50 protein-coding genes and 1 pseudogene (2 of these 51 cut by a window edge) are annotated in these 57,671 nt (G+C 67.1%); 42 read left to right on the forward strand and 9 right to left on the reverse strand.

The window, feature by feature from the left end:
* Both scpB and OVA13_RS02895 read right to left on the reverse strand, forming a co-directional pair.
* Positions 1–370, reverse strand: partial view of an SMC-Scp complex subunit ScpB gene (gene scpB / locus OVA13_RS02890; RefSeq protein WP_267792320.1) — the 5' portion only. It extends 479 nt beyond the left edge of the window; only the first 370 of its 849 coding nucleotides appear in the window; the start codon lies at positions 368–370; the stop codon falls past the left edge of the window.
* 57 nt (positions 371–427) lie between these two features.
* On the reverse strand, positions 428–1,333 hold the full coding sequence (locus OVA13_RS02895; protein ID WP_267792321.1) for a segregation and condensation protein A: 906 nt from the start codon (positions 1,331–1,333) through the stop codon (positions 428–430).
* A 387-nt stretch (positions 1,334–1,720) separates the two neighbouring features.
* Here OVA13_RS02895 and OVA13_RS02900 point away from each other — a divergent pair, with 387 nt between their 5' ends.
* From OVA13_RS02900 to OVA13_RS02950, 11 genes are all read left to right on the forward strand, one after another.
* Positions 1,721–2,020 carry a YciI family protein gene (locus OVA13_RS02900; protein ID WP_267792322.1) on the forward strand — a complete coding sequence of 100 codons (300 nt, stop codon included), beginning with the start codon at positions 1,721–1,723 and terminating at the stop codon, positions 2,018–2,020.
* A complete protein-coding gene (locus OVA13_RS02905; protein ID WP_267792323.1) occupies positions 2,017–2,286 on the forward strand; it encodes a BolA family protein in 270 nt (89 codons plus the stop codon). Before OVA13_RS02900 ends, OVA13_RS02905 begins: the two co-directional genes overlap by 4 nt.
* A gap of 108 nt (positions 2,287–2,394) precedes the next feature.
* On the forward strand, positions 2,395–4,677 hold the full coding sequence (gene bglX, locus OVA13_RS02910; RefSeq protein WP_267792324.1) for a beta-glucosidase BglX: 2,283 nt from the start codon (positions 2,395–2,397) through the stop codon (positions 4,675–4,677).
* A gap of 157 nt (positions 4,678–4,834) precedes the next feature.
* A complete protein-coding gene (locus OVA13_RS02915; RefSeq protein WP_267792325.1) occupies positions 4,835–5,866 on the forward strand; it encodes a LacI family DNA-binding transcriptional regulator in 1,032 nt (343 codons plus the stop codon).
* A 97-nt stretch (positions 5,867–5,963) separates the two neighbouring features.
* Complete coding sequence (locus tag OVA13_RS02920) at positions 5,964–8,981, forward strand: TonB-dependent receptor (RefSeq protein ID WP_267792326.1); 3,018 nt, start codon at positions 5,964–5,966, stop codon at positions 8,979–8,981.
* Between the two features lie 81 nt (positions 8,982–9,062).
* Positions 9,063–10,721 carry a glucoamylase family protein gene (locus OVA13_RS02925; protein ID WP_267792327.1) on the forward strand — a complete coding sequence of 553 codons (1,659 nt, stop codon included), beginning with the start codon at positions 9,063–9,065 and terminating at the stop codon, positions 10,719–10,721.
* An 81-nt stretch (positions 10,722–10,802) separates the two neighbouring features.
* Positions 10,803–12,086, forward strand: a complete 1,284-nt coding sequence (locus OVA13_RS02930; protein WP_324288255.1) for a sugar ABC transporter substrate-binding protein — start codon at positions 10,803–10,805, stop codon at positions 12,084–12,086.
* Positions 12,083–12,961: a carbohydrate ABC transporter permease gene (locus tag OVA13_RS02935; protein WP_267792328.1), complete on the forward strand. Its 879-nt coding sequence runs from the start codon at positions 12,083–12,085 to the stop codon at positions 12,959–12,961. Before OVA13_RS02930 ends, OVA13_RS02935 begins: the two co-directional genes overlap by 4 nt.
* A complete protein-coding gene (locus tag OVA13_RS02940; RefSeq protein WP_267792329.1) occupies positions 12,958–13,779 on the forward strand; it encodes a carbohydrate ABC transporter permease in 822 nt (273 codons plus the stop codon). Before OVA13_RS02935 ends, OVA13_RS02940 begins: the two co-directional genes overlap by 4 nt.
* A 72-nt stretch (positions 13,780–13,851) precedes the next feature.
* Entirely contained in the window at positions 13,852–16,974 is a 3,123-nt protein-coding gene (locus OVA13_RS02945) for a discoidin domain-containing protein (protein ID WP_267793611.1), read from the forward strand.
* 173 nt (positions 16,975–17,147) lie between these two features.
* Positions 17,148–17,828: a hypothetical protein gene (locus OVA13_RS02950; protein ID WP_267792330.1), complete on the forward strand. Its 681-nt coding sequence runs from the start codon at positions 17,148–17,150 to the stop codon at positions 17,826–17,828.
* A gap of 148 nt (positions 17,829–17,976) precedes the next feature.
* Here the strand turns inward: OVA13_RS02950 and OVA13_RS02955 are convergent, their stop codons facing one another.
* The 3 genes from OVA13_RS02955 to glk form a co-directional block, all read right to left on the reverse strand.
* Positions 17,977–18,633: a bifunctional 4-hydroxy-2-oxoglutarate aldolase/2-dehydro-3-deoxy-phosphogluconate aldolase gene (locus OVA13_RS02955; RefSeq protein ID WP_267792331.1), complete on the reverse strand. Its 657-nt coding sequence runs from the start codon at positions 18,631–18,633 to the stop codon at positions 17,977–17,979.
* Positions 18,634–18,756: 123 nt separating this feature from the next.
* A complete protein-coding gene (gene edd, locus OVA13_RS02960; protein WP_267792333.1) occupies positions 18,757–20,667 on the reverse strand; it encodes a phosphogluconate dehydratase in 1,911 nt (636 codons plus the stop codon).
* Between the two features lie 242 nt (positions 20,668–20,909).
* On the reverse strand, positions 20,910–21,905 hold the full coding sequence (glk, locus tag OVA13_RS02965) for a glucokinase (protein WP_267792334.1): 996 nt from the start codon (positions 21,903–21,905) through the stop codon (positions 20,910–20,912).
* Between the two features lie 427 nt (positions 21,906–22,332).
* Here glk and ugpC point away from each other — a divergent pair, with 427 nt between their 5' ends.
* The gene (gene ugpC, locus OVA13_RS02970) at positions 22,333–23,418 is read left to right on the forward strand and encodes an ABC transporter ATP-binding protein (protein WP_267792335.1); all 1,086 of its coding nucleotides are present in this window, start codon (positions 22,333–22,335) and stop codon (positions 23,416–23,418) included.
* 69 nt (positions 23,419–23,487) lie between these two features.
* On the opposite strand, the gene OVA13_RS02975 is transcribed toward ugpC, so the two are convergent.
* A complete protein-coding gene (locus OVA13_RS02975; RefSeq protein WP_267792336.1) occupies positions 23,488–24,690 on the reverse strand; it encodes an amino acid aminotransferase in 1,203 nt (400 codons plus the stop codon).
* 286 nt (positions 24,691–24,976) lie between these two features.
* Between OVA13_RS02975 and smc the strand changes: the two genes are divergently transcribed.
* The 20 genes and pseudogenes from smc to OVA13_RS03075 all read left to right on the forward strand — a co-directional run bounded on the left by smc (position 24,977) and on the right by OVA13_RS03075 (position 45,240).
* Positions 24,977–28,480: a chromosome segregation protein SMC gene (smc, locus tag OVA13_RS02980; protein WP_267792337.1), complete on the forward strand. Its 3,504-nt coding sequence runs from the start codon at positions 24,977–24,979 to the stop codon at positions 28,478–28,480.
* A gap of 64 nt (positions 28,481–28,544) precedes the next feature.
* Entirely contained in the window at positions 28,545–29,279 is a 735-nt protein-coding gene (gene zipA, locus OVA13_RS02985) for a cell division protein ZipA (protein WP_267792338.1), read from the forward strand.
* A gap of 38 nt (positions 29,280–29,317) precedes the next feature.
* Positions 29,318–29,761, forward strand: coding sequence for an SHOCT domain-containing protein (locus OVA13_RS02990; RefSeq protein WP_267792339.1), 444 nt, complete (start codon positions 29,318–29,320; stop codon positions 29,759–29,761).
* A gap of 176 nt (positions 29,762–29,937) precedes the next feature.
* Positions 29,938–30,285 carry a DUF2200 domain-containing protein gene (locus OVA13_RS02995; protein ID WP_267792340.1) on the forward strand — a complete coding sequence of 116 codons (348 nt, stop codon included), beginning with the start codon at positions 29,938–29,940 and terminating at the stop codon, positions 30,283–30,285.
* A gap of 36 nt (positions 30,286–30,321) precedes the next feature.
* Positions 30,322–30,708: a type II toxin-antitoxin system PemK/MazF family toxin gene (locus OVA13_RS03000; RefSeq protein WP_267792341.1), complete on the forward strand. Its 387-nt coding sequence runs from the start codon at positions 30,322–30,324 to the stop codon at positions 30,706–30,708.
* 141 nt (positions 30,709–30,849) lie between these two features.
* Positions 30,850–31,164, forward strand: a complete 315-nt coding sequence (locus OVA13_RS03005) for an ArsR/SmtB family transcription factor (RefSeq protein ID WP_267792342.1) — start codon at positions 30,850–30,852, stop codon at positions 31,162–31,164.
* 2 nt (positions 31,165–31,166) lie between these two features.
* Positions 31,167–31,631: an SRPBCC family protein gene (locus OVA13_RS03010; RefSeq protein WP_267792343.1), complete on the forward strand. Its 465-nt coding sequence runs from the start codon at positions 31,167–31,169 to the stop codon at positions 31,629–31,631.
* A gap of 13 nt (positions 31,632–31,644) precedes the next feature.
* Positions 31,645–32,391: pseudogene (locus OVA13_RS03015) on the forward strand (NAD(P)-binding domain-containing protein); the annotation flags it as partial.
* 28 nt (positions 32,392–32,419) lie between these two features.
* A complete protein-coding gene (locus OVA13_RS03020; RefSeq protein WP_267792344.1) occupies positions 32,420–32,836 on the forward strand; it encodes a GFA family protein in 417 nt (138 codons plus the stop codon).
* A gap of 8 nt (positions 32,837–32,844) precedes the next feature.
* Positions 32,845–33,198: a low molecular weight protein tyrosine phosphatase family protein gene (locus OVA13_RS03025; RefSeq protein ID WP_267792345.1), complete on the forward strand. Its 354-nt coding sequence runs from the start codon at positions 32,845–32,847 to the stop codon at positions 33,196–33,198.
* Positions 33,195–33,554, forward strand: coding sequence for a GFA family protein (locus tag OVA13_RS03030; protein ID WP_267792346.1), 360 nt, complete (start codon positions 33,195–33,197; stop codon positions 33,552–33,554). The genes OVA13_RS03025 and OVA13_RS03030 overlap by 4 nt, the downstream gene beginning before the upstream one ends.
* A gap of 23 nt (positions 33,555–33,577) precedes the next feature.
* Complete coding sequence (locus tag OVA13_RS03035; RefSeq protein ID WP_267792347.1) at positions 33,578–34,120, forward strand: hypothetical protein; 543 nt, start codon at positions 33,578–33,580, stop codon at positions 34,118–34,120.
* Between the two features lie 476 nt (positions 34,121–34,596).
* The gene (gene ligA / locus OVA13_RS03040) at positions 34,597–36,939 is read left to right on the forward strand and encodes an NAD-dependent DNA ligase LigA (protein WP_267792348.1); all 2,343 of its coding nucleotides are present in this window, start codon (positions 34,597–34,599) and stop codon (positions 36,937–36,939) included.
* Positions 36,940–37,087: 148 nt separating this feature from the next.
* Positions 37,088–38,059, forward strand: coding sequence for an EF-P lysine aminoacylase EpmA (gene epmA, locus OVA13_RS03045; RefSeq protein ID WP_267792349.1), 972 nt, complete (start codon positions 37,088–37,090; stop codon positions 38,057–38,059).
* A 110-nt stretch (positions 38,060–38,169) separates the two neighbouring features.
* Positions 38,170–38,913 carry a DUF3011 domain-containing protein gene (locus OVA13_RS03050; RefSeq protein WP_267792350.1) on the forward strand — a complete coding sequence of 248 codons (744 nt, stop codon included), beginning with the start codon at positions 38,170–38,172 and terminating at the stop codon, positions 38,911–38,913.
* A 49-nt stretch (positions 38,914–38,962) separates the two neighbouring features.
* Positions 38,963–40,021 carry an S-methyl-5-thioribose-1-phosphate isomerase gene (gene mtnA, locus OVA13_RS03055; RefSeq protein ID WP_267792351.1) on the forward strand — a complete coding sequence of 353 codons (1,059 nt, stop codon included), beginning with the start codon at positions 38,963–38,965 and terminating at the stop codon, positions 40,019–40,021.
* A gap of 207 nt (positions 40,022–40,228) precedes the next feature.
* Entirely contained in the window at positions 40,229–41,377 is a 1,149-nt protein-coding gene (locus tag OVA13_RS03060) for a GGDEF domain-containing protein (protein WP_267792352.1), read from the forward strand.
* 110 nt (positions 41,378–41,487) lie between these two features.
* Positions 41,488–43,290: an ATP-binding protein gene (locus tag OVA13_RS03065; protein WP_267792353.1), complete on the forward strand. Its 1,803-nt coding sequence runs from the start codon at positions 41,488–41,490 to the stop codon at positions 43,288–43,290.
* On the forward strand, positions 43,287–43,727 hold the full coding sequence (locus tag OVA13_RS03070) for a response regulator (protein ID WP_267792354.1): 441 nt from the start codon (positions 43,287–43,289) through the stop codon (positions 43,725–43,727). Before OVA13_RS03065 ends, OVA13_RS03070 begins: the two co-directional genes overlap by 4 nt.
* 4 nt (positions 43,728–43,731) lie before the next feature.
* The gene (locus OVA13_RS03075; protein WP_267792355.1) at positions 43,732–45,240 is read left to right on the forward strand and encodes a response regulator; all 1,509 of its coding nucleotides are present in this window, start codon (positions 43,732–43,734) and stop codon (positions 45,238–45,240) included.
* A 27-nt stretch (positions 45,241–45,267) separates the two neighbouring features.
* On the opposite strand, the gene OVA13_RS03080 is transcribed toward OVA13_RS03075, so the two are convergent.
* From OVA13_RS03080 to OVA13_RS03090, 3 genes are all read right to left on the reverse strand, one after another.
* Positions 45,268–45,594, reverse strand: a complete 327-nt coding sequence (locus tag OVA13_RS03080) for a hypothetical protein (RefSeq protein WP_267792356.1) — start codon at positions 45,592–45,594, stop codon at positions 45,268–45,270.
* 116 nt (positions 45,595–45,710) lie between these two features.
* On the reverse strand, positions 45,711–46,169 hold the full coding sequence (locus OVA13_RS03085) for a hypothetical protein (RefSeq protein ID WP_267792357.1): 459 nt from the start codon (positions 46,167–46,169) through the stop codon (positions 45,711–45,713).
* Between the two features lie 293 nt (positions 46,170–46,462).
* Positions 46,463–46,861, reverse strand: coding sequence for a hypothetical protein (locus tag OVA13_RS03090; RefSeq protein ID WP_267792358.1), 399 nt, complete (start codon positions 46,859–46,861; stop codon positions 46,463–46,465).
* Positions 46,862–47,051: 190 nt separating this feature from the next.
* On the opposite strand from OVA13_RS03090, the gene OVA13_RS03095 reads away from it, so the two are divergent.
* The 10 genes from OVA13_RS03095 to OVA13_RS03140 all read left to right on the forward strand — a co-directional run.
* Complete coding sequence (locus OVA13_RS03095; protein ID WP_267792359.1) at positions 47,052–49,472, forward strand: DEAD/DEAH box helicase; 2,421 nt, start codon at positions 47,052–47,054, stop codon at positions 49,470–49,472.
* Positions 49,469–50,392 (forward strand): ribonuclease H-like domain-containing protein, encoded by a 924-nt coding sequence (locus tag OVA13_RS03100; protein ID WP_267792360.1) that lies wholly within the window; start codon positions 49,469–49,471, stop codon positions 50,390–50,392. The genes OVA13_RS03095 and OVA13_RS03100 overlap by 4 nt, the downstream gene beginning before the upstream one ends.
* 134 nt (positions 50,393–50,526) lie before the next feature.
* The gene (locus OVA13_RS03105; protein WP_267792361.1) at positions 50,527–51,141 is read left to right on the forward strand and encodes a trimeric intracellular cation channel family protein; all 615 of its coding nucleotides are present in this window, start codon (positions 50,527–50,529) and stop codon (positions 51,139–51,141) included.
* Positions 51,142–51,169: 28 nt separating this feature from the next.
* Complete coding sequence (locus OVA13_RS03110) at positions 51,170–53,266, forward strand: patatin-like phospholipase family protein (protein WP_267792362.1); 2,097 nt, start codon at positions 51,170–51,172, stop codon at positions 53,264–53,266.
* Between the two features lie 10 nt (positions 53,267–53,276).
* Positions 53,277–53,426: a hypothetical protein gene (locus OVA13_RS03115; protein WP_267792363.1), complete on the forward strand. Its 150-nt coding sequence runs from the start codon at positions 53,277–53,279 to the stop codon at positions 53,424–53,426.
* Between the two features lie 13 nt (positions 53,427–53,439).
* Positions 53,440–54,498 carry a L,D-transpeptidase gene (locus tag OVA13_RS03120; RefSeq protein WP_267792364.1) on the forward strand — a complete coding sequence of 353 codons (1,059 nt, stop codon included), beginning with the start codon at positions 53,440–53,442 and terminating at the stop codon, positions 54,496–54,498.
* Positions 54,499–54,666: 168 nt separating this feature from the next.
* Positions 54,667–55,848, forward strand: coding sequence for an HDOD domain-containing protein (locus tag OVA13_RS03125; protein ID WP_267792365.1), 1,182 nt, complete (start codon positions 54,667–54,669; stop codon positions 55,846–55,848).
* A 93-nt stretch (positions 55,849–55,941) separates the two neighbouring features.
* Complete coding sequence (lexA, locus tag OVA13_RS03130) at positions 55,942–56,547, forward strand: transcriptional repressor LexA (protein ID WP_267792366.1); 606 nt, start codon at positions 55,942–55,944, stop codon at positions 56,545–56,547.
* 1 nt (position 56,548) lies between these two features.
* Complete coding sequence (imuA, locus tag OVA13_RS03135) at positions 56,549–57,175, forward strand: translesion DNA synthesis-associated protein ImuA (RefSeq protein WP_267792367.1); 627 nt, start codon at positions 56,549–56,551, stop codon at positions 57,173–57,175.
* Between the two features lie 9 nt (positions 57,176–57,184).
* On the forward strand, positions 57,185–57,671 hold the 5' portion of the coding sequence (locus tag OVA13_RS03140) for a Y-family DNA polymerase (protein WP_267792368.1). 932 nt of this gene lie beyond the right edge of the window; only the first 487 of its 1,419 coding nucleotides appear in the window; the start codon lies at positions 57,185–57,187; the stop codon falls past the right edge of the window.

Raw genomic sequence — 57,671 nt, forward strand, 5'->3', positions numbered from 1 at the left:
TGATGTTGCTGCTGACGGCCACGCCACGGACCTGTTCGATCTCGCCGCGGGTGATCGGCTGGCGGTAGGCGATCAGCGCCAGGGTTTCCAAGGTGGCACGGGTGTAGCGGGTCTTGCGCTCGGTCCACAGGCGCGCGACCCAGGCATGCACGTCTGCCTTCACCTGGTAGCGGAAGCCGGAGGCGACTTCCACCAGTTCCACGCCGCGGTCGGCGCAGTCCTCTGCCAGCTGGTGCAGGGCCTGCTCCACGCTGTCCGGCGGCGCGGGCTCGTCCTCGGGGAACAGGCCGTGCAGCTGCGCCAGCGTCAGCGGCTGGGTGGCCGCCATCAGGGCGGCTTCCACGATGCGGTTGATGAGCGATTGATCCATTCGGTTCTGTCGTTCTGGTTATGGGGTGCCGCGGCATGGCGCCCGGCGACCGGAAAGTCACTCAGCGTCGTTGGCGGCGTCGCTGTCGTCGAACTCGCTGTTGAACTGCAGCGGCTCGTTGGTGTTGTTCAGGGCCAGCGACTTGACGTAGATGGGCGCCAGCGGCGCTTCCTGCACGATGTCCAGCAGCTGTTCCTTGGCCAGTTCCAGCATGGCCAGGAAGGTGACCAGCACCCCCAGCTTGCCTTCCTCGGCGGTGAACATGCTTTCGAAGCGGTGGAACCTGCCGTCCTCCAGCCGCGTCAGCACGTCACCCATGCGCTGGCGCACGCTGAGCGCCTCGCGCTTGATCGCGTGGCCGGTGAACAGCTCAGCGCGCTTCAGCACGTCGTACAGCGCCAGCAGCATTTCCTTCAGTTCCACCGGCGGCGGCAGTTTCACCGAGGCCCGGTCCGGCACATGCGCCTGCACCGGCGTGGTGTCGCGATCCTGCCGGGGCAGGCTGTCCAGGTCCTCGGCGGCCTGCTTGAAGCGTTCGTATTCCTGCAGGCGGCGCACCAGCTCGGCGCGCGGATCGCCTTCTTCGCCTTCCTCCGACACCGGGCGCGGCAGCAGCATCCGTGACTTGATCTCGGCCAGGATCGCGGCCATCACCAGGTACTCGGCCGCCAGTTCGAACCGCAGCTCCTGCATCACATTGATGTAGTCCACGTACTGCCGGGTGATCTCGGCGACGGGGATGTCCAGGATGTCCAGGTTCTGCCGGCGGATCAGGTACAGCAGCAGGTCCAGCGGGCCCTCGAACGCGTCGAGGATGACTTCCAGCGCGTCCGGCGGGATATACAGGTCCTGCGGGATCTGCAGCACGGGCTGACCATGCACCACCGCCAGCGGCATTTCCTGCTGCTGCGGATGCGTGGACTGGGTTTGCGGATTCGCGTCGGACGCGAGTTCGGAGCTCATCAAGAAGAAGCCGTAATGCTATTCATATCGCCATGGGGCAAGCGGTGCGCGGCAAGGGCGGCGCGATCCGGTCATGCGCAAAACAACACTCGAGTGCGTCGCAGGGCGAACGCGTCCCTTACATCAACCAGCAAAGCACACCGCACAGGGCGGACAGCGAGGAGGTCGTCGGGCGCGGGCGGTGGGGGGCAGCGAATCGGTCGTCCCGGGCCCATTCCGTGTTTCGGGGGCTTGTGGGGTGCGCCGGTGTCAGTCGGTGTATCCCCTGGACGGGCCGCTGCTTCCGGCCGTGCAATGGATCAAGAGTAAGCGCTGGCAGGGGCGCTGTCCAGCACCGACAGGGTGGGCCGCACGTACAATTCAGGCTTGAGCCTTGGGAGTAGACACATGTGGTATGCCATTGAAGGGTATGACGCGGCCGACGCCCTGCCGAAGCGGCTGGCGGCCCGCCCGGCGCATCTGGCCCGCCTGACCGCCCTGCGGGACGAGGGTCGCCTGCTGCTGGCCGGCCCCTGTCCGGCCATCGATGCGGAGGATCCGGGCCCGGCCGGCTTCAGCGGCAGCATCGTGATCGCCGAGTTCGACTCGCTGGACGATGCACGCGCCTGGGCCGACGCCGACCCTTACGTGGAAGCCGGTGCGTATGCGCGGGTGGACGTGCGGCCGTTCCGCAAAGTCCTGCCATGAGCCGCGTCGACCGCATCCGTGCCGCCCTGGAGGACGCCCTGCAGCCGCAGGCCCTGGACGTCATCGACGACAGCCACCGGCATGCCGGCCACGAAGGGGCCCGTGACGGGCGGGGGCACTTCACCGTGCGGATCGTCAGTGACGCGTTCGCCGGCAAGCTGCCCTTGGCCCGCCACCGGGCGGTGTACGCCGCCCTGGGCAACATGATGGAGACGGATATCCACGCGCTGTCGATCGAGGCCCGGACGCCGTCGGAAGCCCGCTGAGCCTGCCGCCCGGCCTGTGCGGCCGGATCGCGCATGCGCCCATCGTTGGGTAGCCAGCACGGACTGGAAACGTTTACATTCGCGGCCTGACTGCCTGGGAGGGCGCTCATGCCCCGGATTGCCAACCCCCACCCCGCACGCCGCCGCGGCGTCATTGCGCCCTTGATGCTTGCCGCGCTGCTGTCCGCCAACGTCGCCGCTGCCTCTCCATCCACCCCTGACCGGTCGGCCGAAAAGGCCTTCGTGGATGCGCTGATGGCCAGGATGACCGTCGAAGAGAAGCTGGGCCAGCTGAACCAGCCATCCGGCGTGGGCAACAACACTGGCCCGGCCGCGATGGCCGGCAGCGAGGACCAGATCCGCAAGGGCGCGATCGGTTCCTACCTGGGTACGCAGGGGGCGGTGCTGACGTGCCGGCTGCAGCGGATCGCGGTGAAGGAGTCGCGGCTGGGCATCCCGCTGCTGTTCGGCTACGACGTGATCCACGGCCACCGCACCGTCTTCCCGGTTCCACTGGGGGAGTCGTCCAGCTTTGACCCGGTCGAAGTCCGGAACGCCGCGCGCGTGGCCGCGGTGGAGGCGTCGGCGCACGGCATCCACTGGACCTATGCCCCGATGGTGGACATCGCGCGCGATCCGCGCTGGGGCCGCGTGGTCGAAGGCGCCGGCGAGGACCCTTATCTCGGGTCGGTGCTGGCGGCGGCGCGCGTGCGCGGGTTCCAGGGCGATGACCTGGCCGCGCCCGATACCGTCATGGCGACCGCCAAGCATTTCGTGGCCTATGGCGCGGCCGAAGCGGGTCGCGACTACAACGTGGCCGACATCTCCGAGCGCACGCTGCGCGAACTGTACCTGCCCCCGTTCAAGGCCGCGGTCGATGCCGGCGCGCAGTCGATGATGGCGTCGTTCAACGATGTCGCCGGCGTGCCGATGCATGCCCATCGCGCGTTGATCGAAGACCTGTTGCGCAAGGAGTGGGGCTGGGATGGCCTGATGGTCAGCGACTACACCGGCGTGATGGAGCTGATGCCGCACGGCGTGGCGGCCACGCCCGAGGACGCGGGCAGGCTGGCGCTGCGCGCGGGCGTCGATGTGGACATGGTCAGCCAGATCTATGTCAACGATCTTCCCGCTGCGGTGAAAGCCGGCCGCGTGCCGATGGAGCAGGTGGACGCGTCGGTGCGTCGCGTGCTCAACGCCAAGTACCGGCTTGGACTGTTCGATGATCCGTTCCGCTACTGCTCGGACGATGGCGCCCGCGAGCGCGCGCTGACGCTGACGCCCGCGCATCGCGAGGCCGCGCGACGCATGGCGCAGAAGTCGCTGGTGTTGCTGGAGAACGAAGGCAACGTGCTGCCGTTGTCCAGGTCATTGCGCACGCTGGCGGTGATCGGGCCGCTGGCCGACCATCAGCGCGCGATGCTGGGCAACTGGGCCGTGGCGGGGCGCGAGGAAGACGCGGTGACGCCGCTGGACGGCCTGAAGGCCGCGCTGGGCGACGGCACCCGCTTGATCGTGGCCAAGGGCGCCGACATCGACAGCACGGATACGTCCGGTTTCGACGCAGCCCTCCGGGCAGCGAAGCAGGCCGATGCCGTGGTCATGTTCCTGGGTGAACACCCCGACATGAGCGCGGAAGCGAACAACCGCACGTCGCTCGACCTGCCCGGCGTGCAGCAGGAACTGGCGCTTGCGGTGGCGGCCACCGGCAAGCCCGTGGTCGTCGTCCTGTTGAACGGGCGGCCCTTGTCGATCGGGGCGCTGCAGGGCAGGGTGCCCGCGATCCTGGAAGCATGGTTCCCCGGCGTGGAGGGTGGCCATGCCATCACCGATGTATTGTTTGGCGACGTCAATCCGTCGGCGAAGCTCCCGGTCACCTTCCCGCGCAACGTGGGTCAGGTGCCCATCTACTACGCGCACAAGAACACCGGTCGACCGCCGCGCGAAAGCGAGAAGTACACCAGCAAGTACCTCGACGTGCCGTGGACACCGCTGTATCCCTTCGGTCACGGCCTCAGCTACACCACGTTCCGTTACGACGCGCCCGTCGTGCAGCACGCGAAACTGGACCTGCCGTTGCAGCCGCAGCAGGTCAGCGTGCGCGTCACCAATACCGGGGCGCGGGCCGGCGTGGAAGTCGTACAGCTTTACGTGCGGGATGACGTGGCCAGCGTGACCCGGCCGGTGAAGCAGCTGCGCGGGTTCCAGCGCGTCGCCCTGGCGCCCGGCGAATCCCGGACGGTCACCTTTACCCTGGGCTTCGAGGATCTGGCGCTGTACGACCTCGACATGAAGCGCGTTGTCGAGCCAGGCACCTTCACGGTGTTCGCAGGGGGCAGCTCGGATACGGTGCTGCAGGCGCAGTTCGAAGTGGAAGCACCGCGCCGCTGATGGTGCGTTGCGGCAAGGTCGCTGCCGTTCGACGCGACGTGCAAGTGATTGAAAACAAAGCCTGTGTGACGTGAAATAACGCAGGCTTTACACGTTTCCGTGAAAACGGTTACAGTCCGCGCCACTTGCAGCAGTCATCACCGCGGAGGGGCGGGGAATGGCGCGAACAGCGGTCACCATCAAGGATGTTGCGCGCGAAGCCCGGGTATCCGTGGCGACGGTGTCGCGTGCCTTGAACGGCCACGAGAACGTCGCCGAATCCGTCCGCCAACAGGTGCTCGCCACCGCGGACCGCCTACGCTACCAGCCGCACGCGGCTGCCCGCAGCCTCAGCAGCCGCCGCACCCAGACCATCGGCGTCGTGCTGCCGGACCTGTACGGCGAATTCTTCTCCGAACTGATCCGTGGCATCGACCAGGTCGCCCGCGCGCGTCGCCAGCATCTGCTGGTGTCCAGCTACCACGGCCATCCGGAAGAGCAGGGCGAAGCCCTGCGTGCCATGCGCGGTCGCGTGGACGGTCTGCTGGTGCTGTCGCCGTATACGGATCGCCCTGGTTTCCTGGTGGACAACCTGCCCTCGGCATTGCCTGCCGTGCTGATCAACACGCACCTGCCGGATTCGCCGTACCCGGCGCTCAGCGTGGACAACTATGGTGGCGCGACCACGATCGTGGCGCACTTGGCGCAGGTCGGTCACGGCACCATCGCGTTCATCGGCGGACCGCGGGACAACTTCGATGCGCGCGAGCGCCTGCGCGGTTACCGCGATGCGCTGTCGCAGCACCTGGGAGACGCGAAGCCGATGGAATACGACGGCGATTTCAGCGAGGCCTCCGGCTACGAAGCGGGCAAGCGCATCCTGGCGGAGCGCGTACGTCCGCACGCGGTGTTCGCGGCCAACGACATGATGGCGCTGGGTTGCCTGTATGCCTTCAACGAAGCGGGCGTGCGCGTGCCGGACGACATCGCGCTGGCCGGTTTCGATGACATTCCGCTGGCGCGCTTCGTTCACCCCACCTTGACCACGATGCGGGTCAGTATTGCGGAGTTGGGTGGCCAGGCCATGAGCCGGTTGCTGGACACCATCGATTCCGACGGCGAACGCGTCGCGGCGTCATCCACGTTGACTCCGGAACTGATCGTGCGGGCATCGAGCGCAGTAAAGGGTGCGGGAAAAGCATCCGCGTAGCGGGCCAGGAGTTTGGTTTTTTTTGACTGTAGATGTAACCGATTACACATTGCTCCAGAAAGCAACCAGAACGAAAGATCCTTTGGAGGGAGAGGCTATGAATCGTCACACACACACGAAGTACCGCCCCAACCGCAGCCTGCTGGCCTGCGCGCTGGCCAGCTGCATGGTCATCGCCGCGCCGCAGGTGTTGGCTCAGTCGACGGCTGCGACCATCCGTGGCCAGGTGTCAGCGGATTCCGCGCCCGCCACGGGAGCGAGCGTTACAGCGACCAATGTGGCTACCGGCCTGACACGTAGCGTGCAGACCAATGCCAACGGCAGCTATTCGTTGGGCGGCTTGCCGCCGGGTACGTACCGCATTGATGTGACGGCCGGAGGCCAGACCAATTCGCAAAACGTGACCGTGGCCGTCGGTCAGACGGCGACCTTGAACCTGGGTGTTGGCGGTGTTGCAGAATCCGCGACGCAAGGCGCGGCTACAACCCTGGATACTGTGTCGGTGACGGCTGTCCAGTTGTCGGAGACGAAGACGTCGGAAGTCGCGACGTACGTCAGTCAGAAACAGATTGAGGCGCTGCCGCAGAATTCGCGCAACTTCTTGGCCTTTGCCGACATTGTTCCCGGTGTCGTGTTCACTACTGGTTCCGAGGGTTCCAGTTCGATTCGAAGCGGTGCGCAGTCTTCCGCTTCGATCAATGTCTTCATCGATGGTGTTGGACAGAAGGACTACGTACTGAAAAGCGGCATCACTGGACAAGACTCAAGTCGGGGCAACCCGTTTCCGCAACTCGGCATCTCCGAATACAAGGTCGTTACCTCCAATTACAAGGCGGAGTACGACCAGCTGAGCAGCGCGGCGATCACCGCCGTGACCAAGTCCGGTACCAATGAGTTTCACGGCGAGTTCTTCTGGGACAACGTCACCAGCGACTGGGTGGCGGACACGATCCGCGAAGCCGATGGCCGCGACAACAAGGCCGATACCCGGGACGAGCAGTACGGCTTTTCGCTGGGTGGACCCATCGTGAAGGATAGCCTCCACTTCTTCTTCGCGTATGAGGCAAAGGATCGTAGCGACGCACGTCAGGTGGATCCCGGTCGCCAGTTCGAGATAGAGGACCTGCCCGCCCAGTTCCAGGAAGAAGCGCGTTCCACCACCAACGCGCCGTTCAAGGAAGATCTCTACTTCGGCAAGATCAGCTGGACGCCGGGCGATGCGCACTTGGTCGAGCTGACGGCGAAGCGTCGCGAGGAGGATGAAACCACCAACATCGGTGGCGTGAATCTTGGCTCGTATGCCACCCTGAAGACAGGTGAAGAAACGCGCGTCGATCTGCGCTACCAGTACAGCGCCGATACATGGCTTAACGATGCGCACATCACTTATGAGGATGCAAACTTCGCACCGCGTCCGTTGAACACCGACATCGGCTACCGATTGTTGATTCCTCGCATCGGTGAGGAGAACAACAATAATCCTGCCATGGAGGAAATCATCAACCGCGGGGGCGGTGGCGACTTCCAGAATAAGGGGCAGAAGGGTTACTCGATCCAGAACGATTTCACTTTCACGGGTTGGCAAGGCCATACGTTGAAAGCAGGCATCAAGTACAAGGATATTGATCTGTCCGCGTTCGAGCAGAGCCCTTACTCGCCGCAGTTCCGCTACGATTTCCTGCGCAGCTTGGATGTGCCTTACTTCGTTCAGTTCACGGCGTCGGGGAATGGCTACCCGACATCGGTTGAGTCCAGCGCCAAGCAGTTCGGCATCTATCTTCAGGACGACTGGGAGGTCAATGAGCACCTGACCCTGAACATGGGCCTCCGCTGGGATTACGAGAAGAACCCCAGCTATGAAGACCACGTAACTCCGGCTGCGCTGGTTTCGGCCCTGCAGGCGTGGCCCAACATCAACAATGCCAACGTCGACTACGACTACAACGATTACATCAGTACGGGCAATAACCGCGATGCGTTCAAGGATGGCTGGCAGCCGCGCGTCGGCTTCTCCTATGATCTCAATGGCGATCAGCGGCACGTGATATTCGGCGGAGCAGGGCGGTCCTACAATCGAAACCAGTTCGACTATCTCTCCTATGAGAAGTATCGTCTGGCCTTCCAGCGCTACGAGTATCAGTTCAATACGCCTGGCCACACCTGCGCGCCTAACCCGGCGACGAACTGTTACAACTTCGATCCCAGTATGCTGGATCCGGCGGTGCTCGCTGCCATGGCGGCGGCCAACCCAAACAACGGCGCTGAAGTATTCCTGCTGAACAACGATATCAAGACGCCTTATTCCGACCAGTTCAGCTTGGGCATGCGGAATGCCTTCGAGCTGTTCGGCATCGATTGGAGCTCTTCGGTCACCCTGCTGCGGATCGAAAGCAAGGACGGCATCCTGTGGACGATGGGAAACCGCTACCCGAACGGCGAGTTCCGCAGCAATCCGGCGCTTGATTGGGGTGGCCAGCCATGGGGTGAACAGTTGCCTGGCTGGGGCCGTTTCTTCATAGGGAACAACGCGGTCGAAACCACGCTCAATTCTCTCCTTGTTTCGCTGGAAAAGCCGTACACCCGCCAGTCCGGTTGGGGAATGAGCCTGGCTTACACCTATAGTGATGCGGAAGAAAACCGCAGCAACTCCGACCAGTTCTCCTTCGACTACCCAAACCTCGACAATGTGTCGTTCACGAGCGCGCTCGGCGTGCCCGAGCACCGTTTGGTCATGACGGGCATCCTGGATTTCTGGGGTTTCACGGCGTCCGGCAAGTTGACACTGGCCACGCCGAAGTATGTAGAGGCCATCAACTGCTATGACACGACGGCACCGGGCAATTGCTATTTCGACCCATTCAAGCCGGACACCACGCTGGGCTTTAAACAGTTCGACATGGCATTGCAGCGTGAGTGGGATACGGGGACCGACCTGAAGTTCCGTGTCAGGGCGGACGTACTGAACGTATTCAACTGGCGCAACGTGCTTCCGTCGGAATACGCCAACTGGCGGGGTTTCGATGGCAACCCGGATCCGAACTACGGTAATCGTACGGGTGACTCGATCGAACGGCCCACCCGAACCTTCAAGCTGTCCTTCGGTCTGAGCTGGTAACAACGACCCGGAAGCCGGCAGATGCTGCAAGGCATCTGCCGGTAACCGGGTTTCTTTTCACGTAAACTTGTAAACGGTTACATGCAGGAAATCGCCTTGAAAAAGCATGTCAAACGCCAGCGCGTCCTGTGGCTTTCCGGGCTCGTGCTGACGCTCCTCCTGGCAGCTTGCCAGAGGGCGCCCGAGCCGGCGGCGGCGCCTGCCGCTCCACCCGCAGCGACCACGCCCGTGGCGGCCAAACCCGAGCCGCCGGCGAAGCCCGAGTTGCCGCCGCTGTTCCGCGACATCGAGCGCCGCACGTTCCAGTTCTTCTGGGACACCACCAACGAAATGAACGGGCTGACCCCCGACCGGTATCCGTCGCGACCGTTCGCCAGCATCGCTTCGGTAGGCTACGCATTGACGGCGTATCCGATCGGCATCGAGAACGGATGGGTGAGCCGCGGCCAGGCCGTGGACCGCACGCTGACCACGCTGAAGTTCTTCCGCGACCTCCCATCCGGGCCGCAGGCGACGGGCAAGGGCGCCTACAAGGGTTTCTATTACCACTTCCTCAACATGGACACTGGGCACCGCTACGACAGCTGGGTGGAACTGTCCAGCGTGGACACCTCGCTGCTGATGATGGGCGTGCTGTTCGCCCAGTCCTACTACGACCGCGACGACCCGCGCGAGAAGGAGATCCGCGAACTCGCCGACACCCTCTACAAGCGCATCGACTGGACCTTCCTGCAGAAGAACAAGCCGCTGGTCGCGATGGGCTGGTTCCCGGAAAGCGGCATCATCCCGCATGACTGGAAGGGCTACAGCGAAGCCATGATGGTCTACGTGCTGGCGATGGCCTCGCCGACGCATCCGGTGGAGCCGGAAGCGTGGGAAGTGTGGACGCGCAGCTACGGCGAGCTCTGGGGCGTGTTCCAGGGCCAGGAGTACCTGACGTTCGCGCCGCACTTCGGGCACCAGTACAGCCATGTCTGGATCGACTACCGCGGCATCCAGGACGCGTACATGCGCGAGAAGGGCATCGACTATTTCGAGAACAGTCGCCGCGCCACGTACGCCCAGCGCGCCTACGCCATGGAGAACCCGATGAAGTGGCGCGAGTACGGCGAGAACGTGTGGGGCCTGACTGCCAGCGACGGTCCGCAGCAGACGCTGCAGGAATACCGCGGCGAACAGCGCCAGTTCCGCCACTACTCGGCGCGCGGCGCGGGTTTCCGCGAGAACTTCGATGACGGCACCATCGCGCCGACCGCCGCCATCGCGTCGCTGCCGTTCGCGCCGGAGATCGTCATCCCGGCCACCGAGGAAATGCACAAGCGCTACGGCGACTACCTGTATTCCAGCTACGGCTTCCTGGACTCGTTCAATCCCAGCTTCGACTACGACATCCCGCTGAAGACCGGACGCATCGTGCCGGGCAAGGGCTGGGTGGCCAGCGACTACATCGGCATCGACCAGGGCCCGATCCTGGCGATGATCGCGAACTACCGCAACGGCTTCGTCTGGGAAGTGATGAAGAAGAACCCCTACATCCGCGACGGCCTGGAGAAGGCCGGCTTCCAGGGCGGCTGGCTGCAGGCGAAGAAGGGCGAAAAGACCGGCGCGGCCGACAATGCCGAGCAGGCCCGGCAGGCCGATCCCGAAGCGGCCGCGGCACGTGCGCTGGGCAGTGCCGAGTCGCGCGCCCACCAGGCGGCGCAGCCCGAGGCACCGCCGCGTACACAGCAGCCGCAGTAAGCTTGTTCCATGCTCCACGACGCGCCCGCACCGTTCTCTCCAGCACGCATCAGGTACTTCTCCGGTGGAAGGAGGTACTTGGTGCGCTGCTGTCTGGTGCTGGCCGTGGTGGCGATGAGCGTCGTCGTGGCGGGCTGTTCGCGCAAGGCCGACGACCGACAGGTGGTGACGTTCTGGGTGATGGGCTACGAAGGTGAGGTGGTGGCCAGGCTGCTGCCGGAGTTCGAGCGCCAGAACCCGGGCATCCGTGTGGACCTGCAGAGCATTCCCTGGCTGTCCGCACACGAGAAGCTGCTGACGGCGTTCGCTGGCGAGGCGCTGCCGGACGTCAGTCCGATCGGCAATACTTGGATTCCAGAATTCGCCGCGCTCGGCGCACTGGAGCCACTGGATGACGAGATCAACGCCACGGCCGGCTTCGACGCGGGCGATTACTTTCCGGGCGTGTGGGATACCGGCGTGGTCGACGGGCGCACCTACGCGGTGCCGTGGTACGTGGAAACCCGGCTGCCTTTCTACCGCCGCGACATGCTGGCCAGGGCCGGCATCGACAAGGTGCCGGTCAGCTGGGACGAGTGGCGCACGGCCATGCAGGCGGTGAAGCAGCAGGCGGGCGAGGGCAACTACGCCATCCTGCTGCCGCTCAACGAGTTCGAACCGCTGCTCAGCCTGGCGGTCCAGCAGCCCGAGCCGCTGCTGCGCGACGGTGGCCGCTACGGCAATTTCCGCAGCGCGGGCTTCCGCGAGTCGCTGGGGTTCTACAAGGAGATGTTCGACCGGGAGTGGGCGCCGGTGGTCACCAACAACCAGATCTCCAACGTGTGGGACGAATTCGGCAAGGGATTCTATTCGTTCTACATCTCCGGCCCCTGGAACATCGCCAAGTTCAAGGAGCGCCTGCCGGCATCGCAGCAGCAGGACTGGATGACGATGCCATTGCCGGGACCGGACGGACCGGGGGCGTCGTTGGCCAACGGCACCAGCTTCGTCGTGTTCAAGGATTCCCCGAACAAGGCGGCCGCCTGGAAGCTCATCGCCTATCTCTCGACCCCGCAGGTGCAGGCGCGCTTCCACGCGCTGACCGGGGACCTGCCGCCGCGCCGTTCGCCGTGGCTGACGCCGGCGCTGGCCAACGACCCGCATGCCAGGGCGTTCCGTGAGCAACTGGAGCGCGCGGTATCCACGCCCAAGGTGCCGGAGTGGGAGCGCATCGCCACCGAGATGCGCCTGCTGGGCGAACAGGTGGCCAATGGCCGCATGACCGTGGACCAGGCGGCGGAAGAACTCGACCGTCGCACCGACCGCATCCTGGAGAAGCGCCGCTGGATGCTGGACCACGCGCAAGGCGCGGGAGCGGCACGATGAAGCGCTCGCTGGCCGGGTGGCTGTTCGCGGCGCCTGCGCTGACGGTGATCGTGGTCTTCTTCGGCTTGCCGGTACTGGCCGCGCTGGCGCTCAGCCTCACCGATTTCGACATCTATGCGCTGGCCGACCTCGGCAACCTGCGCTTCGTCGGCCTCGACAACTACATCGGCCTGCTGCAGAACCCGATCTTCTGGAAGTCGCTCGGCAACACGCTGTACTTCGTCGTGGTCGGCGTGCCGCTGTCCGTGGCGCTGTCGCTGGGCGCCGCGCTGCTGCTGCATTCGCGGCTGGGCCGGTTCAAGGGCTTCTTCCGCACGGCGTTCTTCGCCCCCGTGGTGACCACGGTGGTGGCGGTGGCGGTGATCTGGCGTTACCTGTTCCATACCAAGTACGGGCTGGTGAACTGGGGGCTGTCGTGGCTGGGCATCGATCCCATTGACTGGCTGGGTGACCCGACGTGGGCCATGCCCACCATCATCCTGTTCGCCGTGTGGAAGAACTTCGGCTACAACATGATCATCTTCCTGGCCGGCCTGCAGAGCATTCCAGAAGATTTGTACGAAGCCGCGCGCATCGATGGTGCCTCACGTTGGGCACAGTTCCGCCACATCACGCTGCCGCAGCTCGGCCCCGTGCTGCTGCTGGTCGGCATCCTGACCATGGCCGGCTACTTCCAGTTGTTCGCCGAACCCTACGTGATGACGCAGGGCGGTCCGCTGGAGAGCACCAAGAGCGTGCTGTACCTGATGTACGAAGAAGGCTTCAAGTGGTGGAACCTGGGCAATGCGTCCGCGGTGGCGTTCCTGCTGTTCGTGCTGATGACCGTGGTGACCACCGGCCTGCTGTGGTTCGCGCGCAAGCGGGGCGTGGAATGAACCGGCGCGTGGCTTCCGTCATCGTCAACAGCCTGCTGGTCGGCTTGGCCGTCATCAGCCTGGGGCCGCTGCTGTGGATGCTGTCGGTGTCCTTCATGCAGACCGGCGAGGCGGGGCACTTCCCGCCACCGCTGCTGCCGGATGCACCCACGCTGCACAACTACCGCGAGCTGTTCGTGCGTGCCGGCATGGGGCGTTACCTGCTGAACAGCTTCATCGTGTCCACCAGCGTGATGCTGCTGTCGCTGCTGTTCAACACCATGGCCGGTTACGCGTTCGCCAAGCTGCGCTTCAAGGGACGCGACCGGACGTTCCGGGCCCTGCTGGCGGCCCTGGTGATCCCCGCGCAGGTGGCCATGATGCCGTTGTTCCTGCTGCTGAAGCAGATGGGGCTGGTCAACACGTACGCCGGCGCCATCGTGCCCGGCATGGCGGCGATTTTCGGCATCTTCCTGGTGCGCCAGTACGCGCGGTCGATTCCCGACGAACTGCTGGAAGCCGCGCGCATCGACGGTGCCGGCGAAGCCCGTATCTTTTTCCAGATCGTCCTGCCGGGGCTCAAGCCGATCCTGGTGACGCTGGCGATCTTCAGTTTCCTCGGCGCATGGAATGATTTCATGTGGCCGCTGATCGTGCTGAGCGATGACACCCTGCAGACGCTGCCGGTCGCGCTGGCGTCGCTGTCGCGCGAGCACGTGATGGACTACGAACTGATGATGGCCGGCTCGGTCGTCACCATCCTGCCGGTGCTGCTGCTTTTCCTGGTGCTGCAGCGCTATTACATCCAGGGTCTGTTGCTGGGCAGCGTGAAAGGCTGAGCCTGCCGCGCGTCGACCGTTGTCGGAGACGAAAACATGACGTTGTCCTTTTCCCGCCTTGCGGCTGGCGCGATGCTGCTGCCGGTCGCCGCGTTGGCCACCGCCGCCGAACCCGTCCGCGTCCTCGACGCATTCGACGACGCATCGGCGTGGCGCGTGGTGACCTCCAACCAGGTCAGCGGTGCCATCCGCATGGCCGATGGCGTGGAGGGCAAGGCGATCTGCCTGGACTACGACTTCAACGGTGTTTCGGGCTATGCGGGCATCCAGCGCGACCTGCCGCTGACGTATCCCGGCAACTTCGAGTTCGGCTTCCAGCTTCGTGGCGACTCGCCGCGCAACGACCTGCAGTTCAAGGTGGTGGATGCCAGCGGCGACAACGTGTGGTGGGTCAACCGCCCGAAATACGAGTATCCGAAGGCGTGGACGCCGGTGCGCTACAAGCAGCGCCACATCGACAAGGCCTGGGGGCCTGATCCGGACCGCGTGCTGCGCAAGAGCGCGAAGCTCGAGTTCACCGTCTACAACAATGCGGGTGGCAAGGGCTCGGTCTGTTTCGACCAGCTGACGTTCCAGGCGCGGCCGGTGGATGACGGCGCGCCGCTGAAGGGCAGGGCGAGCGCATCGGCAGCGTTTCCCGCCGGTGCGGCGGCCCTGGCCGTGGATGGCAGCACGGAGACGGCCTGGTCGGCGGACCTGCAGGGTGAAGTGGATCCGCAGATCACGCTGGATCTCGGCAAGCCCCGCGAGTTCGGCGGGCTCGTCGTGCGCTGGAAGCAGGGACAGCACGCATCTGACTATCTGGTGCAACTCTCCGACGACGGCGTCCGCTGGCGCGATGTCCGCACGGTGGTGGACGGTAACGGCGGCGACGACTACCTCGCGCTGCCGGAGAGCGAAGCGCGCTACGTCCGGTTGCTCATCGGCGATGGCCCGGGCCGCGCATTCGCGTTGGCCGAACTGGAGGTCAAGCCGCTGGCATTCGCGGCGCATACCAACGACTTCATCAAGGCGATGGCCGCCGGATCGCCGAAGGGATGGTTCCCGCGTGGATTCAGTGGTGAACAACCCTACTGGACCATCGTGGGTCTGGATGGCGGCCGCGAACAGGGCCTGATCGGCGAGGACGGTGCGGTCGAGATCGCCAAGGGCGGCATCAGCATCGAGCCGTTCGTGCAGGTGGACGGCCGATGGGTAGGGTGGGCCGACGTGCAGGTGTCGCAGTCGTTGCAGGACAACTATCTGCCGATCCCCACCGTCACCTGGAAACACGCCGGGTTCGCGCTTTCCACCACTGCGTTCGCCGCGGGAAGGCCGGGCGACTCGCGCGTGGTCGCGCGCCATCGCCTGACCAACACCGGCACCACCTCGCGCGACTACGTGCTGGCGCTCGCCATGCAGCCGTGGCAGGTCAATCCTCCCAGCCAGTTCCTCAACACGACGGGCGGCTTCAGCCCGATCAACGCCATCACCGTGCGCGATGGCGTGGCCAGCGTGAATGGCCGCGACAGCGTACGCTTCATGCGTCCGGACGCCGCCCTGGCTTCGCGTTTCGATGCAGGCCTGATCCGCGAGCGGCTGGCGTCGATGGATACCGAAACCCGCGACGGCGACGCGCACGTGGTTGGCGAAGCGGACGGACTGGCGTCCGCCGCCGTGCTGTACCGGATCACGCTCGCACCCGGGGAGAGGCGCGACGTGGAGTGGGTGGCCCCGCTGGAGGGCGTGCTGCCCGCAAGCCTCGATGCCGAGCGGGACCAGCAGGCGACGGCGGCAATGTGGCGCGCCAAGCTCGGTGAGATGAAGCTGCAGGTGCCGGCCGAAGGGCAGCCCGTCGCGGACACGCTGCGCACGGCGCTGGCGCACATGCTGATCTCGCGCATCGGTCCGCGCCTGCAACCGGGCACGCGTTCGTATTCGCGCAGCTGGATCCGCGACGGCGCGATGATTTCCGAGGGACTGCTGCGCCTGGGACGGCCGGAGGTGGTGAAGGAATATGTCGACTATTACGCGCCCTACCAGTTCGAGAACGGCAAGGTGCCGTGCTGCGTGGACGACCGCGGCAGCGATCCGGTGCCGGAGAACGACAGCCACGGCGAGCTGATCTTCAACATCGCCGAGTACTACCGCTATACCGGCGACAAGGCGTTCCTGCGGAAGATGTGGCCGCACGTGCAGGGCGCCTTCGCCTACATGGACGAACTGCGCCTCAGCGAGCGCACCGAGGCCAATCGTGCCGTCAATCCGGCCTTCTTCGGCATGATGCCGGCTTCGATCAGCCACGAAGGCTATTCGGCCAAGCCGATGCATTCGTACTGGGACAATTTCTGGGCGCTGCGGGGCTACAAGGACGCGGTCGAAGTGGCGGATGCGCTGGGCGAGACCGCCGCGTCGAAGCGGATGGCCGCGTCGCGTGACCAGTTCCGCGATGACCTTTACGCGTCGTTGCGTGCGGCCACGAAACTGCACGGCATCACGTATCTGCCAGGCGCAGCGGAGATCGGCGATTTCGACCCGACCTCGACCACCATCGCGCTGGCGCCGGGCGGGGAGCAGGGCAAGCTGCCGTCCGACCTGCTGCACGGCACGTTCGAACGCTACTGGACCGAGTTCGTGCAGCGTCGCGATGGCCAGCGCGCATGGAAGGACTACACGCCCTACGAGTGGCGCAACGTGGCGGCGTTCGTAAGGCTGGGTTGGCGCGAGCGTGCGTGGGAGGCCGTGGATTTCTTCTTCAAGGATCGCGCGCCGCAGGCGTGGAACCAGTGGGCCGAAGTGGTCTCGCGTACGCCGCGCACGCCGTTCTTCGTCGGCGATCTGCCGCATGCGTGGGTGGCGTCGGATTTCGTGCGCTCGGCGCTGGACATGTTCGCCTATTCGCGCGAACGGGATGACAGCATCGTGCTGGCCGCCGGGGTGCCGGTGGCGTGGCTGGACGGGGAGGGCATTGCGCTGGACGGACTGCGCACGCCGAGCGGCATCCTTGCTTACTCGCTGCGCCGGGCTGGGAACGAGGTGCTGCTCGAAGCGAAGACGGGCCTGGCGTTGCCCGCGGGTGGGCTGGTGCTGCCATGGCCCTATGAAGGTGCGCCCGGCGAGACCCGCGTCAACGGCGAGCCTGCGCAGTGGAGGGATGGCGAATTGCGCATCAGCACGTTGCCGGCGCGGGTGAGCGTGCGCATCGAGCAGCCGTGAACCAGGCGCGCGAGTCGAGACAGGTGGGAGCGACCTCGGTAGCGACCGCGCGCAAGCGTTTGTTGAAGCCCGGACGCCGTCCGGCGGAAGACCGAGGTCGCTTCCACAGGTCAGCACCGGCGTCGTTGCCTGATGGAGGTACAGTAACGGCAACGGATGGCTGACTCGCCCACATGCCTGGACCGGACGCTCCTTCGCTGCCTGTTTGGCCCCTGCCTCTGCTGATCGCGCTGCTGTTCGTCGTGGCGGCGCATGCGGCCTACCTGTTGTCGATCCAGGCCGGCCACGTCCCTGCCTGCGTGCCGTATGTGGACGGCTGCGTCTCGATCAGCCGCGCTGCGCGGCATGGGGTGGGAAACCATCTCTTCCGGTTGCTGGTGATTCCCTGTGCGGTGCTGCACGCGCTGGTGTGGCTGCTGGCGCACCGCTGGTTGCGCGGCGGCCGCTGGATGTCCGTGCTGGGCGTGGGTTCGGCCATCGCGCTTGCCGTCTATGCGACCTTCCTCGGCACCGAGGGCGAGGCTTACCGCTTCCTGCGCCGTTATGGCGTGGTGGTGTATTTCGGCTTCGGCTATCTGGCGCAGCTGGCGCTGATGCGCCGTGCGTCGCGGACGCAGGCACTGTCGGCCCGCGTCATCGCCGCCATGTCGTGGGTTTCCATCGCGATGCTGATGATGGGCATCGGGAATGTCGTGGCGGGGCTGGTACTCGCGGATCCGCTGGCGAAGGATCGCTGGGAGAACGTCTTCGAGTGGTGGCTCGGCCTGCTGATGGTCGGCTGGCATGCCGTGCTGGCGGCCGGTTGGCGGCAGAAGGGCTTGGTAGTGAACGTCCAGGCCCATGATCCCCGGTAGGAGCGACGTGAGTTGCGACCGCACGAATTGAGCGTCCTTGCATGTCGGTCAGCGCGCCACACTCAGGCTGGTGCACTTTCATGACGCTCTGTTGCTACGGAGTCTCACGGCCTTGGTCGCGACTTACGTCGCTCCTACAGAAAAAACGTCAGCGGCGCACGCTCTGGACGATGGCGGCGGCCTTGGCCGAGCTCTCGGTGACCTTGTCCCACTCTCCCTTGTCGAGCCATGCCTTCGGCACCATCCAGGAACCGCCGATGCACACCACGTTGGGCTGCGACAGGTACTCGGCAGCCGTGTCTTCGGTGATGCCGCCGGTGGGGCAGATCTTCAGGTCGGACAGGGGACCGGCAAGGCCTTTCAGCATCGCCAGGCCGCCCACGGCGGTGGCGGGGAACAGCTTGCATACGCGAAAGCCGCGCGCCATCAGCGAGAGCAGTTCGGTCGGCGTGGCGGCGCCTGGGACGACGGGTACGTCGGCCTTGGCCAGGGCTTCCGCCATGTCCGGCGGCGTGCCGGGCGTGACCAGGAAATCCGCCCCCGCGGCGATGGACTGCTCCATCTGCTCGACGGTCAGCACCGTGCCGGCGCCGATCACGATGCCAGGCAGTTCCTTCTTCAGCATCGCCAGCGCTTCCATCGCCACCGGCGTGCGCAGCGTCAGCTCGATGGCGGGCAGGCCGCCCTTCAGCAGCGCCTCGGATACCTTGCGCGCTTCATCCAGCGTGTGGACGGTGACGACCGGCAGGATGCCGGCGGCGCGGAGGAGGGATTCGGCTTTCTGCTGGTGGGCTTGGATGGTCATGGGGGCAAGTGTCGCGATTCGTATTGTGGGAGCGACGTGAGTCGCGATCGACGTCAGGTGGAAGCTTCGCGACTTGCGTCGCTCATACAGAAATGATGTCCAGAAGAAGAGCCTGCTTCGACGTCACGCATCCTTGGCTTCATGCGGCGCTTCCGCGGCATGCGCGGCATCGCCAAGCTCGTATTCGGCGTCGTATTCCCAGGTGCCGTCGTGGTGCGGCAGGCCACAGGATATCGACAGGCCACCCTGGTCGGCCGGCGTCACCACGTCGCGGCTTACCGCGAACAGGTTGCGGCCGATGTCCAGCGCTGCCGGCGTGGTGTTGGGGGCCAGCTCGCGGCGCTCCCATTCGGCCGCATCGACCAGAGCCTCCAGCGTGCCGGCTTCCGCATCCAGGCGCACGATGTCGCCTTCGCGAAGCTTGCCGATGGGTCCGCCGCGGGCAGCTTCCGGGGTCAAGTGGATGGCCGCGGGAATCTTGCCCGAAGCGCCGGACAGGCGGCCATCGGTCACCAGCGCCACGCGCCGGCCCTGGTTCTGCAGCAGGCCCAGCAGCGGCGCCAGCGAATGCAGCTCCGGCATGCCGTTCGCGCGCGGGCCCTGGTAACGCACCACCGCGATGAAATCCTGCGGCAGGGCGCCGGCGGCGTGCAGCTTGTTGAGCGCACGCGGGTCATCGACGACGACCGCGGGGGCTTCGATGAAACGGTACTCGGGCTTCACCGCCGAGGTCTTGATCAGCGAGCGGCCCAGGTTGCCGCGCAGCAGGCGAAGCCCGCCCTGCGGTTCGAACGCGCGCGACACCGGGCGCACGACGTCTTCGTCCGCGCTCTGCGCCACGCCGGGTGCGTAGGCCAGCTGGCCATCCTGCAGGCGTGGCTCGTCGCCGTAGGCACGCATGCCGCCCGGCACGATCGTCGGCAGGTCATGCATCAGGCCCGCATCCAGCAGTTCGCGGAAGACCAGTTGCGTGCCGCCGGCGGCGGCGAAGCGGTTCACGTCGGCTTCGCCATTCGGATAGACGCGCGCCAGCAGCGGCACGGTCTGCGAGATCAGGTCCATGTCGTCCCACGTCAGCACCACGCCGGCGGAGCGCGCGACGGCGATCCAGTGGATGGTGTGGTTGGTGGAACCGCCGGTGGCCATCAGCGCCACCATGGCATTGACGATGGCGCGCTCGTCGATCAGCTGCCCGATGGGACGGTAATCATTGCCCAGGGCGGTGATGCGCAGCGCGCGTTCGGCGGCGGCGCGGGTCAGCACCTCGCGCAGCGGCTGGTCGGGATTCACGAACGAGGTGCCCGGCAGTTGCAGGCCCATCGCTTCCAGCAGCACCTGGTTGGAATTGGCGGTGCCGTAGAACGTGCAGGTACCGGGCGCGTGGTAACTGGCGGCTTCGGCTTCCAGCAGTTCTTCGCGCGTGGCTTCGCCGGCGGCGTAGCGCTCGCGGACTTCCGCCTTCTTCTTGTTGGGGATGCCGGGCGTCATAGGACCCGCGGGCACGAACACGGCCGGCAGGTGGCCGAACGCCAGCGCGCCGATCAGCAGCCCGGGCACGATCTTGTCGCACACGCCCAGGTACAGCACCGCGTCGAACATGTCGTGGCTCAGCGAGATCGCCGTGGCCTGCGCGATCACGTCGCGCGAGAACAGCGACAGCTCCATGCCCGGACGGCCCTGGGTGACGCCATCGCACATCGCCGGCACGCCACCGGCCACCTGCGCCGTCGCGCCCAGATTGCGGGCGACCTGGCGGATGATGTCGGGGTAGAACTCGAACGGCTGGTGCGCCGACAGCATGTCGTTGTACGCATTGATGATGCCCAGGTTGGGCGTCACGTCCGCGCGCAGCCGTCCCTTGTCGGTGGGCCCGCAGGCGGCGAACGCATGCGCCAGGTTGCCGCAGCTCAGGCGCGAGCGCTGGGGACCGTCGCGATGCGCCGCATCGATGCCTTCAAGATAGGCGCGGCGCAGCGGTGCGCTGCGCTGGCGGATGCGTTCGGTGACTTCTTGGATGCGCGGATGCAGGCTCATGGGCGTAGGGCTGGGCTGCAGAAGTAGCGTGCATTCTGCATGTCATGGCGGAAGAAAGCCGCAAGCGGGGCCGCCGCGATGGATTCCGACAGGCGGAACGGGGCGGCGCGGGACGACGGCGAAGGCATGCTGCTTTGTACTTGCTTTGCGCCATGCGCGAAAGTCACCAAAGCAAGACCAGTCTCTGGCGCGGGACAGGCGTGCTGCATTGCAGCGGCCGCGCGCCATCCCGCAGGGTCCGTCTACCTGGCCGGACCGAAGAACTCCACCGCGTACGCGGCCGCGCCCAGCAGGCCGGGGCGGGGATGCATGTTGGCCAGCGTCGGCACGCGCGCCATCGCGGGCGAGAAACGCCCCTTGTGTTCGAACCGCTGGCGGAAGCCGGAATGCTGCAGCGAACCCAGCAGCTTGGGTACCAGGCCGCCGGTCAGGAACACGCCATCCCACGCGCCGGTGGTCAGCACCAGGTCACCGGCAATCGCACCGAAGACCGCGCAGAAGACGTCCAGCGTGCGCACGCAGCGCGGATCGCCTGCGGCCGCGCGTGCGGTGACATCCTTGGGTTCCAGCGGGCCGCCGGGATCTTCCCCGGCGATCTCGCTGAGCGCGCGATACAGGTTGACCAGGCCCGGGCCGCAGATCAGGCGCTCGTTGGAAACGCGGCCGAACTGCGAGGACAGGATTTCCAGGATGCGGATTTCCTCGGGCGTACCCGGCGGAAAGCTGACATGGCCGCCTTCGGTCTCCAGCGGATAGGCACGCCCGTCGCGGATGACCAGCGCGGCCACGCCCAGCCCGGTGCCCGGGCCGATCACTGCGTACGTGCGCGGGACCGACAGCGGTGCCGGCGACCACTGCGCGCCGCCGATGGCCACCACATCCTTGGGTGTCAGCAACGATACCGCCATCGCCTGGGCGGCGAAGTCATTGACCAGGCGCAGGCCATCGAAGCCGAGTGCCTGGCGGGTGCGCGCCACCGAAATCACCCACGGGTGGTTGGTGATGCGGGCTTCGTCGCCATCCACGCGGCCGGCAACGGCAAAGATGCCGTTCTGCGCACTGGCGCCGGTTTCATCCAGGTAATGCTGGGCGGCATCGGCCAGCGAGGGAAAGTCGGCGACGGCGAACTCGCGCACGCTGTCGTCAAGCAAGGGCGCCGCGGCATGCGTGTCGGCCAGCGCGAAGCGCGCATTGGTGCCGCCGATGTCGGCGAGGAGCACGCGATCGGCGCTGCTCATGCGGAAAACTTCCTGTTCGAGGCGTCGGGGCTTCCGAAAGTGATCCGCTGCATTCGCCTGGCTGGTCCTCTGTTGCCGGTCGTGGGCCACGTCATGTGGGCGGCGCATGATAGCGCGCGGTTTGACCGCCTGCGTGCCGCGTCGCCGGCATATGCGCCATGCGTATACGTATGCGCATTTCGGGCATGGGGCGTTGCATGGAGGAACGGCGTCAGCAGTGTCGGCGGCAGGGACATGGCGAGGGAAGGCGTGCGCCGACACGCGCCGGCTTGCGTTGTGAAAACGGTTACATGGCAGAATAGCGCAACTGCCCCGGCCACGGAACGGGCGGCGCAGCAACAGCGGTGCCTGACCAGGGCCCGCCTGCAACCGGGAGGGGCCCGGCGGCAGTGACCACCACAACGGGCACGCCCCGACCGGAGAAACCATGGCAAGTGTTCAACTCGACCGCGTGCGCAAGGTGTACGACAACGGCCAGGTGGCCGTGCACGGGGCCAGTTTCGAGATCGCCGATGGCGAGCTGATGGTGCTGGTGGGGCCTTCGGGCTGCGGCAAGTCCACGCTGCTGCGCATGATCGCCGGGCTGGAAGACATTTCCGAAGGCAACCTGCTGATCGGCGGCAAGCGCGTCAACGATGTGCAGCCGAAGGACCGCGACATCGCGATGGTCTTCCAGAGCTACGCGCTGTATCCGCACATGACGGTGGCCGAGAACCTTGCGTTCGGCCTGAAGCTGCGCGGCCACCCGAAGGCCGAGATCGAGCGGCGCGTGAATGCCGCCGCTGACACGCTGGGCATGTCGCACATGCTGCAGAAGCTGCCGCGCGAGATGTCCGGAGGGCAGCGCCAGCGCGTGGCGCTGGGGCGCGCGATCGTGCGCGAGCCGTCGGTGTTCCTGCTGGACGAACCGCTGTCCAACCTGGACGCCAAGCTGCGGCATTCGGTGCGCACCGAGATCGGCCGCCTGCACCGCCAGCTGGGCGCCACGATGGTCTACGTCACCCACGACCAGGTGGAAGCGATGACGCTGGGCCAGCGCATCGTGGTGCTGAAGGATGGCGAGATCCAGCAGATCGACACGCCGATGGCGCTGTACGAGAAGCCGGCCAACCTGTTCGTGGCGGGCTTCCTGGGCAGCCCCGCGATGAACGTGCTGCAAGGCACGCTGCAGCGGGCCGATGGCCTGCAGCTGGTGCTCGACGACGGCACCACGGTGCCGTTGGGCCAGGCCGCCGGCGTGGCCGATGCCTGGGTGGGCCTGCGCGTGGTGATGGGCGTGCGCCCGGAACACCTGCAGCCGGCCGGCATCGGCAAGCCCGCGTTCGAGGCACAGGTGGAACTGATCGAGCCGGTCGGCAACGAGGTCTTCGTCAATCTTGCCTACGGCGCGCAGTCGCTGGTGTCGCGGGTGCCGCCACAACGCCTGCCCGAGCCGGGCCAGGCCCTGCGGGTGACGGTGGAAGGCGCGGCGCTGCACTTCTTCGATCCCGTCAGCGGACAACGCCTGCGCTGACGGCGCGGCAACCCGCAAAGAAAAAGGGAGGCCTCGCGGCCTCCCTTTTTTATGGGCCGGCGAGCCAGGTCAGCCGCGGCTGACCGCGTAGACCGCTGCCGCCACCTTGTCGATGTTCTGCTGGTTCAGCGCGGCCACGCAGATGCGGCCGGTGCCGATGGCATAGATGGCGTACTCCTCGCGCAGCCGGTCCACCTGGGCCTTGCTCAGGCCCGAGTACGAGAACATGCCCGCCTGCTGCTGGATGAAACCGAACTCCGGCGCGCCCAGCGCCGCCAGCTTGCCCACCAGCGCCGCGCGCAGGCCGTGGATGCGCTCGCGCATGCCGCCCAGTTCCTGTTCCCAGCGGCCACGCAGTTCATCGCTGCCCAGCACGCCGGCCACCAGTGCGCCACCGTGGTTGGAAGGGCTGGAGTAGTTGGACCGGATGGTGCGCTTGATCTGCGACAGCACGCGCTTGGACTCGTCGCGGTCGGCCGAGACGATCGACAGCGCGCCGACGCGTTCGCCGTACAGCGAGAACGACTTCGAATACGAGTTGGCCACCACGAAGGCCGGCAGGCCCGAGTCGGCGAACAGGCGGATCGACTGCGCGTCCACGTCCGGTCCCTGGTCGAAGCCCTGGTAGGCCATGTCGATGAAGGGCAGCAGGTTGCGCGCCTTCACCAGGTCGACCACCTGCGTCCACTGTTCCGTGGTCAGGTCGACGCCGGTCGGGTTGTGGCAGCAGGCATGCAGCAGGACCACGGTGCCGGGCTCCAGTGCCGCCAGGTCGGCCAGCATGCCGGCGAAGTCCAGGCCATGCGTGGCAGCGTCGTAATAGCGGTAGTCCACCACGTCGAATCCCGCCGTGGCGAAGACCATGCGGTGGTTTTCCCAGCTGGGGTTGCTGATGGCGATCTTCGCGTCGGGCAATGCGCGCTTCAGGAAATCCGCGCCGATGCGCAATGCGCCGCTGCCACCGATGGTCTGCGCGGTGACCACGCGACCGGCCGCCAGAATGGCCGAATCCGCGCCGAACACCAGTTTCTGGGTGGCCTGGTTGTAGGCCGGCAGGCCGTCGATCGGCACGTAGCCGCGCGGCTTGGCCTCGGCGGCGAGCGCCTGCTCGACCTCGCGGACGGTATCGAGCAGCGGAATGCGGCCCTGTTCGTCGTAATAGATGCCTACGCCCAGATTGACCTTGCCGGGGCGGGTATCGGCGTTGTACGCCTCGGTCAGCCCCAGGATCGGATCGCCCGGGACGAGTTCGACGGATGCAAAAAGAGACACGGATGTGGACCGTTATGAGGGAGGAGGGGGAGTGAAGCGGCCTGCGATCCTAGCAGGCGCGGGCGACGTCGTGGCTGCGTCCCGGGCCCTGCCGCGGCGCTGGCCCGCGGGTCCGGCAGGCCCGGGCAGAGCACGGCAGGGGCGGCTATACTCATTCGTTGGTGCGGCCAAGGCCGTGCCGGATTGTCATCCAGATCAATGGCTTGGCATTCCAAGCTCATCCCATTTAACACTTGCGGCAGCGCGCCGGCCCAGCCCGGTCGCGGTGCCCGGAAGACACCGCCGCATGCGCCTTTCCACCATCAAGCTGTCCGGTTTCAAATCCTTCGTCGACCCCACGGTGCTGCACCTGCCGACCAACATGACCGGCGTGGTCGGTCCCAACGGTTGCGGCAAGTCCAACATCATCGACGCGGTGCGCTGGGTGATGGGCGAAAGTTCGGCCAGCCGCCTGCGCGGCGATTCGCTGACCGACGTGATCTTTTCCGGCTCGGCGGCGCGCAAGCCGGTGTCGCAGGCCTCGGTGGAGCTGATCTTCGACAACAGCGACCACACCATCAGCGGTGAATTCGCCGCCTTCAACGAGATCTCGGTCCGGCGCCTGGTCAGCCGCGACGGCCAGAGCAGCTACTACCTCAACGGCACCAAGTGCCGCCGCCGCGACATCACCGACCTGTTCCTCGGGACCGGCCTGGGCCCGCGCAGCTACTCGATCATCGAGCAGGGCATGATCAGCCAGATCATCGAGGCGCGCCCGGAAGACCTGCGTATCTACCTGGAAGAGGCCGCCGGCATCTCCAAGTACAAGGAGCGCCGCAAGGAAACCGAGACCCGCATCCGCCACACCCGCGAGAACCTCGACCGCTTGGGCGACCTGCGCGAGGAGATCGGCAAGCAGCTGGAACACCTCAAGCGCCAGGCCAAGCAGGCCGAGCAGTACCAGGCCCTGCAGGAAGAGCGCCGGGTGAAGGACGCCGAATGGAAGGCGCTGGAGTTCCGCGGCCTGGATGGCAGGCTGCAGGGCCTGCGCGAAGGCCTGTCGCAGGAAGAGACCCGCCTGCAGCAGCTCATTGCCGAGCAGCGCGAAGCCGAACGCCACATCGAGACCGACCGCCTGAAGCGGGAGGAGAGCGTCGAGGCGCTCAACAAGGCACAGGGCGAGGTCTACCAGGTCGGCAGCACGCTGGCCCGCATCGAACAGCAGATCCAGCACCAGCGCGAGCTGGGCGACCGCCTGAAGAAGGCCCGCGACGAAGCCCACAACGCGTTGCAGGAACTCGGCCAGCACATCAGCGGCGACGAGACCCGCCTGAACGTGCTGCGCGAGTCCGTGGCCGACGCCGAGCCGCAGCTTGAACAGCTGCGCGAAGACGACGTGTTCCGCCAGGACGCCCTGCGCGAAGCCGAGACCCGCCTGTCCGACTGGCAGCAGCGCTGGGAAACCCACAGCCGCGAATCCGCCGAGGCCTCGCGCGCCGGCGATGTCGAGCGCACCCGCGTGGACTACCTGGACCGCCAGGGCTTCGAAGCCGAGCGCCGCCGCGAAGCCCTCGCCAGCGAGCGCGCCGGGCTGGACCTGGACGCCCTGGCCGCTGCGTTCGAACAGCTGCAGGTGCAGCACGACACCCAGAAGGAATCGCTGGAAACCCTTACCGAGCAGGTCGAGGCACGCAAGCAGGGCGCCGCCGACGTGCAGGAGCAGCAGCGCGCCACCCAGACCGAGCTGTCCGACGTGCGCAAGCGCACGCAGGAAGCCCGCGGCCGGCTGTCGTCGCTGGAAACGCTGCAGCATGCCGCGCTGGGCCAGGAGCAGGGTGCCGCAATGACCTGGCTGAAGGCGCGCGGGCTGGACAATGCGGCGCGCGTCGGCGAGAAGCTCACCGTCGAGCCGGGCTGGGAAAACGCCGTGGAAGGCGCCCTCGGCCAGCTGATCGAAGGCGTGCTGGTCGATGCCCCCGAAGCCCTGGTCGACGCACTGGGCGAACTGGGCGATGGCCGCATCGCGCTGGTGTCGGACGACCGCGGCGACGTCAGCTTCGCGCCGACGTCGCTGGCCGCGAAGGTGCAGGGCCCGGCCGCGATCCGCCGCCTGCTGGCCCGCCTGCACGTGGCCGAAGACCTCGCCGAGGCCCGCCGCCTGCAGTCGCAGCTGGGCGAAGGCGACTCCGTCATCACCCGCCACGGCGAACGCTTGGGCGCCGGCTGGGTGCGCGTGCTGCGCTCCGGTGCGGCCAAGCAGGGCGCCCTGCTGCGCGAGCGCGACATCCAGACGCTGCGTGGCGAGATCGAAACCCTGCAGGCGCGCGAAGCCGAGCTGGAACACCGCCTCGCCACGCTGCGCGACCAGTTGCTGGCCGCCGAGCAGCAGCGGGAGGACGCGCAGCGCGCGCTCTACATGGCCCACCGCAGCGTGTCCGAACTCGCCGGCCAGCTGCAGAGCCAGCAGGGGCGGGTGGATTCCACCCGCACCCGCATCGAACGCATCGACGGTGAAATCGCGCAGCTGGTCGAGACCCTCGATGCCAGCCGCGAGCAGGCCCGCGAAGCGCGCATGAAGCTGGAAGACGCGGTGACCCGCATGGGCGACCTGGAAGCGACCCGGCAGGCGCTGGAAGCCGAGCGCCGCCAGTTGGTCGAAGCGCGCGACCAGGCCCGCGAAGCGGCCCGCGCGTCGCGCGACGCCGCGCATGCGCTGGCGCTGACCCTGGAATCACAGCGCGCCCAGATCGTCTCGCTGAGCCAGGCGCTTGACCGCATGGGCGGTCAGCGCGGCCAGCTGGATTCGCGACTGGAAGAACTGACCCTGCAGTTGAACGAAGGCGATTCGCCGGTGCAGGAACTGGAAGCCCAGCGGCAGGCCGCACTGGAGCACCGCGTCACCGCCGACCGCCTGCTGACCGAGGCGCGCGCCGCGCTCGACGCCATCGACAACGACCTGCGCCAGTATGAGCAGACCCGCCACCAGCGCGACGAGCAGGCCCTGGCCCAGCGCGAACGCATCTCGCAGCGCAAGCTCGACCAGCAGGCGCTGGCGCTGAAGGCCGAACAGCTGTCCGAAGCCGTCGTCGCCGGCGGCTTCGTGCTGCAGGACGTCATCAACACGCTGCCCGAGGTGGCCGACATCCGCGAATGGGAGCAGGCCGTCACCCAGATCGACGGCCGCATGCGCCGCCTGGAGCCGGTCAACCTGGCGGCCATCCACGAGTACGGCGAAGCCAGCCAGCGCGCCGAGTACCTGGAAGCGCAGAACATCGACCTGACCACCGCGCTGGAAACGCTGGAAGACGCCATCCGCAAGATCGACCGCGAGACCCGTGGCCGCTTCAAGGACACCTTCGACCGCGTCAACGCCGGCGTGCAGCAGTTGTACCCGCGCCTGTTCGGCGGCGGCCATGCCTACCTGGAACTGACCGGCGAAGACCTGCTGGATACCGGCGTGGCCATCATGGCGCGCCCGCCCGGCAAGCGCGTGTCCAACATCTCGCTGCTGTCCGGCGGCGAGAAGGCGATGACCGCGGTCGCGCTGGTCTTCGCCATCTTCCAGCTCAACCCCGCGCCGTTCTGCCTGCTGGACGAAGTCGATGCACCGCTCGACGAAGCCAACGTGGGCCGCTTCACCAACATGGTGAAGGAGATGAGCGAGAAGGTGCAGTTCCTGTTCGTCAGCCACAACAAGGCGACCATGGAAGCCGCACACCAGCTCAGTGGCGTTACCATGCGCGAGCCCGGTGTCAGCCGACTGGTGTCGGTCGACCTGGAAGAGGCCGCGCGCCTCGCCGGGGCTGCGTGAGCGTGCTTCATATGAGCGTGCTCCAGGTGAGCGTGATCCATTCCCACTGCCGGAGAAAACACTAGTGTCCGACATGGCCATGCTTCGTTTCGGGATCATCATCGCCGGCGCCCTGCTGGTGATCGCGATCTTCTTCTTCGGCCGCCCCAAGAAGCCCAGCCAGGGCCGGCGGCTTGAACCCAGTGAGCGCGACAATGCACGCGTCGAGCCCAGCCTGCCGGGCGACGATGGCGCCGAGCAGGTGCAGGACTACAGCGACGACAACGTCCGCCAGCCGGAACTCGGCCTGGCCGGCGGCACGCCAGTCGCCAATGCCGACAGCGACCTGGGCAAGCGTCCCAACCAGGATTTCGACAAGATCGTCTCGCTGTACGTGGCGGCCAAGGCCGGGCACATGCTGCGCGGCGAGGACATCGTGGTCGCGGCAGAAAAGACGGGCCTGACCTTCGGCCACATGAATGTGTTCCACCGCCTGGTGGAAGGCCACCCCGAGCGCGGCCCGGTCTTCAGCATGGCCAACATCATGCAGCCGGGCAGCTTCGACATGGCCAACATCCGCACGCTGGAAACCCCGGCCATCGCCTTCTTCCTGACCCTGCCGGCGCCGATGACCGCGCTGGAAGCCTGGGAGAAGCTGGTGCCCAACGTCGAGCGCATGGCCGAACTGCTCGGTGGTGTGGTCCTCGACGACAGCCGCAACACCCTCGGCCGCCAGCGCATCCAGCACATCCGCGAAGAACTGCGCGCCTACGACCGCCAGCATGAAGCGCCGCCGCTGACGAAGGCGCCGCGGTGGTGAGGGCGAGTTGGCATAGTTTGGCGAGCAAAGACAACTTGATGCGTAGATTCTTCCTGGTCGGCTTGTTGTTTGTCTCTTATCCCTCTTATGCCAAGGAGCCGACGTCTCTTGGGCAGGGAAGGTACATGTTGACGGATCAGAATTTCACGGTCTTCGGGAGCCCTGAGAAGATCGTTGCGAAGTTGACGAGACAGGCCCACGAGTTCTGCAAGGGCCAAACTGGGAACGAAGCTTACTTGCTGGGTGCAGATGGCTCTGAAGCAGTGCCTGGCGAAGTGCACAGCAGCGGCGTGCTGAAACGTGGTGCGCAGGGGGCAACCGGAACCATCCAGTTCCGTTGTGAAATTCCTGAAAAAGAATCCACCAGTTCCAAGCGTGACATTTACACAGAGCTTCCCAAGTTGAAGGCATTGCTCGACTCTGGAGCCATTACTCAAGCAGAGTACGACGATCAGAAGCGCAAGTTGTTGGAGCAGCAATAGCAGATAGGTTGGAATGAGCGAATCCAAATACAGCATCTGCTGCTGTCTTTCAGATTTACTTAATGAGGGCTTGACGATATTCACGCGTCATAGGCGAGGGTGATGGGTATCGTTTCGCTTCACCCATCCTACGGCTACCTTAGATCACTTCAGCGCGTGCTTTTGGAGGAATGACGGTGTCTGCCCGCCGCATCTTCACCACCCCCTTCGCCAGCGTCTATCCGCTTTACGTGCAGAAGGCCGAGCGCAAGGGACGCACCAAGGCGGACGTCGATGAGGTCATCCGCTGGTTGACCGGCTACGACCAGGCGGGGCTTGATCGACAGATCAGCGCCAGGACCGACTTCCAGACCTTCTTCGCCGAAGCGCCCCGGCTTCATCCCCATGCGGCTTTGATCAAGGGCATCGTCTGCGGCGTCCGCGTCGAGGACGTGGACGATCCGTTGATGCAGAAGATCCGCTACCTCGACAAGCTGGTGGATGAGCTGGCGAAGGGGAAGGCGATGGAAAAGATCCTGCGCTGACATCGTGTTGGGATGTGGCGGCTTTACCATGCCCGCATGGACAGAGAACCCGACGTGCCCGTCGCAACACGCCCCATCCATCGCGGCGACATCTTCTGGGTGGCGGCCGATGAATCCCGTGGCTCGATTCCCGGCGTGCCGCACCCGCATGTCGTCGTGCAGGACGATGTCTTCAACCAGTCGCGCATCTCGACCGTCGTGGTCTGCGCACTCAGCTCCAACCTCAATCGCGTGTCGGAACCCGGCGTGGTGCTGCTGGATGCGGGCGAGGGCGGGCTGGCACGGCAGAGCGTGGTGATCGCGTCGCAGATATCGTCGCTCTACAAGCACCGCCTGCAGGACCACATCGGGCGCCTGAGCGACCAGCGGGTGGATCAGGTGATTGCGGCGCTCCGCTTCCTGCAGGCCTCTTTCCTCCGCTGAGCGCGACATCCGCGCGCCGCACTGCGCGCGCTCCGCATGGCATTCCGACCAGCGGCGGCGGCAAACCCCGCCACTTGCCAGCCATCGCTTGACATGCAGGTATTCACCTGCATATTATCCCGCCGTACACGAAGGTAGCGGATGGACATCGACAAGGTTTTCAAGGCACTGGGCGATCCGACACGGCGGAGGCTGCTCGACCTGCTGTGCGACAAGAACGGGCAAACGCTCGGGCAACTCTGCGAGCAGCTGGACATGGCGCGGCAATCGGTGACCCAGCACCTCGGCCTGCTCGAGGCCGCCAACCTGGTGAGCACGGTCTGGCGCGGCCGGGAAAAGCTGCATTTCATCAATCCCGTGCCGCTGCACGACGTCTACGAACGCTGGGTGCGGAAATTCGAACGCCAGCGCCTCAGCCTGCTGCACGACCTGAAGAAGGAACTCGAAGGAGAATGAGCATGAGCAACGAAAAGACCTGCTTCGTCTACGTGACCTACATCCGCTCGACCGCGGAAAAGGTGTTCGAGGCCATCACCCAGCCCGGCATCGCACGGCGTTACTGGGGCCACGAGAACGTCTCCGACTGGCAGCCCGGCTCGGCCTGGCAGCACGTGCGTGCCAGCGAGCCGCACACGGTGGAACTGGTCGGCAAGGTGGTCGAGAGCGTGCCGCCGACGCGCCTGGTCATCACCTGGGCGAACGCGTCGCAGGCCGACGATCCCGGCGCCTACAGCCGCGTGACGTTCGACATCGTGCCGTACGAGGACATGGTGCGGCTGACCGTGACGCATGACGAGCTCGAGGCCGGCAGCGGCATGGCCAACGGCATCCAGAAGGGCTGGCCCATCGTGCTGTCCAGCCTGAAGTCCCTGCTGGAAACCGGGCAGGGCATGGACGTCTTCGCCAAGCCGAAGGCCGCGTGAGTCGGAGCGGGGCGAGCCCATGGATATCGGCATCATCGGTGCTGGCAACATCGGCTCCACCCTGGCGCGAAGGCTTGCCAAGGCAGGCCACGCCGTCCGCATCGCCAACTCACGCGGGCCGGAAACTCTGGCGCGTCTGGCCGAAGCGACCGGTGCACAGGCGGTGTCGTTGCGCGACGTCGCGCGCGGGGTGGACGTCGTCATCCTTTCGATTCCCTTTGGCCGGCTGCCGGCCTTGAGGGAATGCATCGCCCCCTTGCCGGATGACGTGGTGGTGGCCGACACCTCCAACTACTTTCCGGTCCGCGACGGACACATCGCCGCCGTTGACGAAGGTCAGGTCGAGAGCCTGTGGGTCTCCTCCCAGATCGGCCATTCCGTCATCAAGGCGTGGAACAGCCTCCTGGCCGTCAGTCTGCAGGACAACGGCCTGCCCAAAGGGACCGAAGGACGCATCGCGCTGCCCGTGGCGGGCGACGATCGCGCGGCCAGGCAGCTCGTCATGCGGCTGGTGGAGGACACCGGCTTCGACGCCGTCGATGCCGGTCCGCTTGCCGAGTCGTGGCGGCAGCAACCCATCACCCGCGCCTACTGCTCGGACCTCACGGCGGACAGGTTGCGGGCCGCCTTGCTCGCGGCCGACCGCGCCCGGGCACCGATCGTGCGCGAGGACATGGTGAAGGCGTTCATGGCGCTGGGGGACGCGATCACGACCGACGACGTCGTGCGCCTGCACCGGACGGCCAGCGCCCACGCATGAAACGAACCCATCCGACCACGGAGTCCACATGACCCTGTCCTACACCGGCGGCTGTGCGTGCGGCGCGATCCGCTACACCACGCCGCATGCGCCCGTCTTCCAGAACCTCTGCCAATGCCGCGACTGCCAGCGGCGCAGCGGCACCGGCCATGGCGCCTGGCTGACCTTTCCCGGACGCGAAGCGATGGCCATCACCGGGGAAGCCACGCACTGGCAGGTCGCGGGCGACAGCGGCAACGCCAAGGTGCATGCCTTCTGTCCCGCCTGCGGAACGCCGGTCTACCTGCTCTTCAAGGCGATGCCGGACATGATCGCGGTCGCGGCCGGCAGCCTGGATGATCCCGGTCGCTTCACGCCCGGCGCGCTCACCTACGCGTCCCGTGGGCTGGCCTGGGACACGGTCGATCCGTCGTTGAAGACGTTCCAACGGATGCCCACGGCATGATGCAACGCATGGATGCCAGGCCCCGCAACGTCCTCTTCATCTGCACCCAGAACCGCCTGCGCAGCCCGACGGCGGAGCAGGTGTTTGCGGACTGGCCGGGCATCGAGACGGCGTCCGCCGGATTGGGCAACGATGCGGAAGTCCCGGTCTCGCCCGAACTGCTGGCCTGGGCGGACCTGGTTTTCGTGATGGAGAAGGTGCACCGTACGCGCCTGTCCGCCAAGTTCGGTCGCCACCTCAACGGCAAGCGGGTGATCTGCCTGGATATCCCCGACGACTACGAATTCATGGATACCTTGCTCATCCGGTTGCTCAAGCAGAAGGTGACGCGGTTCCTGCCCACCCATGCGAGCGACGAATGAACCGCCCCCTGCAGACCCACACCGGCCGCTGCCATTGCGGCGCCGTGCGCTTCGAGATCGACACCGATTTCCCCGAACTGACCCGGTGCGACTGTTCCATCTGCCGCAAGAAGAACGCCTTGATGGTGAAGGTGCACGAAAGCGCCTTCCGCCTGCTGGCCGGCGAAGACGCGCTGACCGACTACCAGTTCCACACCCGCACCGCCCACCATTACTTCTGCAAGGTGTGCGGAATCTATCCGTTCCACCGCAAGCGCGTGACCCCCGACTACTACGGCATCAACGTCTACTGCCTGGACGACTTCGATCCCGACGGCATCCCGGTGCGGATGACGGTGGGCGCGGGCATGCCGTGAGCACGCTCCGCTAGACTGCGGCCATGTGCCGCTTCGTCACCGCCGTTCTGCCCGCCAGTGCGCCGATTGCCGCGCTGGATGCGCTTGCGCGTGCGCATGGCAGGCAGCTCCGTCCGCTGGCAAGCCCGTCGGTGCAGGGGCAGCTGGTGGCCGGCGAGGCCTATTTCCTGACGACGCTCGGCGAATGCGATTGCGGTGGGCCGCTGGGTCGTGGACGTTCTTCGCAGACGACCGACTGGGACGAGAAGGCGCGCCGACTGGCGCTCAAGGGCTGGAGTCTGGCCAAGGTGGCGCGCGCGCTGGGCCAGAAGCGGGCGCACGCGGACGCGGATGCCGGGGCGGAGGCGCGACGCGTCGACGAGGCGATGGCGACGTGGGTGGCCTACATCAAGAACATGCTGCAGTCCGGCCATGTGCGTGAACTCGGCCTGCTGCTCCACCAGTACCGCGGTCCGCTGGACGAAGACGTGACCCTCCGCGAACGCCGCCGCGTCAAAGTGACCGCAGCGCTGCCCGAGGTCCTGCGCGACCTGGACGAGGACGTGCTGTATCTGTTCCACGCCTGATCTGACCCGCATCGGGCGTTCCACGGGCCGTGTCTCTCACACTTGCCATCGGGAGATGGCACTCGGAGCTCCATCAATGGAGCTCGGAGCCCCATCGGCCGGGCTCGGAATCCCATCGATCGAGCACGCGAGCCCCGTCGATGGCTTCCTGAGCTCCATCGACGGCTTTCGGAGCTCCATCGATCACATTCCGAGCTCGATCGATGGAGCACGTCAGCCCCATCGATCACATTCCGAATGCCATCGATGGCTTCCTGAGCCCTATCGATCGGGCTTTGAGAGCCATCGATGGCACTCAGAGGGCCATCGATGGAGCAGGTGAGCCTTGCGGTTGGGATTCCGAGCTCCATCGATGGAGCTCCGAGGGCGATCGGCCGCCAGCGGACCCGGCAACGCCACGCGACGGAGGGCAGGGACCGTCCCCCACCCGCCGGCGTTGCGCCTTCCCTCACGGCGCGGGGCTTTAGAATTCCCCCATGACGCCGACGCCTGCCGCCCGTATCGCCGACCTCCGCCGCCAGCTGGAGGACGCCAACCACCGCTACCACGTCCTCGACGAGCCCAATATCCCGGACGCCGAGTACGACCGCCTGCTGCGCGAACTGGATACGCTGGAAACCGCCCACCCCGAGCTGGTCACCGCCGATTCGCCCACCCAGCGCGTGGGCAACGCCCCGGCCGGCAAGTTCGCCGAGGTGCGCCACGCCCTCCCCATGCTGTCGCTGGGCAACGCCTTCAGCGACGAAGAGGTGGAGGACTTCGTCCGCCGCATCGCCGACAAGCTGAAGCGGCCCACGCTGCTGTTCTCCGCCGAGCCCAAGCTGGACGGGCTGGCCATCAGCCTGCGCTACGAAGGCGGTGCGTTCGTGCAGGGCGCCACGCGCGGCGACGGCGCCACCGGCGAGGACGTCACCCTCAACCTGCGCACGGTCAAGGCCATCCCCCTCAGGCTGCGGGGGAAGGGCTGGCCGGACGTGCTGGAAGTCCGGGGCGAGGTGTACATGCCGCGCGCGGATTTCGAGAAGTACAACGAGCACGCCCGCCTGCACGGCGGCAAGGTGCTGGCCAATCCCCGCAACGGCGCCGCCGGTTCGCTGCGCCAGCTGGACCCGCGCATCACGGCGCAGCGGCCACTGGCGTTCTTCGCCTACGGTACCGGCCTGGTGGAAGGCGGCGAACTGCCGGATTCGCATTCGGCCACGCTGAAGCAGCTGCGCGCGTGGGGTTTCCCGGTCAGCAGCCTCAGCGAGACCGTGGAAGGCGTGGACGGCCTGCTGGACTATTACCGCCGCATCGGCGAACGCCGCGGCGCCTTGCCGTTCGACATCGACGGCGTGGTCTACAAGCTGGACGACGGGGAAGGGCAGCGCACGATGGGGTTCGTCTCGCGTGCGCCGCGCTGGGCCATCGCGCACAAGTTCCCGGCGCAGGAACAGATGACCGTGCTGGATTCCATCGAGGTCAACGTGGGCCGCACCGGCGCGGTGACGCCGTGGGCGCTGATGCAGCCGGTGCACGTGGGCGGCGTGACGGTGACGCGCGCCACGCTGCACAACGCCGACCAGGTGGCACGCCTGGACGTGCGCAACGGCGACACCGTGATCATCCGCCGCGCCGGCGATGTCATCCCCGAAGTGGTGGGCGTGGTGCTGGAACGCCGCCCCGCCGGCACGCAGCCGTGGCAGATGCCGACGGCGTGCCCGGTCTGCGGCTCCGAGATCGTGCGCGAGGAAGGCGCGGCGGTGTGGCGCTGCAGCGGTGAGCTGACCTGCCCGGCGCAGCGCAAGGAGACGATCATCCATTTCGCCTCGCGCCGCGCGATGGACATCGAAGGCCTGGGCGAGCGGTTCGTCGAAGACCTGAGCGACCTCGGTATCGTGCAGCGCATCGCCGACCTGTACACGCTGACGGTGGACGACCTGCTGGAGATGAAGCGGCGCGCGGACGAGCGCGACGGCACCACGCCTGAGACCGTCAAAGCCGGCAAGGTGGCGACGAAGTGGGCGGAGAACCTCATCGAGGCCATCGACCGCAGCCGCCAGACCACGCTGGAGCGTTTCCTGTTCGCGCTGGGCATCCAGCACGTGGGCGAGAGCACGGCCAAGGCGCTGGCGCAGTGGTTCGGCGACCTGCAGCTGATCCGCCGCCTGCCGTGGCCGCTGTTCAAGCAGGTGCCGGACATCGGCGGCGAGGTGGCGCGTTCGCTGGGCCATTTCCTCGATCAGCCGGGCAACCAGCAGGCCATCGACGACCTGCTGGCGCGCGGCGTGGTGATCGGCGACACCCATCCGCCCTCGGGCAAGCTGCGCGCCGGCCTGGACCTGGCCACGCTGCTGGTGGATCTGGAAATTCCCAAGGTCACCCGCGTGCGCGCCGAGCAGCTGGCTTCGGCGTTCCCGTCGGCACAGGCGCTGCTGGATGCGCCGGTGCACAACTTCGTCACTACCGGCCTGCCCAGCGATTCGGCCAATGCCTTCGCCGCATGGCTGGAGGACGAGGCCAACGCACAGCTGCTGACGCGCAGTGGCGCGGCGCTGGACGAACTGCTGAAGGTCACGCCGGAAGACGTCGCCCTCTCCGCCGGTCCGCTGGATGGCAAGACCGTGGTGCTCACCGGCGGACTGGCGGCGATGAGCCGCGACGAAGCCGGCGAGAAGCTGGAAGCCCTCGGCGCCAAGATCGCCGGCAGCGTGTCGAAGAAGACGCACCTGGTGGTGGCCGGCGAGGCCGCCGGGTCCAAGCTGGCCAAGGCGCAGGAACTGGGCATCGAGATCTGGGACGAAGCCCAGCTGCTAGCGTTCCTGGAGAAGCATGCGTGAGGAGGCGCCCGCTCCCCTGTAGGAGCGACGTAAGTCGCGACCGCACGCCGACAGTGCCATGGACCTTCAACAGAAGCGCGGTGAGGACGCTGCACGGGAGGCGAGGTCTTCCGGTCGCGACTTACGTCGCTCCTACAAGGTGCATGCGATGACCTGGCAACCCTCCGCCTCGATGGACGCCCTGCGCCTGCGCGCCTCGCTCAACCGGCTGGTTCGCGAATTCTTCCATGCGCGCGACGTGCTGGAAGTCGAGACGCCGATCATGTCGCGCGCCGGCAACACCGACCCGAACATCGCGTCGTTCTCGCTGGAGTTCTCCGGTCGCACCGACGGCGCGCCGCGCAGGCGTTGGTTGCGCACCTCACCGGAGTTCCCGTTGAAACGCCTGCTGGCCGCGGGCGTCGGCGACTGCTACGAACTGGGGCGGGTGTTCCGCGATCGCGAGGCCGGCGGCCGGCACAACCCCGAGTTCACCATGCTGGAGTGGTACCGCGTGGGCTGGACGCTGGCGCCGCTGATCGATGAAACGGTAGCGCTGGTGCAGGCGGCGCTGGCGTTGATCGGGCGGGAGGCGACGGTTACGCGTCTGAGTTTCCGCGACCTTTACGCGCAGCGCCTGGGCTTCGATCCGATGACGGCCGAGCTGGACGTAGTCCGCAACGCGGCGGCCGGCATCGCCATCGACGGCGAAGGCCTGACCCGCGACGACTGGCTGGACCTGCTGATGACGCACGTGCTGCAACCGGGCTTCGGCCGGGACGAGATCCTGGTTGTGCACGACTATCCGGTCACGCAGTCGGCACTGGCGCGCGTGGTGGAGCGCGACGGCGTGCCGGTGGCGGAGCGGTTCGAGCTGTACCTCGGTGCGCTGGAGCTGGCCAACGGTTATCACGAGCTCACCGATGCGGTGGAGCAGCGGGTGCGGTTCGAACGCGATGTGGTCGTGCGGCAGGCACGGGGCGACATCGCGCCGCCCATCGACGCCGCGCTGCTGGACGCCTTGGCGCACGGGATGCCGGCGTGCTCGGGCGTGGCGCTGGGGGTGGACCGCCTGCTGATGGCGATGCGGGACACGCCACGGATCGCGGACGTGCTGGCGTTCGATTTCGGTCGAGCCTGAAAGCAGGCACAACGGAATCGCGCGCGCGGATTCGTGCAAACGGTTTCTTGGGTTCATGTTCATGATGCCGTCGTAGATTCGTCATCAACACAACCAACGAAGGAATCGAGATGAGCCGCCAGGTGATGTTTTCGCTGATGCTGGGTGGATTGTCGGCCGTGGGGCTGTCGTCGGCGCAGGCCGCGCCGCAGTACGGCAACAACGGCTACGGCGGCGACGTGGTGCGCTGCGAATCCAACGATGGCCGCTACCGCCAGTGCGCCATCGACACGCGCGGCGGCGTGCAGCTGACGCGCCAGTTGTCCAGCTCGCGCTGCGTGGAAGGCCGCACCTGGGGCTATGACCGTGGCGGCATCTGGGTGGACGAGGGTTGCCGGGCGGAATTCCGCACGCGCGGCGGTGGCTACGGTGGCGGATATGGCGGCGGCTATGGCACTGGCCAGACGCTGCGCTGCGAATCCGACGACGGCCGCACGCGCCGCTGCGCGGTGTCCTCGCGCAGCCAGGTGCAGCTGGTGCGCCAGCTTTCGAAGGCGCGCTGCAGCGAAGGCTACAGCTGGGGCCGCGAGCGCGATGCCATCTGGGTGTCGCGTGGGTGCCGTGCGGAGTTCGCGGTGAACGGACGCGGCAACGGCAACTGGGGCGGCGGTGGCTGGCAGGGCAGCCAGGGCCAGGTGTTCCGCTGCGAATCCGATGACGGTCGCGAGCGCTTCTGCCAGACCGGCGGCCAGCGCAGCGTGCAGCTGGTGCGCCAGCTTTCCCGCTCGCCCTGCGTCGAGGGCCGCACGTGGGGCAGCGATCGCCGCGGGGTGTGGGTGACGCAGGGCTGCCGCGCGGAGTTCCGCAGCTGGTGAGTTCCGGGGCTGGAACGGTGCGCTCACGGCGGGCCGGTACAATGGCGGCATGAACGACGCCATCGACTACGCCCGCTACGACCACATCCGTCCGATCCGCTGGACCGGCAATGCGCTGGAACTCCTGGACCAGCGCAAGCTGCCGTTCGTGGTCGAGTATCTCAGCTGCACGACCAGCGACGAGGTGGCCGCGGCCATCCATGACCTGGCCGTGCGCGGCGCACCGGCCATTGGCATCGCGGCGGCGTGGGGCGTGGTGCTGGCCTCGCGCGACGTGCTGGCCGCCACCCCGGCCGAGGCGCTGGAGAAACTGGAACCCGCGCTGCAGCGCCTCAACGATGCGCGCCCCACCGCGGTGAACCTGGCCTGGGCGCTGGCGCGCATGCGCGCGGCATTGAAGACGGCCGGCACCGACTGGCGTGGCGTGCTGGAACTGGAAGCACTGGCCATCGCCGAGGAAGACCTGGCCGCCAACCGCCACATGGGTGCGCTGGGTGCGGCGCTGATTCCGGATGGCAGCGGGGTGCTGACCCACTGCAATACGGGTTCGCTGGCCACGGCGGGGTTCGGGACCGCGCTGGGCGTGATCCGCGCCGGCGTGGCGCAGGGCCGCATCGACCGCGTCTACGCCGGCGAAACGCGGCCTTGGCAGCAGGGCGCGCGCCTGACCGCATGGGAACTGCTGCAGGATGGCATCCCGGCAACCCTGATCGCCGACTCGGCGGCATCGCACCTGATGAAGACCGGTGCGGTGCAGTGGGTCATCGTGGGCGCGGACCGCATCTGCGCCAACGGCGACACCGCCAACAAGATCGGTACCTACCAGCTGGCGATCGCCGCGCGCCACCATGGGGTGGGCTTCATGGTGGTGGCGCCGTCGTCTACCGTGGACATGGCCACGCCCAACGGCGATGCCATCCACATCGAGGAACGCGACCCGGCCGAGCTGTACGGCGTGGGCGGCGCGCGCAACGTGGCGGAGGGCGTGCCGGCCTGGAACCCCGTCTTCGACGTCACCCCCGCGGCGCTGATCGATGCCATCGTCACTGAGAAGGGCGTGATCGAGCGCCCCGACGAGGCGCGCATGCGGGACGCCTTTGGCGGTTGATGCCCGGTCGCCGGGTACGCGCGGCACGCTGCAATATGCCGCCCTGCGTCACCGATGGCCGCCCTCGGGCCGTGCCGAGTGCAGCCTGCGCTCGCCCGTTGCGCGCCCGCATGCACGCAACGCTGACCGTATCGTGACGGCGATGCTTCATTCCGGTGCATGGCATGGCGCTTGCATCGCACCGGCCATGTCGCCCAGGAACCGCGCATGAGCGCCCGCGTTGCCACGTCCGGAGCACCCACCTTCCACAGCCTGGCCCAGCGGCTGGGCTGGGCGGTGTCGCGCCGGTCGACGCGCGACCTGACCCCGGCGGAAAAGCACGACCTGATGCTGGCGCAAATCCGCGCCACGCGGCCCATCGTCAGCGGTGTGCTGCTGTGCGGTGCGGTGCTGCTGTCGCTGACCGGCCTGTTCGAACTGGCCGGGGTCACCCCGTCGATCGGCTATCCCTGGTGGCTGGTGCAGCTGGCCGCCCTCGGCGTGGGTGGCTGTGCGCTGGGCGTGACGCGCCTGACCGACTGGCGTCAGCGCCTGGCGCTGACCATGCTGGCCACGCTGCTGATCGGCGTGTTCATGAGCATGCCGCTGCCCGGCTCGGTGGGGCAGCTGGCGCTGCGTGCCGGCCTGTTCCAGCTGCTGCCGCTGGCCTTGATGGCGCTGATGGTGCGCCCGGCGTCGTTGCTGGCGCTGGCGGTGCTGATCGTGTCGATGGCCTACGCGCGCATCGTGGTGCACGGCGCGCCCGGTACCGGCAGTGCGCTGTACTGGCTCTACACGCTGACCACGATCGGCTTCGGCACGGTGCTGGCCGGCTTCCGCACGGACTTCGCGGTGTCGGCGTGGCGCATGCGCCGCCGCCTGATGCTGCAGGCCTATACCGACGAGCTGACAGGCCTGTTGAACCGGAGCGGCTGGAACGACCGTGCCGCCCACGCGCATGCCTCCGCGCAGGCCGACCTGTCGCCGCCGGCGGTGGTGTTCTTCGACATCGACCACTTCAAGGTCATCAACGACCGCCTGGGCCACGAAGGTGGCGACGCGGTGCTGCAGCGGCTGGGCGGCATCCTGAAGGCGCGCGTGGCGGACGAAGGCTGTGCCGCGCGCATCGGCGGCGAGGAGTTCGCGGTGCTGCTGAACGGCAGAAGCGCGGCGGCAGCCGTACAGTTTGCTGAACGGGTCCGGGCGGAATTCGCCAAGGCCTCCGCTGGCCTGCAGGCCACCCTGTGCGCAGGCGTGGCGCACCACCGGGCGGGCGAGAGCCTGCGTGAACAGATGCGCCGTGCGGACATGGCCCTGTACGCGGCAAAGCATGCCGGGCGTGACCGTACCGTGGTCGCCCCCGCGCTGAATACCTGAACAAGTAATCGCGATTCCTTTCGGGATTTTCCTGCGTTAGCATGCCTGTCACACCTGTGATGGGCAGGGTGCTTGTCGGCGCCCCCATCGCTTCCACGACGAAGGGGACCATGACGGAACATTCCGCCCGCTACGCCTGGGGCAAATGGCGATTGCCCGCGATGGGCGTGCTGATCCTGCTGATCGTCGTGGCCCCGGTCATCATGCTGCAGCAGCTGTCGCGGACCAATCTGGCCGCCGCCGATGCCGTCGCCCACACCCACCAGGTGGAAGCGACCGTGCTCGCGTTGGCGCTGGATGTCCGCGAGGTGGAGTCTTCCGCCATGCTGATCGCACTGGGTGTGGACCATCCCTTGGCGCGCGAGCGGCTGGTCACCGGCCGGGCTTCGATGCCGGAGAAATTCAAGGCGCTGGTCGAACTGACGACCGACAATCCCGAGCAGCTGGTGCTGGTCGGCCGCCTGCGCGAACTGGTGGACGCGCGGCTGGAGGTCATCGACCAGCTGCTGGTGGCGCCCGAGAATTACCGGGGTGTAGTGGTGGCGCCGCTGGCCACCCGTTTCCCGATACGCGGCCTGCTGAACCAGATCCTGGACAACGAACGCGCGCTGCTGGCGCAGCGGACGCATGACTCCATGAAGCAACGCCAGCGGGCAGACTGGCTGCGGATGGCTGCCCTGGGCGCCCAGCTGCTGCTGCTGTCGCTGGTACTGATGTCGCTGGGCCGCCAGGTGGCACGCCGGCTGGCGGCCGAGAAGCAGACCGCGCAGGCCAGCCAGCGCGCGATGGTGGTGCTGGATACCGTGCGCGAACCCATCGTGCTGCTGGATGCCGAGCAGCACATCCAGATGCACAACACCGCCTTCGCCGAACTGTACGGGCTGGCGCCCGGCCAGAAGGCCGGCAGCCTGGACGAGCTGGGCAACGCCTGGCAGGACCGCGTGATGCGGCAGCGGCTGGGCGACGTGCTGGCGCGTGGCCGCGAGCTGTGGGACTACGAACTGCAGCAGGACACCGCCGACGGCCTGCGCCGCACCGTGCTGGTGAATGCACGCCGCATGCCGCTGCCGGAAGGCGAGGACCACGCCGTGCTGGTGACGGTCAGCGACATCTCGCTGCAGAAGACCGCACAGCAGGAAATCGCCGCGCTCAACCAGCAACTGGAAGGCAAGATCGAACAGGTGTCGGAAGTGAACCGCGAGCTGGAAGCCTTCAGCTATTCGGTATCGCACGACCTGCGCGCGCCGTTGCGCCACGTGGCCGGTTTCTCCGACAAGCTGTCGCGCCACCTGGGCGACGCTGCGGACGAAAAGAGCCGCCATTACCTGGAGGTCATCGGCAATTCCGCGCGCCGCATGTCGCAGCTGATCGACGACCTGCTGGTCTATTCCCGCCTGGGCCGCAGCGCGCTGCGCCTGCAGGCCGTGGACATGCAGTCGCTGGTGGCCGAGGCGCGCGCCATGCTGGATGCCAATGCATCGTCCGATGGCAGCACCACGCGGGTCGAGTGGCGCATCGCGCCGATGCCCATCGTGGTGGCCGACGAGAACATGATGCGGCAGGTGTGGGGCAACCTGCTGGGCAACGCGGTGAAGTACAGCAGCCAGCGCGAGCGCGCGGTGATCGAGGTCGGCCACGAACTGCAGGACGATGGCAGCCACCACTTCAGCGTGCGCGACAACGGCGCCGGCTTCGACATGGCCTATGCCGGCAAGCTGTTCGGCGTGTTCCAGCGCCTGCACAAGGCCAGCGACTTCCCCGGCACCGGCATCGGCCTGGCCAGCGTGCGCCGCGTGCTGAGCCGCCATGGCGGCCGCATCTGGGCCGAATCCACGCCTGACCAGGGCGCCACCTTCCACTTCACCCTTCCCGCGGCGCTCGATGCGTCGCCCTCCCGAGAACGAAACGCATGAGCGACATCCGCACCATCCTGCTGGCCGAAGACAGTCCGGCCGATGCCGAAATGGCGATCGACGCGCTGCGCGATGCCAACCTGGCCAATCCCATCGTGCATGTCGAGGATGGCGTGGAGGCGATGGATTACCTGATGCGCCGCGGTGCCTACAAGGATCGCGCCGAAGGCCTGCCGGCGGTGCTGCTGCTGGACATCAAGATGCCGCGCATGGATGGCTTGGAAGTACTGCAGGCGATCCGCGCGGAGGATTCCCTGAAGCACCTGCCGGTGGTGATCCTGTCCTCGTCGCGCGAAGAGAGCGACCTGGCCCGCAGCTGGGACATGGGCGTGAATGCCTACGTCGTGAAGCCGGTGGACATCGAGCAGTTCTTCCTGGCGGTGAAGACGCTGGGGCGCTTCTGGGCCGTCATCAACGAAATTCCCAACAAGGGTTGATCCCGTGCCATTGAACGGCCACTCACTGGGTCCCGTGCGCATCCTGCTGGTGGAGGATTCGTACGAGGATGCCGAACTGCTGATGGAACAGCTGCTCGACGCCGGGCTGGATGCGTCGTTCACGCGCGTGGAGGATGGCGCCAGCCTGCGCGCCAGCCTGCGGGACGAGACCTTCGACCTGGTGCTGTCCGACCTGGACCTGCCGGGGTTTTCCGGTTTCCAGGCGCTGGAGATCCTGAAACAGCACGATCCGTCCATGCCGTTCGTGTTCTTCTCCGGCACCATCGGCGAGGAAGCCGCGGTCAACGCGCTGCAGAAGGGCGCCAGCGACTACGTGCTGAAGCACAACCCCGTGCGCCTGCCGTCGGCGGTGGCGCGCGCCATCCGCGAGGCGCGCAGCGAGCGTGAGCGCGAACGCGCCGAACGCGAACTGATGCGTTCGCAGCGGCTCGACTGCCTGGCGATGCTGGCGGCCGGCCTGAGTCACGACCTGCGCAACATCCTGCAGCCGCTGCTGATCGTGCCGGACCTGCTGTCGACCTACAGTGACGACCCCAAGATCCTGCGCCTGGGCGCGGTGATCTCCGAGAGCGGCAAGCGCGGGCACGAGATGGCCGATTCGATGCTGTCGTTCGTGCGCGGGTCGCGCAAGGCCAGCGAGAGCATCAGCGTGGCGTCGCTGTTCCGCGCCGTGCAGCTGCTGCTGCAGGGCAGCCTGACGCGCAAGGTGCAGCTGGACGTGGTGATGCCGCCCGAAGACCTGCTGATCGAGGGCAACTACACCGAGTTCCAGCAGTGCCTGATCAACCTGTGCCTCAACGGCATCCAGGCGATGGCGGAGAACGGCGGACGGTTGCTGCTGTCGGCCGAGCGCGTCACCGATGAGCAGGGTGGCGACAGCGTGGTGGTGCGGGTGCAGGATGCAGGCACGGGGATGGACGAAGCCACGCAGCAACAGCTGTTCACCCCGTTCTTCACCACCAAGTCCACCGGTACCGGACTGGGCCTGATGTCGTGCAAGCGCATTGTCGAGGCGGCCAAGGGCCGCATCGTGGTGGAAAGCGAAGTAGGGCGCGGCACCACCTTCCAGATCCACCTGCCGGTGCACGCGCCGGTCGATGCCCATGCCGATCCGCACCATGATTTCCTGGATGGCGAGGGACGTCGCATCCTGCTGGTGGACGGCGATGCGACCCGTCTGTCGTTGCTGGGCAATGCCTTGGCCAGCCAGGGCTATGACCCGATGATGGCGCTGGACGGCGCGCAGGCGTTGCAGCAGACCGCACGCGACGGCATGCCCGCCTTGGCCGTGATCGATCAGGACATCATGCTGATCTCGGCGGCCGACGTGCTGGCCTCACTCCGCAATGCGGGTTTCAGTGGGCCTGTGGTGCTGTTGCAGGATCATCCCGAAGCGGTGACGGCCGCCGGTTGCCACGCGGTCATCACCAAGCCGGTGCAGGTCAACGAACTTTTCACCATCATCGAAGAAGCGCTGGGGACGCGGGCCTGAGGCCCGCGTCGCCCGACATGCGTTCGATCAGGCGTGCAGCGCGCGGTTGGCGGGCTTCAACCGCTGCCACACTTCGCGCATGATCGGCTGGGCGCGGTACCAGCCGATCGGCGTGGACGGCGAATAGCGTTCCAGGCGCGCACGCAGGGCGGGGGCGACTTCCTCGAACTCCTGCCGGTGGTGCAGCAGGTACCCGTCGTAACCCACCTTGATGCAGGTTTCCAGGTCGTTGATGGTCGCGCCGACCACCTGGAACGTGTTCTCGTGCATGCGTGTCTTCCAGTACGCAAGTTCGGCATCGATATCCACGATCTGCGCGGTTGCATCGGTATTGCGAAATTGACGGCTTCCCATGACTCACCCCTGTGGCTGTGTGGACGACGTGGGGTGATTCTTGGTTTCGCGAAGTGAGTGTTAAGTGAAATAAAGGCCCATTTAACCCGCAAGTAACGCCGCGAGGGCTTTTTCATTCACCTTTGCAGAGACTGCGTGAACGTCGTGGGGCGCGATCCGGTGTCGTTCTGCTGCAGCGCCGCCGCCACGATGCTGCGCTCATCGAGTGCATCTTCGATCCGGAGGATCGAGGAGCGCCCGGCATTCTGCAGCGAGGCGCCGAGCCGCCGCCAGACGGCCCTGAGGATCTCCTGCGCCACCGGCCAGTCCAGGCGCATGGCCGATACGACGTTGCGCTCGTAGCGTGTTGCCAGTGACGGCATCAGGTCTTCCAGCGCATCGTGCGGCGAGAGCAGGTAGGTGTCGTAGGCGAACTTGAGGGTGGGCACGTAATGCCGGAAGGCGACGCCATTGCGATGGAATGCCTGCTGTGCGTAGTGCTGCTCCCAGAACCTCAATTCGGCCTGGATGTCGATCACCGCGCAGGCCGGGCAGGCTTGCAACGTCCTGGGGTGGGCTTCGTCCAGAGGCACCATGGTGTCCGCTCCATGCAGCAAGGCCTGGCAGCGGAGGATGGGGGTGGAATGCGTGCCTCGGTGCGATGCCGGTCGCATCAGGCGTTTGCCGCATGGCCTTCGGGTCGCTTGGGCCCTGGGCATTTCCCTCATTCGCCATGCGCTTGCACGGCGAATCCCATCGCGTTGCCTGGTCTTGTTATCGCCCCCTGCCTAGCTGTGTACGGCAGGGGACGGGACAAGCGGACACCGTATGTCGATTATTTTTCCTTCGAGTAGAGCGCTTTCCCTGACAAGGCGGCCGGTGGTACGGCTCAGTGCAGGCGGGGAACACGCGTGTCGTGATGCTCGCCCGGTTCCTGCCCATGCTCATCCAGCCAACGCCAGGCCTCGCACAGCATCGTGCGCGCCACCGGCCAATCCGGCCCGGCATCGCCGCTGAGCTGCTCCCACTGGTCTTCCAGCCGGGCTTCGGTCTGCAGGTCGAGCGCCCTGTCCTGGTCGGTGTGCGTGGCCACGGCAAGCGCGTAGGCACGGCATGCGTCTTCCCACGCCACGTCGGGATGCAGGCGCACGCGGCGACGGAAGTCGTGGGCGCTGAAGGCCGCGAAGTCGTCGGTGCCATCCACGGCGGGCATGAACGTGGTGGACGAGGTGCGCACGCGCGCCCGTTGCAGGGATTCCAGGCGTTCACGGTAGAGGATGCGATTCATGGCAGGGGCTCATGCTGGGGTGATGCCGTGATATCGCCTGGCGGGTTACTTGACCGTGAGAAAAGCGTAGCCCGCGCGTCACAACACTGACCGGCGCTTCATGCGCCTGAATGCCCACGGCGCACCTGCGTCTCACCGGTTGCGACGCGGGTGCGATCTGATGCGGCGTCTCTCACCACGAACCCTTCCCATGCCTGGCCAGACGTCCCTGTTGCGACACCTTGAAACGGAAGCATCGCTGCTTCCTTCGCGTACCGGGGACGGCACCGCATTGGCGGCGCGCCTGGCCGCGAAGTACCACGACCGGGTGACCGGGACATTCCTCATCCCGGGCCGTGAAGGCTCCTATGCCGAACTGCCCGGCGACCTGCCGCCGGCGCTCGCCCGGGCCTTGCGCATGCGTGGCATCGAACGGCTGTATTCGCACCAGGCCGAGGCCTGGCAGCAGGCGCAGGCGGGCGCGCACCTGGCGGTGGTCACGCCGACCGCATCGGGGAAGTCGCTGTGCTACACGCTGCCGGTGGTGGCGTCGGCGCTGTCGCGCAAGGGCAAGGCGCTGTACCTGTTCCCGACCAAGGCGCTGGCGCAGGACCAGGTGGCCGAACTGCTGGACCTGAGCAAGGCGGGCGAGCTGGGACTGAAGGCCTTCACCTTCGACGGCGATACCCCGGGGGATGCGCGCCAGGCGATCCGGCTGCATGGCGATATCGTGGTCAGCAACCCGGACATGCTGCACCAGGCCATCCTGCCGCACCACACCAAGTGGGCGCAGTTCTTCGAGAACCTGCGCTACGTGGTGATCGACGAAGTGCACACGTACCGCGGCGTGTTCGGCAGCCACGTGGCCAACGTGCTGCGGCGCCTGAAGCGGGTGTGCGCGTTCTACGGCAGCACGCCGCAGTTCATCGTCTGCTCGGCCACCATCGGCAATCCACAGGCGCATGCGGAAGCGTTGCTGGAACTGCCCGTGCATGCGATCACCGAATCCGGCGCGCCCACCGGCGACAAGCACGTACTGCTGTGGAATCCGCCGGTGGTCAATCCCGACCTGGGCCTGCGGGCATCCGCGCGCTCGCAGAGCAACCGCATCGCGCGGCTGGCGATCAAGGCCGGCCTGAAGACGCTGGTGTTCGCGCAGTCGCGCACGATGGTGGAAGTGCTGACCAAGTACCTGAAGGACGTGTTCGACCACGACCCGCGCAAGCCGGCGCGCATCCGCGCGTATCGCGGCGGCTACCTGCCCACCGAGCGCCGTGACGCCGAGCGCGCGATGCGCGACGGACGCGTGGACGGCATCGTCTCCACTTCCGCGCTGGAGCTGGGCGTGGATATCGGCAGCCTGGACGCGGTGGTGCTGAACGGGTATCCGGGTTCCATCGCGGCGACCTGGCAGCGCTTCGGCCGCGCCGGGCGCCGCCAGCAGGCGTCGCTGGGCATCCTGGTGGCCAGTTCGCAGCCGCTGGACCAGTACGTGGTGCGGCATCCGGAGTTCTTCGCCGACAGCCCGCCGGAGCACGCGCGCATCGCGCCCGACCAGCCGATGATCCTGCTGGACCACGTGCGCTGCGCAGCGTTCGAACTGCCATTCCTCGCCGGCGAGCCGTTCGGGCCGGTGGATCCGTCACCGTTCCTGCAGCTGCTGGACGAGGACAGCGTGGTGCATCGTGAAGGCGACCGCTACGAGTGGATCGCCGACAGCTATCCGGCCAACGCGGTCAGTCTGCGCTCGGTGGCGGACGGCAACTTCGTGGTGGTCGACCGCACCGATGGTCGCCAGGTGATCATCGCCGAAGTGGATTTCAGCGCCGCGCCGCTGACGTTGTACGAAGGCGCGATCCACATGATCCAGTCCACGCCGTACCAGGTGGAGCGGCTGGACTGGGAAGGGCGCAAGGCCTACGTCACCCGCACCCATGTGGACTACTACACCGACGCGATCGACTACACCAAGCTGAAGGTGCTGGAGCGTTTCGACGGCGGCATCGCCGGGCAGGGCACGTGCCACCACGGCGAGGTGCACGTGGTGCGGCGCGTGGCCGGCTACAAGAAGATCCGCTACTACACGCACGAGAACATCGGCTACGGCCCGGTGAACCTGCCGGACCAGGAGATGCACACCACCAGCCTGTGGTGGCAGCTGCCGCCGGCACTGCTGGAGTCGGCGTTCGAATCGAGGCAGGAAGCGCTGGATGGCTTCCTCGGCGCCGCCTACGCCCTGCACATCGCCGCCACCGTCGCCGTGATGGCCGAAGGCCGCGACCTGCAGAAGGCGGTAGGCGACGGCGACGGTGCCTGGTTCGCCCTGCCGGACACGAAGGGCCGCGGACAGTTGCGGGGAACGGAAAGCCAGGTGCTGTCGCCGGTATCGGGCGAACGTTTCGTGCCCACCGTCTACCTGTACGACAACTATCCCGGCGGCATCGGCCTGAGTGAACCGCTGTGGCGGCGACAGCGCGAGCTGGTACACCGTGCCTCGCAGCTGGTGTCGGCGTGCGACTGCAAGGCGGGCTGTCCCGCGTGCGTGGGGCCGGTGCTGGCGGTGGACGAGGACGCCGCCACCACACCGCGCGCATTGGCCACGCGCGTGCTGCAGCTGCTGGATGCCGCATGAGCATCAGCCTGGAAAAGCTGCAGCGGCTGCGCCACCAGGCGGGGCAGGGTGCCACGCCGCGCCGGGTCGGCATCGACACGGCACGGGATGCGTTCGCCACGGCGGATGTGCCGCCGCCGCCGCCGCCGCATGATCCGCTGCCGGCGCTTCGTCGCATGCTGGGCCTGCGCGAAAAAGCGCTGCCGCGCCCGCCGCTGCATGCCCGTGACCGGGCGCTGCCCGGCCAGGAAATCGCGCCGGGCGTCCTGCTGCTGGAACAGGTGCTGCCCTTCGATGACGTGCCGGTGCACGTGGACGGCACGTTCGCGCGCTGCGACCCGATGCCCACGGCCGGCATGCTGCTGTTCGACACGGAGACCACGGGCCTCTCCGGTGGCACCGGCACGCGCGCCTTCATGATCGGTGCGTCGGATTTCGTGCCGGGCGGATTGCGTGTCCGCCAGCTGCTGATCACCCATCTTTCCGCCGAGCCGGCGATGCTGCGCGCGTTCGCCGGCTGGCTGGGCGAAGACACACGCCTGGTCAGCTACAACGGCCGCTGCTACGACGCCCCGCTGCTGGCAACGCGTTATCGGCTGGCGCGGATGGGCACGCCGCTCGCCGGCATCGATCACCTCGACCTGCTGTTCCCCACGCGTCGCCGTTATCGCGGCGTGTGGGAGAACTGCCGGCTGGCCACCATCGAGCGCAATGCACTGGGCATCGTGCGGGAGGATGACCTGCCGGGCTCGGAAGCACCGGGCGCCTGGCTGCAGTATCTGCGCGGTGGCGACGCCGGCCTGCTCAGGCGCGTGCTGCTGCACAACTTCCAGGACGTGGTGACGCTGGCGCGGCTGCTCGTGCATCTGGCCGAGGGCCCGCCGGATGCTGGCATCGACACACTGCCCGGTCTGCGGCCGGAGAAGCGCGAAACCGACTGACATCGGCCTGCCGGTACGATGGTGATATAACTTTTGCTGCGATATAAAGGCCATAGATCGGCCGCGGACACGCGGAGCCCCTCTGTCCGCGTCGGGATCATGGGCAGGTCACGGATCAGCCTGGGAGATCGCGGGTGCTGCATGTCCTGTACATCGTGGCGATCATCGCCGAGGCCATGACGGCGGCGCTGGTGGCCGGACGCAAGCAGATGGACTGGTTCGGCGTCTGCGTGGTGGCATCCATCACCGCGCTGGGCGGTGGCACCGTCCGCGACGTGCTGCTGGGGCATTACCCGCTGACGTGGATCAGGCATCCGGAATACCTGGTGGTGACGGTGGTGGCGGCACTGGCGGTGGCTTTCATCGCGCCCTACATGCGTCGCCTGCGCAAGGTGTTCCTGACGCTGGACGCGGTGGGGCTGGTGGTCTTCACGATCATCGGCTGCAACGTCGCGCTGGCACTCGAGCTGCCGCTGCTGATCGTGGTGGTGGCCGGCATGGTGACCGGCTGCGCAGGCGGCGTGCTGCGCGACCTGTTGTGCGGCCAGGTGCCGCTCCTGTTCCAGAAGGAACTGTATGCCAGTGTTTCCCTGCTGACCGGCGCGCTGTACCTGGCACTGGGGCGGACGCCACTGCTGCATGACGCGGTGGTGGCCATCGCGATGGTGGTCGGGTTCGTGGTACGCATGCTGGCGATACGCTACGAATGGAACATGCCACGCTTCGTCTACCGTTCCGAATGGGATTGACCATGCCGCTGCAAGGAGCGATGCGCCGATGACACGAGGGTTTCCCCGTTGGTTGATGGCCGCGTTGTTGATGGTCCCCCTGCAGAGCCTGGCGCAGGCATCGGCGGAATCCGTTGCCGCGCCGACCACCGTGGCGGATGCACGCCCGCGCACCTGTCTGGTGCTGGGGGGCGGTGGTGCGCGTGGCGCCGCGCATATCGGCCTGCTGAAGGTGCTGGAGCGCGAGCGCATTCCAGTGGACTGCATCGTGGGTACCTCGATGGGCGCTATCGTCGGCGGTCTGTATGCCACCGGCTACACCGCCGACGAGATCGAGGCCGTGCTGGACCGCATCGACTGGAATGCCGTGCTGCGCGACAAGCCGCCGCGCAACGAGCGCAGCATGCGCCGCAAGGAAGACGACCTGCGCCTGCTGGGTGGCGCGGAAGTGGGGCTGCGCGACGGCAAGATCTCTTTCCCGCGCGGCATCATCCAGGGCCAGAAACTGGAAATGCTGCTGCGCCGGTTGTTGCTGCCGGCCTGGGAGGTACAGGATTTCGATGACCTGCCCATTCCGTTCCGGGCCATCGCCACCGACATCGTCACTGGCGAAAAGGTGGTGTTCGAGCAGGGCGATCTGGCGATGGCGATCCGCGCCAGCATGTCGGTGCCCGGGGTGTTCGCCCCGGTAAGGGTGGACGGGCGGCTGCTGGTGGATGGGGGCGTGGTCGACAACGTGCCCATCGACGAACCCCGCAAGCTGGGTGGGCAGCGGCTGATCGTGTCGCGGGTGGGTTCGCCGCTGATGACCGAAGAACAGCTCAGCTCGCCACTGGCGATCAGCCACCAGATGGCCAACGTGCTGATGAAGAAGGAAGTCGAAGCGCAGATCGCCACGCTAGGTACGGAGGACCTGCTGATCACGCCGGCACTGGGGGACATGGGCAGCCAGGATTTCAACCGCTCTCCCCAGGCCGTGGCCGTGGGGCAGCAGGCAGCGGAACAGTCATTGGCTGCCCTGCAGCGTTACCGCGTGGACGAGGATGCGTACGCACGGTTCGCGCAGCGCCACCGGCCACCGGCTTATGAGGCGCCCATCGTGGCATTCGTCGATGTCGTGCGCGGTGGCACGCGCACGGCGCGTTATGTCGAGCAGCGGATGGCGCAGCATGTCGGAAAGCCTCTGGATGTCCCGCAGGTCGAGCGCCAGTTGGCCAACGCCTACGGCGAAGGCCGCTATGAACAACTGCAATGGCGACTGGCCGAACGCGAGGGGCGCCATGGCATCGTGGTGGCACCGCAGGACAAGCACTGGGGCCCTGACTTCATCCATTTCGCATTGCGGCTGTCGGATGATTTCGACGGCTACAGCAACTACCAGCTGATCGCCGAGATGACCCGTACCGGCCTGAGTGAGCAAGGCGGGGAACTCAAGTTCCGGTTGGGCTTGGGTGAGGTGGAGGAACTGTTCGCCGAGTGGTACCAGCCCATGGGCGCGCGCGGTCGCCATGCAGTCTCGGCCTATGCCGACTATCGCGCCACCGATCAGGACCTGGCGCTGTACGGCCATGGTGCGTTTGCGCAGTTGCGCTACAGCCAGTGGCTGGGCGGGTTGCGCTGCGTATTCGCCGCATCCGGACTGGGAGGGCGCATTGTTCGTGGAGCGCGGCCAGGAGCGGCTGCGCCTGGACGTGGGCGATCCGTCGGTGCTGGGCAACTATCGCGCCTCGCTCGGCAGCCTGGGCGTGCAGCTCCGGCACGATTCGATCGACAGCTCCGCATTCCCGCGCCACGGACATCGTCTCTCGCTGATCCACCAGCAGTTCCTGTCCTCACTGGGATCGGACACCGCCGCCAGCGTCAGTCGGCTGCAGTGGGACGGGGCGTGGTCGCACGGCGAGAACCGCTGGCTGGGCGGGTTGCGAGCCAGTTCGTCGCACGATGGGGATGCATTGTTGGCCACTTACGGGTTCCTCGGTGGGCTGGGAAACCTGTCGGGCTATCCGGAGGAGGGCATCTTCGCGCCGCAGACTGCACTGGCGCGCATGGTCTATTACCGCCGCGTGGCGCATGCCGACTCACTGCTGTCGATTCCGGTCTATCTGGGCGGAAGCCTGGAGTGGGGCGGCTTCTGGCGCCGTCGTGAGGACGTCAGCGTGGACGACATGCTGGGGGCGGGCAGCGTATTCGTCGGCGCGGACACCTTCCTCGGACCGATCTTCCTGGGCTATGGTCGTGCCGAGGGCGGGCAGGATTCGTTCTACCTGACGTTCGGATCGCTGCTGCGCACGCTGGATGGATTCTGACCGGAGCATTGACATGAGCGAACTTGCTGGCCGCAAGAGCACACGCCGAAGGACCTGGCGCCTCGCCTGCGTGGCGCTGGCCATGTTGGCCGGGTCGGCGATGGCGGCCGTTCCGTTCTGGGGCGCGCGTGAATCCAGTCCCGTGCAGACCGCGCCGTCGGCGCTGAAGCCGGGCGAATGGGTGTGGAACGCCTCCGCGGCGCCGGCTGGCCCGATCGCCGTGGTGGTCAGCCTGACCGAACAGCGCGCCTACGTGTATCGCAACGGCGTGCTGATCGGCACGACCACGGTCAGCACCGGGCGCCAGGGCCACGAGACGCCGACAGGTGTCTTCACCATCCTGCAGAAGGACAAGGACCACCATTCCAGCATCTACAACCAGGCGGCCATGCCGTACATGCAGCGGCTGACCTGGGGCGGCGTCGCGCTGCATGCGGGCGGCCTGCCGGGGTATCCGGAATCGCATGGCTGCGTGCACCTGCCGTCGGCGTTCGCCGCGGAACTCTTCGCCGTCTCGCCGATGGGCATGACGGTGGTGATCGCCGAACAGGGACGCTCACCGGAAGACCTGGTGCATCCCGCCGCGCTCGCGCCGTTGGCGCCGGGCAGCGGCGAGCCCGTGGCCACGCCGCTGCTGGAGCAGGGCCAGGCGTGGCGCTGGCAGCCCGAGCTGTCGTTGCAGGGGCCCGTGTCGATCATCCTGAGCGGCGCCGACCGTCGCATCGTGGTGCTGCGCAATGGGGTGGAAATCGGTCGTGCGGGCATTACGTTGCGCGACCCTGCCACGCCGCTCGGCACGCACGTCTACGTGTTGAAGCAAGCCGACGCCACGCAGGCGGCGGGGGGTACCTGGAGTGCGATCGGCGTACCGGGCAACACGGCCGAAGAAGGGCGCGTGCTGGACAAGCATGCGATCGACCGTGTCAGCGTGCCGCCCGCCTTCGTGCAGCAGGTGGCCGCGCAGTTGCCGGCGGGCACCACGTTGCTGGTGACCGATCACCCCATGCTGCCTGGCGAACACGCCGCACCGCGCGCGGTACTCGATTCGGAACCCGCCGACAGCAGCCACTGACGCCGGTCCGCGCATGCGTGTCCGGGCAGCGGTCAAATATTGACCACGCTGTCGGGGATTGACCGACAGCCCGGCGCGCAGAGTGTGAAGCGCTGCTCAGTCCTTCACGCGGGCGTTCAAGAACTCCCGGGGGTGGCCGACAACCTTGCTAGATTTCATCGGGAACGGATGCCGCGGGTTGGCATCCGCCGTGGTTGCACGAACGATCCAAGGGGAAATGCTTTGCGTATTCTGTACGTTGGCGATACCGGCTGCCTGCCGCCAGACCTGACTGACTATATCGGCGACATGGGCGACGAATGGACGGTGGACGTGGTCGCCGATGGCAATGCCGCCATCTTCGCCGTGGCCAACAGTCCGGTGGACGTGGTGATGACGGGGCCTGCATTGCCCGACCTCCCGCCCGCGACGCTGCTGGGCCAGATCCGCACGCTGCGCCCGGAAACCATCCGCATCGCCCTGCTGGAAGGCGACGGCGACAGCCTGGCCGCGCCGATCAAGCTGATCGGCGTGGCGCACCGTTTCCTGCCGCTGCCGCTTTCCTCGGAAACCGTGCTGGAAGCGATCCACAGCCTGGAAGAACTGCGCGACCTGCTGGACAGTCCGCGCCTGCGCCGTGCCATCGGCCGCGTCGAACACCTGCCGTCGCCGCCGCACCTGTACTTCGCGCTGACCCGCGCACTGGAAGAGGACGAAGGCACCGCCGGCGACATCGCCACGCTGGTGGCCGGCGACCCCGCCATCGCCGCCAAGGTGCTGCAGCTGTGCAACTCGGCGTACTTCTCCAACGGACGCGCCATCACCGACCTGCGCGCGGCCGTGACGCGACTGGGCCTGGGCACGCTGCGTGACCTGGTACTGGCCAGCGAAGTCTTCTCGATGAAGACCGCCGCCAATGTCGACCGCGCCGCGCTGCAGCAGCGCGCGTTGCTGGCGTCGCGGCTGGCGGCGAAGATCCTGCCGCGCACCAGTTCCGAACTCGGCGCCACCGCCGCGCTGCTGGCCGACATCGGCCTGCTGCTTCCCGGCGTGCGCGACGAACGCGACCCGCCGTCCACCGACGGCAGCGTGGACGACCGCCCGGGCCACACCGAAGCCGGCGCCTACCTGCTGGGCCTGTGGGGCCTGCCGATGCCGATCGTGGAAGCAGTGGCATTCCATCGCCAGCCGCAGCGTTCCAGCCTGCGCAGCTTCTGGGTGCCGGGTGCGGTGCACGTGGCCGGTGCATTGGCCAGCAACGAACCGGTCGACGAGGCCTACCTCAAGTCCTTGGGCGTGCTGGACCAGTTGCCCAACTGGCGCCAGTTGGCCGAAACCCTGCTGGACCGCGTGGAAGGGCAGGCCGCCTGACCTCGGCGGGCGCCGACGGGCGCCCGCCAGCACATCGCCTTCCATCGGGCCAGTCTCGTATCCAGCGACGGAAGGGTGTACAAATGTACACCCATGCACCCCGTCGACCTCCCTCCCCAACGTGCCGCCGTCCTGGCCTTCCTGCGCCGGGAGCTGGCGGCCGGGCGCGCGCCCAGCCTGGCGGACATCGCCGAGGCCTTCGGCTTCGCCTCCCGCAATGCCGCGCAGAAGCACGTGCAGGCGCTGGTGGCCGATGGGCTGCTGGAGCAGGCGCCCGGCCAGAAGCGCGGCCTGCGCCTGCCCGGCGGCACCGCCGACCTGCTGCCGCTGCCCGTGCTGGGCCGGGTGGCCGCGGGCCAGCCGATCGGGGCCGACATCGGCCTGGATGAGCAGCTCTGGCTGGACCGCCGGCTGTTTTCGCCGCAGCCGGATTACCTGCTGAAGGTGCAGGGCGATTCGATGATCGACGACGGCATCGTCGACGGCGACCTGGTCGGCGTGCATCGAACGCCCGATGCGCGCGATGGGCAGACCGTCGTGGCCCGCATCGACGGCGAACTGACCATCAAGCGCCTGCAGCGCGAGCGCCGCCGCATCCGCCTGCTGCCGCGCAATCCCGCGCATGCGCCCATCGACGTGCAGCCCGGGCAGGACTTCGCCATCGAAGGCGTGTACTGCGGCCTGGTAAGGCGAGGCTGACATGGGCGCGGTGGTCGCCCTCGACACGCTGCTGGCCGCGCGCACGCTGTGGCACGCCGGCCGCAGCGCGGCCATCGCCGCCGATGGCGAACCCACCGGCCACGCCGCGCTCGACGCGTTGCTGCCGCAGGGCGGCTGGCCCCGGCGCGCGTTGACCGAGCTGCTGCTGCCTGCCGACGGGGTGGGCGAACTGGCGCTGCTGCTGCCCACACTGGCGCGGATGACGCAGGCGGGCAGCACGGTGGCGCTGATCGCACCGCCGTACATTCCGTATGCACCCGCCTGGCAGGCCGCGGGCGTGGACCTGGCCTTGCTGGAAATCGTGGAAGCCACGCCGCGCGATGCGTTGTGGGCGTTCGAACAGTGTCTGCGCAGCGGCGCCTGCGCCGCCGTGCTGGGTTGGCCGGTGCATGCCGACGGGCCTGCGCTGCGTCGCCTGCAGGTGGCGGCCGACAGCGGCGAATGCCTGGGCTTCGCGCTGCGTGACCGCCGCCATGCGGCCAATCCGTCGGCGGCCGCGTTGCGCGTGGAGGCCACCCGCGACGCGCAGGGCGGCACGCACTGGCAGGTGCGCAAATGCCGCGGGGGCCCGGCGCCCGCGCAGTCGTTCGCGCTGGTCGCGCATTGAGGCGCGCGCATGCTCTGGGCCTGTGTACTGCTGCCGCAGCTGGCGCTGGACGCCGTCCTCCGGCGTCTGCCTGATCCCGACGCGCCGCTGGCGCTGGTCGGTGGCGCCGTGCAACTGCGTACCCTGCAGGCGGTGAATGCCGCGGCCGCGCAGGCGGGCCTGCGGACCGGCATGCGGCTGACGGCGGCGCATGCGCTGCTGCCGGAGTTCGCGATGGTCGAATATGACCCCACGGCCGAAGCGCGCTGGCAGCGTTTCCTCGCCGCGTGGGCATACCGGCACAGCTCGCTGGTCAGCGCGCAGTGGCCGGGCTGCCTGGTGCTGGAGGTGCGCGCCAGTTTCCGCCTGCTGGGGCCATGGCCGCGCATCGAGGCACGCTTGCGCGAGGAACTCGGCGCGCTGGGTTTCCAGCATCGCCTCGCCCTGGCGCCCACGCCGCGCGCGGCGCATGTGTTCGCCGGCCTGCGCGACGGCCTGGCGGTGATGCAGCCGGCGG

The sequence above is a fragment of the Pseudoxanthomonas sp. SL93 genome, from assembly GCF_026625825.1.
Taxonomy (GTDB): domain Bacteria; phylum Pseudomonadota; class Gammaproteobacteria; order Xanthomonadales; family Xanthomonadaceae; genus Pseudoxanthomonas_A.

Coding starts and splice junctions, on each gene's coding strand:
- OVA13_RS03050 (WP_267792350.1), top strand. CDS start 38,170: ATGAGCCGCCAGGTGATGTTTTCGCTGATGCTGGGTGGATTGTCGGCC.
- smc (WP_267792337.1), top strand. CDS start 24,977: ATGCGCCTTTCCACCATCAAGCTGTCCGGTTTCAAATCCTTCGTCGAC.
- ugpC (WP_267792335.1), top strand. CDS start 22,333: ATGGCAAGTGTTCAACTCGACCGCGTGCGCAAGGTGTACGACAACGGC.
- mtnA (WP_267792351.1), top strand. CDS start 38,963: ATGAACGACGCCATCGACTACGCCCGCTACGACCACATCCGTCCGATC.
- OVA13_RS02920 (WP_267792326.1), top strand. CDS start 5,964: ATGAATCGTCACACACACACGAAGTACCGCCCCAACCGCAGCCTGCTG.
- lexA (WP_267792366.1), top strand. CDS start 55,942: ATGCACCCCGTCGACCTCCCTCCCCAACGTGCCGCCGTCCTGGCCTTC.
- OVA13_RS03095 (WP_267792359.1), top strand. CDS start 47,052: ATGCCTGGCCAGACGTCCCTGTTGCGACACCTTGAAACGGAAGCATCG.
- OVA13_RS02900 (WP_267792322.1), top strand. CDS start 1,721: ATGTGGTATGCCATTGAAGGGTATGACGCGGCCGACGCCCTGCCGAAG.
- OVA13_RS02950 (WP_267792330.1), top strand. CDS start 17,148: ATGCCTGGACCGGACGCTCCTTCGCTGCCTGTTTGGCCCCTGCCTCTG.
- OVA13_RS03080 (WP_267792356.1), bottom strand. CDS start 45,594: ATGGGAAGCCGTCAATTTCGCAATACCGATGCAACCGCGCAGATCGTG.
- OVA13_RS03100 (WP_267792360.1), top strand. CDS start 49,469: ATGAGCATCAGCCTGGAAAAGCTGCAGCGGCTGCGCCACCAGGCGGGG.
- OVA13_RS03120 (WP_267792364.1), top strand. CDS start 53,440: ATGAGCGAACTTGCTGGCCGCAAGAGCACACGCCGAAGGACCTGGCGC.
- OVA13_RS03090 (WP_267792358.1), bottom strand. CDS start 46,861: ATGAATCGCATCCTCTACCGTGAACGCCTGGAATCCCTGCAACGGGCG.
- OVA13_RS03030 (WP_267792346.1), top strand. CDS start 33,195: ATGAACCGCCCCCTGCAGACCCACACCGGCCGCTGCCATTGCGGCGCC.
- OVA13_RS03125 (WP_267792365.1), top strand. CDS start 54,667: ATGCCGCGGGTTGGCATCCGCCGTGGTTGCACGAACGATCCAAGGGGA.
- epmA (WP_267792349.1), top strand. CDS start 37,088: ATGACCTGGCAACCCTCCGCCTCGATGGACGCCCTGCGCCTGCGCGCC.
- OVA13_RS03000 (WP_267792341.1), top strand. CDS start 30,322: ATGGACAGAGAACCCGACGTGCCCGTCGCAACACGCCCCATCCATCGC.
- imuA (WP_267792367.1), top strand. CDS start 56,549: ATGGGCGCGGTGGTCGCCCTCGACACGCTGCTGGCCGCGCGCACGCTG.
- OVA13_RS03065 (WP_267792353.1), top strand. CDS start 41,488: ATGACGGAACATTCCGCCCGCTACGCCTGGGGCAAATGGCGATTGCCC.
- OVA13_RS03110 (WP_267792362.1), top strand. CDS start 51,170: ATGACACGAGGGTTTCCCCGTTGGTTGATGGCCGCGTTGTTGATGGTC.
- OVA13_RS02935 (WP_267792328.1), top strand. CDS start 12,083: ATGAAGCGCTCGCTGGCCGGGTGGCTGTTCGCGGCGCCTGCGCTGACG.
- OVA13_RS03020 (WP_267792344.1), top strand. CDS start 32,420: ATGACCCTGTCCTACACCGGCGGCTGTGCGTGCGGCGCGATCCGCTAC.
- edd (WP_267792333.1), bottom strand. CDS start 20,667: ATGAGCCTGCATCCGCGCATCCAAGAAGTCACCGAACGCATCCGCCAG.
- OVA13_RS03025 (WP_267792345.1), top strand. CDS start 32,845: ATGGATGCCAGGCCCCGCAACGTCCTCTTCATCTGCACCCAGAACCGC.
- OVA13_RS02895 (WP_267792321.1), bottom strand. CDS start 1,333: ATGAGCTCCGAACTCGCGTCCGACGCGAATCCGCAAACCCAGTCCACG.
- OVA13_RS03085 (WP_267792357.1), bottom strand. CDS start 46,169: ATGGTGCCTCTGGACGAAGCCCACCCCAGGACGTTGCAAGCCTGCCCG.
- OVA13_RS03005 (WP_267792342.1), top strand. CDS start 30,850: ATGGACATCGACAAGGTTTTCAAGGCACTGGGCGATCCGACACGGCGG.
- bglX (WP_267792324.1), top strand. CDS start 2,395: ATGCCCCGGATTGCCAACCCCCACCCCGCACGCCGCCGCGGCGTCATT.
- OVA13_RS02945 (WP_267793611.1), top strand. CDS start 13,852: ATGCTGCTGCCGGTCGCCGCGTTGGCCACCGCCGCCGAACCCGTCCGC.
- OVA13_RS02925 (WP_267792327.1), top strand. CDS start 9,063: ATGCAGGAAATCGCCTTGAAAAAGCATGTCAAACGCCAGCGCGTCCTG.
- OVA13_RS03070 (WP_267792354.1), top strand. CDS start 43,287: ATGAGCGACATCCGCACCATCCTGCTGGCCGAAGACAGTCCGGCCGAT.
- glk (WP_267792334.1), bottom strand. CDS start 21,905: ATGAGCAGCGCCGATCGCGTGCTCCTCGCCGACATCGGCGGCACCAAT.
- OVA13_RS02940 (WP_267792329.1), top strand. CDS start 12,958: ATGAACCGGCGCGTGGCTTCCGTCATCGTCAACAGCCTGCTGGTCGGC.
- ligA (WP_267792348.1), top strand. CDS start 34,597: ATGACGCCGACGCCTGCCGCCCGTATCGCCGACCTCCGCCGCCAGCTG.
- OVA13_RS03010 (WP_267792343.1), top strand. CDS start 31,167: ATGAGCAACGAAAAGACCTGCTTCGTCTACGTGACCTACATCCGCTCG.
- OVA13_RS02915 (WP_267792325.1), top strand. CDS start 4,835: ATGGCGCGAACAGCGGTCACCATCAAGGATGTTGCGCGCGAAGCCCGG.
- OVA13_RS03060 (WP_267792352.1), top strand. CDS start 40,229: ATGAGCGCCCGCGTTGCCACGTCCGGAGCACCCACCTTCCACAGCCTG.
- OVA13_RS02905 (WP_267792323.1), top strand. CDS start 2,017: ATGAGCCGCGTCGACCGCATCCGTGCCGCCCTGGAGGACGCCCTGCAG.
- OVA13_RS02955 (WP_267792331.1), bottom strand. CDS start 18,633: ATGACCATCCAAGCCCACCAGCAGAAAGCCGAATCCCTCCTCCGCGCC.
- OVA13_RS02990 (WP_267792339.1), top strand. CDS start 29,318: ATGCGTAGATTCTTCCTGGTCGGCTTGTTGTTTGTCTCTTATCCCTCT.
- OVA13_RS03035 (WP_267792347.1), top strand. CDS start 33,578: ATGTGCCGCTTCGTCACCGCCGTTCTGCCCGCCAGTGCGCCGATTGCC.